The organism is Pseudomonas sp. PA27(2017) (assembly GCF_001945445.1).
Lineage (GTDB): Bacteria > Pseudomonadota > Gammaproteobacteria > Pseudomonadales > Pseudomonadaceae > Aquipseudomonas.
The window spans coordinates 305180-362850 of record NZ_MSXW01000061.1; the positions used below are offsets into that span (position 1 = coordinate 305180).

Below are 57671 nucleotides of genomic sequence, written 5' to 3' on the forward strand. Positions count from 1 at the left end.
AGTCGGCCAACACCATCTTCACCGTTTCGCAGACCCTGCTCGACAAGGCCTCGACCCTGTCCGAAGGCTTCGAAGGGCTGGCCTCGGGCCGCTCGCTGAACACCATTGCTGGTTACGTGCTGGGCGCACTGGCGCTGGGTTCGATTCTGATCATCGGCCTGGTGATGGTGCAGGAGACCAACCGTCGACTGGCCGAAACCGCCGAGAAGAACGAACGTAACCAGACCGCGATTCTGCGTCTGCTCGATGAGATCGCCGACCTCGCCGACGGTGACCTGACGGTGGCCGCGACGGTAACCGAAGACTTCACCGGTGCGATCGCCGACTCCATCAACTACTCGATCGACCAGCTGCGTGAACTCGTCGCGACGATCAACATGACAGCCGTGCAGGTGGCGGGCGCCGCCCAGGAAACCCAGGCCACCGCCATGCACCTGGCCGAGGCATCCGAGCACCAGGCCCAGGAAATCGCCGGGGCTTCGGCGGCGATCAACGAAATGGCCGTGTCGATCGACCAGGTATCGGCGAACGCCTCGGAATCCTCCGCGGTAGCGGAACGGTCCGTAGCCATCGCCAACAAGGGCAACGAAGTCGTACACAACACCATCACCGGCATGGACAACATCCGTGAGCAGATCCAGGACACCTCGAAGCGAATCAAGCGCCTCGGTGAGTCGTCCCAGGAGATCGGTGACATCGTAAGCCTCATCAACGACATCGCCGACCAGACCAACATCCTCGCACTGAACGCCGCGATCCAGGCCTCCATGGCCGGTGACGCAGGCCGAGGCTTCGCCGTGGTAGCGGACGAGGTACAACGCCTCGCCGAACGCTCCTCCGGGGCGACCAAGCAGATCGAGGCGCTGGTAAAGACCATTCAGACCGACACCAACGAAGCCGTTATCTCCATGGAACAGACCACCTCCGAGGTGGTACGCGGTGCACGCCTGGCGCAGGACGCCGGTGTGGCCCTGGAAGAGATCGAGAAGGTATCCAAGACCCTCGCCGCACTCATCCAGAACATTTCCAACGCGGCACGTCAGCAGGCATCGTCTGCCGGCCACATCTCCAACACCATGAACGTGATTCAGGAGATCACCTCGCAGACCTCGTCCGGTACCACCGCCACCGCCAAGAGCATTGGTAACCTGGCCAAGATGGCCAGTGAAATGCGCAACTCGGTGTCCGGTTTCAACCTGCCGAACGACGGCGAGCAGGCGTGATCGCCTGCCGTCTGGCGCATTGATCGATGCTCCAGGCGGCAGCCGCGTGCTCGAGCGAGGGCCTCAACATGCAGTCAGGCGTCTGGGCCTTGCAACCGCTGGCGGACATGTCCGCCACGGAATTCCGCGACTGGCAACAGTTGCTGGAATCGCGCCTGGGCATGGTGGTCAACGAACAGCGCCGGGTGTTCCTGCAGACCAACCTGAGCACGCGCATGCGCGAGCTGGGCATCACCGACTACGCCAGCTATTACCGGCAGGTCACCGATGGCCCGCGCGGTGCCGTGGAATGGGCGAACCTGCTGGATCGGCTGACCGTTCAGGAAACCCGCTTCTACCGGCATCCGGCGTCGTTCGAGGTGTATCAGGCCTACGTTGCCCAGCGCGGCGAGCAGGGCCTGGAGAAGCCCCTGGCGATCTGGAGCGTGGGTTGCTCCAGCGGTGAGGAGCCCTATTCGCTGGCCATTGGTGCCAGCGAGGTGCTGGGCGCGCAGGGGCGCTTCGGTGTCACCGGCACCGACATCAGCCGCAGCGCCCTGGCCAAGGCCCGGGACGGCCTGTACGACGGACGCAGGCTGCAGACGATGGATGAAGCGCTGCGCGCGCGCTATTTCGCGGCGCAGGGCGACGGACGCTTCAAGGTTTTGCCGGAACTGGCCGCACGGGTGTGTTGCGCCAGGCTCAACGTGCTGGAATTGGACAAGGCGCCAATGACCGGCATGGACGTTATTTTTTGTCAGAACTTGCTGATCTATTTTCGCCGCTGGCGACGCCGCGAGATCCTCAACCGCCTGGCCGAGTGCCTGGCGCCGGGTGGCTTGCTGGTGATCGGGGTGGGCGAGGTGGTCGGCTGGCAGCACCCGGACATGCTTCCGGTGGCCGACGAGCGAGTGCTGGCGTATACCCGCAAGGGCTAAGAGACGGAGTGTGTATGGGTGATCGGCACGACTATGTCGCCCTGGAGTGGGTCAAGGGCGAAATCGCGGAAACCCTGAAGCAGGCGCGACAGGCACTGGAGGCGTTCGTCGAGAATCCGCAGGATTCGACGCGCATGCGTTTCTGCCAGACCTACGTGCATCAGGTTCACGGCACTCTGCAGATGGTCGAGTTCTTCGGCGCGGCCTTGCTCGCCGAGGAAATGGAGCACCTGTCCCAGGCGCTCATCGACGGTCGCGTGGCCAACCAGGGCGAAGCGCTGGAAGTGCTGATGCAGGCCATCCTGCAGCTGCCGGTGTACCTGGACCGCATCCAGACCGCACGCCGTGACCTGCCCATGGTGGTGCTGCCGCTGCTCAACGACCTGCGCGCCGCGCGGGGCGAGAAGCTGCTGTCGGAAACCAGCCTGTTCTCGCCTGACCTGTCCGCCCGTGCCGCGGCGCTGTCGCCCGAGTCGCTGACCCAGCTGCGCACCGCCGAACTGCCGGCCCTGCTGCGCAAACTGCGGCAGATGCTGCAAGTAGCACTGGTCGGCGTCATTCGCCAGCAGGACATGGACACCAACCTCGGCTACATGGCGCGGGTGTTCGCACGTCTGGAAATCCTCTGCAAGCACTCGCCCCTCGAGTCGCTGTGGCAGATCGCTTCCGGCGTCGTCGAAGGCCTGTCCAACGGCAGCATCGCCAACGGCACCTCGGTGCGCACGCTGCTGCGCCAGGTCGACAAGGAGCTCAAGCGCCTGACCGAGCAGGGCGCCGACGGCATCAACCAGAGCGCCCCGGACGAACTCACCAAGAACCTGCTGTTCTACGTCGCCAAGGCCTCGCCGCAGTCGCCGCGTAATCAGGTGCTGCGCGAGCGCTACAACCTCGATGAGGCGCTACCCGACGATGGCGTGGTCGATGAAGAGCGGGCCCGTCTGGCCGGTCCCGACCGCGATGCCATGCGCTCGGTGGTGGGCGCACTCTGTGAGGAACTGGTGCGCGTCAAGGACAGCCTCGACCTGTTCGTGCGCAGCGACCGTGCCCATGTCGGCGAGCTGCAGGCCCTGCTGGTACCTCTCAAGCAGATCGCCGACACCCTGGCCGTGCTCGGCTTCGCCCAGCCGCGCAAGGTGATCGTCGACCAGCTCGACGTGGTGCGCGCGCTGACCGAAGGCGCCCAGTCGCCGAGCGACGCCGTGCTGATGGATGTGGCCGGCGCACTGCTCTACGTCGAAGCGACCCTGACCGGCATGGTCGGCCAGAACGACGGCAACAAACGCGAAGAAAGCCACCTGCCCACCACCGACGTCGGGCAGATCCACCAACTAGTGATCAAGGAAACGCGCAATGGCCTGGAGCAGGCCAAGGACGCGATCATCGAGTTCATCGCCTCGCAGTGGAATCACGAGCATCTGGCCCGCGTGCCGGAGCTGCTGACCCAGGTGCGTGGCGGTCTGGCGATGATTCCGCTGGAGCGCGCCGCGGCGTTGCTCAATGCCTGCAATCGCTATATCCAGGAACAGCTGCTGGCCCGCAAGGCGGTGCCGAACTGGCAGAACCTCGACACCCTGGCCGATGCCATCACCAGCGTCGAGTACTACCTGGAGCGTCTGTCCGAAGATCACGCCACCCAGGGCGACCTGATTCTCGACGTCGCCGAGGAAAGCCTCGGGGCGCTGGGTTACCCGCTGCAGGAAAAACCGTCGATCCTCGACGCACCCGCCGAAGACGAGCCGGCCCCGCTAGATGATCCGCTGCACGATATCGACGTATTGGCGGCGCCGGCTGCCGACGCCGTTCAGCCGGATGCGCCCCTGGAGCCAGTCACTGACGAGCTGCCCGTGTTGGACCAACCTGCTTACGCAGAGCCTGAACCGGCCACCTCAGGCAACGGCAACGAAGTCGCCGACCTGCAGTGGGCGCCGGACGACCAGCCGCACACTCACACCACGCAGCCCGACGACCTGCCCGAGCTGCACAGCGAAGTGATCGAGCCCGGTGAACAGGCTTCCGAGACCCTGGTCGAGGCCCATGGGGCGCAGACACTCGACAACTGGTCGTTGGCCGATGAGCAACCTCAGGCGCTGACGCCCGAGCAAGCCAATGAAGCGGCTGATCCCTACGCGGTCGACCTCGGCGAACTGGGCGACGACCCGTACGCCGATGCCAAGGCTGCGGTAGCCGATGATGCCTGGTCGCTGGACGACAGCGAGCTGCTGGACGAGCGCGCCGGCTCCGAGGCACAGGATGATGCCTTCCTGCTGTCCGCCGAGCCACTGGAGCTGGACGAGCCGGTGATTCTGCCGGTTACCGAACAACCCGCTTCCGTCGCCGATGACGAGTGGTCCTTTGACCTCGATGATCAGCCTGCCGCCGCGCCCGAGCAGTATGGCCGAGCCGAGGACGAGCTGTGGTCGCTCGACGAGCTGCAAAGCGATCTCGAACCTGTCGATGCCGAGCCGACCGTCGCCGAGTTGCCGGCTCTGGATCTGCCGAACCAGGGTTTCGAAGAGCAGCCGCTGGAACTGGAATCCCTGGATCTGGATGCGAGCGACGAGCCGCAGTGGAACGAAGTCGACCTCGACGACCTGCAACTGCCGGAAGTCGAGCTGCCCGGCCTGCCCGAGGCGCCCGCCGTCGAAGGATCGGTAGCTGAAAAACCGCTTTCCATGGCTGACGTGATGGCTGCGCCGGTGCAGGCGATCAACCCGCCTGCGGCGGACGTGCCGCCCAGCCTGTTGCCGCCGCCTGCCGATGAAGAACCCATCGATGAGGAGCTCCGCGAGGTCTTTATCGAGGAAGCCGGCGAGGTGCTGGAAACCATCGCCGAGTTCCTGCCGCGCTGGTGCGTCGATACCGACGACCGCGAGGCACTGACCGAAATCCGCCGCGCCTTCCATACCCTCAAGGGCAGTGGCCGCATGGTGCGCGCGCTGGTCATCGGTGAGCTGGCTTGGTCGATCGAAAACCTGCTCAACCGCGTGCTCGACCGCAGCATTCAGCCTGGCGACGAGGTCAAGCAGGTGATCAATCAGGTCGTGGCGCTGACGCCCGAGCTGGTCGAAGAATTCGCCGCCCAGGCCCAGCGCCAGCGTGATGACGTCGACCGCCTGGCGGCCGATGCCCATGCACTGGCCAAGGGGCTGAGCCTCCCAAAGCATGACGCCCCGGCTGCCGCGGTAGCCGAGCCCGCGGGCGAGATCGAGGCTGCCGCACCGGTCAATCAGGAACCTGCGAGTGAAGAGCCCGCGGGGCTCGATCCGCAGTTGCTGGAAATCTTCCGCAACGAGGCGGAAACCCACCTCGACACTCTGGCCGCCTTTCTCGACGACTGCGCCCGTGAAATGCCGCAGCCGGTGACCGATGACCTGCAGCGTGCCCTGCATACGCTCAAGGGCAGCGCCTACATGGCCGGCATTCTGCCGATGGCCGAAGTGGCCGCGCCGTTGGAAAAGATGGTCAAGGAATTCAAGGTCAATCTGGTGCCGCTGGACCTGACTGAAGCCGAGGTGCTGGTCGAGGCCCAGGCCTTGTTCCGTCAGGGCCTGGCTCAGCTGGAAAGCGATCCGCTGCGACCGATTCCGGGCACCGAAGCCTTCCTTGAACGTGTGCAGCAGCTGCACCAGCAACGCCTCGAACATGCCCAGAGCCTGCGCCAGGATGAGCACGGCGAGAGTCGCGATCCGCAGCTGATCAGCATCTTCCTGGCCGAGGGTATGGACATCCTGCTCGATGCCGAAGACCTGCTGCGCCGCTGGCGCACGCAGCCGTCCGAACGCCAGGAACTGAACACCCTGCTGGAAGAGCTGACCACCCTCGGCCGCGGCGCGGAAATGGCCGAGCTGCCGCAGATCGACGAGCTGTGCGAAGCGCTGCTGGACGTCTACGGCGCCGTGGAAGACGGCAGCCTGGCGGTCAGCGAACGGTTCTTCGATGAGGCCGAGCAGGCCCACGAAGCGCTGGTCAGCATGATGGATCAGGTCGCCGCCGGCCTCGAGGTCAGCGCCTGCCCCGAGCGGGTGGCCGCCTTGCGCGCGCTGTTCGACGAAGCGCTCGATCCTGCCAAGCTGGCCCTGCTGTCCGGCGACGTGCCGGGCTTGCAGGTGGTCGAGCTGGAAGAGGCGACCCGCGCGCTGCAAGCGGCGGATGAGGCCGAAGAGCCGCTCGATGCTGCCGAGTCTGACGACAACGAGCTGGAGTCGATCTTCCTCGAAGAGGCGGTGGACATCCTCGACAGCGCCGCCGGCAATCTGCAGCGCTGGCTGGCCGAGCCGGATAACCGCACGCTGCTGTCGTCGTTGCAACGCGACATGCACACCCTCAAAGGTGGCGCCAACATGGCCGGCGTGACGCCGATCAGCGAGCTGGCCCACGAGCTGGAAGCCCTCTACGAGGGGCTGGTGGATCGCCGCTACGGTGTTTCCCCCTTCGCTACCGACAGCCTGCAGCAGGGCCATGCGCTGCTCGGCGGCATGCTCACCAACCTGCAGGCGCGCCAGCCGGCGCAACCTGCCGATGAACTGGTCGAGGCCATTCGCCAATTCCGCCAGCGCGGTGGCCAGGACGAGCAACACATCGAGCCCGAGGCGCCGGTCGCCCCTGAGCCGGTCGAACACCTGGATGCCTGGCCCGAGCCCGAGCCCGAGCCTGAAGCCGCGGCCACCGAGCCAGCTGTAGCGCCCGTCGAGCCGCCCATGCTGCGCGACGAGCCGGCGCAGGCCGTGGTGCACAGCGACCGCGATCCCGAACTGGTCGAGATCTTTCTCGAGGAAGGCTTCGACATCATCGACAGCGCCGGTGCGGCCCTGACGCACTGGATGGATGACGTCGACAACAGCCTCGATCTGGAATCCCTGCAGCGTGATCTGCACACCCTCAAGGGTGGTGCGCGGATGGCTGAGATTCGTGAGATCGGCGATCTGGCCCACGAGCTGGAGTTCCTCTATGAGGACCTCGGCAACGGTCGCCTGCGCCCCAGCCCGATGTTGTTCGAGCTGCTGCACGCCTGCCACGACCGCCTCGCCGAGATGCTCGACGCCGTGCGCTCACAGCGCCAGGTGCCCAATGGCGACGAGCTGGTCGAGACCATCCGCCGCCTGCGCGCCAACCCGGACGAGCAGCTCAGCATGCCGCGCGCCGTGCCATTGAGCGCCGCGCCGCAGGAAGCCTTCGATGCCGACAGCGACGAAATTCTCGATATCTTCCTCGAAGAAGCTGACGACCTGCTCGAAGCCATGGAAGCCGGCATCAGCCGCTGGGAAGAGCGCCGTGACGATGCCAGCTGTATCGACGACCTGCTGCGTATCCTGCATACCCTCAAGGGCGGTGCTCGCCTGGCTGGGCAGAAGCAGCTGGGCGACCAGAGCCATGATCTGGAGCAGCACCTGACCGAAGCCCAGACGCAAGGTGCGCCCTGGCCCGACAGCCTGTTCCTGGACGTGCAGTCCGGCTTCGAGGGACTACAGAAGAGCCTCGATGAACTGCGCCTGCGTTTGCAGCAGCAACCACAGGACGAGCGCCCGGCAGCCGAGCCGGAGCAGCCGGTGGCGCGTGCGGCGACTTCCATCGTCGCCGCCAGCGAGCGGCCGGTGGTCGCCGCGCAGAACCGCGTACTGCCGTTCGTGCAGCGCGCCGAAGTGGCTGCCGAGGAGGCCGCCGCACGGCGTGCCCCGCAGGAACTGGTCAAGGTGCCCGCCGATCTGCTCGAAGGCCTGGTCAACCTGGCCGGTGAGACGTCGATCTTCCGGGGCCGTGTAGAGCAGCAGGTCAGCGACTTCGGCTTCACCCTGAGCGAGATGGAAGCCACCATCGACCGCGTTCGCGATCAGCTGCGCCGCCTGGACACCGAAACCCAGGCGCAGATCCTCAGCCGCTACCAGGCCGAGGCCGAGCGCGCCGGGTACGAAGAGTTCGACCCGCTGGAAATGGACCGCCATTCCCAGTTGCAGCAGCTGTCGCGAGCCCTGTTCGAGTCGGCCTCCGACTTGCTGGACCTCAAGGAAACCCTGGCTTCGCGTAACCGCGATGCGGAAACCCTGTTGCTGCAACAGGCGCGGGTCAACACCGAGCTTCAGGAAGGCCTGATGCGCACGCGCATGGTGCCGTTCGACCGCCTGGTACCGCGTCTGCGCCGTATCGTGCGCCAGGTGGCCAGCGAGCTCGGCAAGCAGGTCGAGTTCACCGTCGGCAACGCCGATGGCGAGATGGACCGCACGGTACTCGAGCGCATCGTTGCGCCCCTGGAGCACATGCTGCGCAATGCCGTCGACCACGGTATCGAAGGCGCTGCGGTGCGCGCCAACGCGGGCAAGCCGGAACAGGGCAGCATTCGCCTGGAGTTGGGCCGTGAAGGCGGCGACATCGTGCTGACGCTCAGCGACGACGGTGCCGGCATCAACCTCGATGCGGTGCGCCGCAAGGCCATCGAGCGCGGGCTGATGGACGCTGGCTCCGACCTCAGTGAGCACGAGATCCTGCAGTTCATTCTCGAGGCCGGCTTCTCCACCGCCGAGAAGGTCACGCAGATTTCCGGGCGTGGCGTCGGTATGGACGTGGTCAACGCCGAGGTCAAGCAGCTCGGTGGCTCGATGAGCATCGACTCGGTGATCGGTGAAGGCACCACCTTCCGCATCCGTCTGCCGTTCACCGTATCGGTCAACCGTGCGTTGATGGTGCTGTCCGGCGAAGACCTGTACGCCATTCCGCTCAACACCATCGAAGGTATCGTGCGCGTTTCGCCGTACGAGCTGGAAAGCTACTACGGCCCCGATGCGCCGCGTTTCGAGTACGCCGGCCAAGCCTACGAGCTGCGTTACCTGGGCGACCTGCTCAACAACGGCCAGCATCCCAAGCTGGTCGGCCAGAGCCTTCCGCTGCCGGTGATCTTGGTGCGCTCCAGCGAACACGCCGTGGCCGTGCAGGTGGATTCGCTGGCCGGTTCGCGGGAGATTGTGGTGAAGAGCCTCGGCCCGCAATTCGCCACGGTGCCGGGTATTTCCGGCGCGACCATCCTCGGTGACGGTCGCGTGGTGGTGATTCTCGACCTGCTCGCGACCATCCGCGAGTTGCATGCGCACCTGCAGTATCAGGTTCGGCCGCGTCTGTCGGCCGACGCTGGCAGCGTGCCGGAAGTCGAGGTCGAACGCCCGACCCTGGTCATGGTGGTGGACGACTCGGTCACCGTGCGCAAGGTCACCAGCCGCCTGCTGGAGCGCAACGGCATGAACGTGCTGACCGCCAAGGACGGTGTCGACGCCATCGCCCAGCTGCAGGAGCATCGCCCCGACATCATGCTGCTGGACATCGAAATGCCGCGCATGGACGGCTTCGAGGTCGCCAACCTGATTCGCCACGACGAAGGCCTCAAGGACCTGCCGATCATCATGATCACCTCGCGTACCGGTGAGAAACACCGGGAGCGGGCGATGAGCATCGGCGTCAACGAGTACCTCGGCAAGCCCTACCAGGAGTCGCTGTTGCTCGGCTCCATCGAGAAGTGGACCAAGCGCTCATGAGCCAATCCAGCGCAGCACGCATCGCCGTGATCGCCGACACCTCGCTGCAGCGCCACGTGCTGCAGCAGGCCCTGAGCAGCAACGGTTATCAGGTTGTGCTCAACAGCGATCCGGGGCGCCTCGATGACGCGGCGTTGCAGGCCTGTGAAGCGGATCTGTGGCTGGTCGACCTGGTGCAGTCCGATGACCTGCCGCTGATCGATACCCTGATGGCCGATGCCGAGGTGCCGGTGCTGTTCGGCGAGGGTCATGCGCCGCAGCGCAGCTCGGAAAACTACCCGCGTTGGGAGCGCCGGCTGGTCGGCAAGCTGAAGAAACTGGTCGGCGATCCCGCCCTGGCCACCGTAGGCGGCGGCCTGGACGGCGTACTGGCCGAGGCCCAGCGGCCGGGCCGTATCGAACTGCCGGCGGCGCTGGCCAACACGCCGCTGCAGGCGGGTGAGCCGGCTCGCCAAGTCTGGCTGCTGGCGGCATCGCTGGGCGGGCCGGCGGCGGTCAAGGCGTTTCTCGATGCACTGCCGGGCGGCCTGCCGGTGGCATTCCTGTATGCCCAGCATATCGATCCCAGCTTCGAGACCACCTTGCCCCAGGCCGTCGGCCGCCACAGTCAGTGGCGCGTCGGCACCGTTCGTGACGGCGATGCCTTGCGCTGCGGCGAAGTGGTGGTGGTGCCGATCAGCAACGAGCTGACCTTTGCCGATGACGGCATCATGCGCGTCGCCAATCGGCCCTGGCCGGAGCCCTACAGCCCATCGATCGACCAGATGATGCTCAACCTGGCCCAGCGCTACGCCGCCGACAGCGGCGTGATCGCCTTCAGCGGCATGGGCAGCGATGGCAGCGCCGCAGCCGCCTACGTGAAGCGCCAGGGCGGACTGATCTGGACGCAGCGCGCCGAGAGCTGCGCCTGCTCGAGCATGCCCGACAGCCTGCGCGAAGGCGGCTACAGCAGCTTCACCGCCGATCCGCGGGAGCTGGCAGCAGCGCTCGTCGAGCACCTTGCCGAGCAGTGCGCCGGTAATCGGCACTCTTCTCCAACCACCTTCGCTGTCTGACAGGATGTTTTCATGAGCCAAGCCGTTGCTACCCAGAACAGCGTCAGCAGCCTGACCGGTCTGGTCGTGCCGCTGGCCGATCGCACGCTGCTGCTGCCCAACGTGGCGGTGGCCGAGCTGATTCCCTACCGCGCGCCACCGGCCCTGGCCGGCATGCCGGACTGGTTTCTCGGCCAGGTAGCCTGGCGCGACCTGAGCCTGCCGTTGCTCAGCTTCGAGGCCGCCAGCGGTGGCACTGCTGTGGCGGGCGACGGTGCCCGCATCGCGATTCTCAATGCCCTGGGCGGCCGCGCCAACGTCAAGTTCATCGCTCTGCTGGTTCAGGGAATTCCCCGTTCCCTGCGGGTGACCGAGGATCTGCCTCGGGCGGACGTGGCCCTCGCGGCGCTGGAGCTGGCAGCCGTGAAGGTGGACGCCGCCGTATTGCGCATTCCCGACCTGGAAGGGCTCGAGCAACTGCTCGCTGACGCCGAGCTGATCTGAGCACTGCTGTAGCATTTTGAAACAGGTCAAACTTTTCTCTCTCGCAACGACTCACAACCGAGTGCCGCCGGCCGCCAGAGCAGGCGCACTCAACCGTAAGCCGATGGAGAAAAGTCATGAGCGCCACCCCTCTCACCGATATCAGTATCCTGCGCCAGCGCGCGCGTCAGCACCTTGAGTCCGGCGCGATCACCGAGGGTTATTCGGCCGATCGCGAAACGGTCCTGCGCCTGCTCAACGAGTCGCTGGCCACCGAGCTGGTCTGCTACCTGCGCTACAAGCGCCACTACCACATGGCCACCGGCCTCAAGGCCAGCGTCGCCGCTGCTGAATTTCTCGAGCATGCGCAGCAGGAGCTGGAGCATTCCGACAAACTGGCCGAGCGCATCACCCAGCTCGGTGGTGAGCCGGACTTCAATCCGGCCACGCTGACCGCCCGCTCTCACGCCGAGTACGTTGCCGGCAGTTCGCTCAAGGATATGGTGACCGAGAACCTAGTGGCTGAGCGCATCGCCATCGACAGCTATCGCGAGATCATTGCCTTCCTCGGCAATGACGATCCCACCACGCGGCGCATCTTCGAAGACATCCTCGCCCAGGAAGAAGAGCACGCCGACGATATCGCCGATATCCTCGACGACCTCTGAGGCGTCCGCCGGGGCGCGTATTCAACGCTCCGGCGATCAGCGGCGCGGCAGCATCGCTCGCAGCACGCCATCGCGCAGCCCGTAGTGGTGCCAGAGCGCCACACAGGCGTGGCCCAGAATCAACGCGAACAGCAGGTACTTGGCCGTCAGATGAAACTGGCGGGCCAGGGCGCGGGTTGCATCGGAAACCGGCAACGGATCGATGGTCACCAACCAGAACATTTCCACTGGCCGCTTGCCGAACAGCAGGCCGCTCAGGGGCATCGCCAGCAACAGCGCATAAAGGACGCCATGGCCCAGCTTCGCTGCGGTGCGCTGCCAGCGTGCGTGGTCGGCCAACAACCGTGGTGTGCCTTGCCGAGCACGCACCAGCAGGCGCAGAACGGTCAGCAGCAGAATGGTCAGACCCAGGGATTTGTGCAGGGTGAACACCCCGCCAGTGCCGCCGAGCAGATCGGCAACCAGATCCTGGGCATAAGGCAGCGACAGGGTGCAGATGACCAGCAGAGCGCTGAGCCAGTGCAGCGTGATCTGGGTGCCTGAATAGCGGTCATTCATGGTGGGCTCTCATCATGCCCGGTGCGCACGGGCCGTCTGCTGATGATAGCCAATTGGCCTCAGGTTTCTTGCGGCTTTGCGCGATGCGCTGTCCCCACGCCGACAGAGTGGACTTTGAACAGGCTCTTAGAAATCGCCCCACAAGTACTGAGCTAGCGCCAAGCCCGCCACCGGCGCGGTTTCGGTGCGCAGTACGCGCGGCCCCAGGCGTGCTGCGTGGAAGCCGGTGCCTTTTGCCTGCTCGACTTCGGCATCGGTCAGGCCGCCCTCGGGGCCGATCAGAAAGGCCAGTGACGCGGGTTTGGCATGGCTGCTCAGCGGTTCGGCAACAGGGTGCAGCACCAGCTTGAGATCCGCCTGGGTTTGCTGCAGCCAGTCGTTGAGAACGATGGGTGGATGAATCAGCGGAATCACCGAACGCCCGCATTGCTCGCAGGCGCTGATCGCCACCTGGCGCCAGTGGGCCATGCGCTTGTCGGTGCGCTCATCCTTCAGGCGTACTTCACAGCGCGTGCTGATGATCGGGCTGATCACCTGGGCGCCCAGCTCGGTGGCCTTCTGGATCGCCCAGTCCATACGCTCGCCACGGGACAGGCCCTGGCCCAGGTGGATGTGCAGGGGCGACTCCGCCTGCCCGGCGAACTGCTCGCGCAGCTCGACGCGCACCGTCTTCTTGCCCACCTCGACCAGCTCGCCGAGAAACTCCTGACCGCTGCCATCGAACAGCTGCACCGCGTCGCCCGCTGCATGCCGCAGCACCCGGCCGATGTAGTGGGCCTGGGCTTCGGGCAGCTCGTGTTGGCCGAGGGAAAGGGGGGCGTCGATGAAGAAGCGGGAAAGGCGCATGGTCGGTGGCGGATATGGGCTGAGGGTGGGCAAGCATAACCGGATGGTGGTTTTTCTGCAGGCCGTCGATGACCGCAGCGTTGCTGCAGGCCGCGCAGTGATTGGCGTGAGTCGCTCGCAATTGGTGAACGGCAACGCCGCTCGCTGCCTCGAGGGTTGCGACGATGCGTCCATTGGCCATAGGGTAAAAAAGAGCGGCCTTGCTCCCGGGCCGCATTCCCGGGGCGCTTCAACACGGCAGGGCTGACCAAGGGGTGGGTGGCTCACGCGAACGCACGTCAGGCAGGGGAAACCTGTTGCCATGCTGCGGCGTGGGCGCTGCAGCCCATCCTGTTTCAAGGGCGGACTATCCGCCGCTACATTCCACGCATAGGGAATAATAATGATCGTGCAACGTACCGGATTATCGTTGATGGCGCTGAGTGCCAGTCTTCTGGCCATTTCCACCGCTCAGGCGAACCAGGCCGAATCCAAGGGGTTTATCGAAGACAGCACGCTGAATCTGCTGACCCGCAACGTTTACTGGCATATGGATCGCCATGCGAGCGGAGCCCAGGACAATCGCGAATGGGGCCAGGGTTTTCACCTCGAATACAGCTCGGGCTATACCCAGGGCGTCGTCGGTTTTGGCGTCGATCTCAATGCCTACATGGGCATCAAGCTGGACAGCGGGCGAGGGCGGTCAGGCTCCGGTTTGCTGCCGGTGGACTCGTCCACCAACCAGGCCGACGACGAGTTCGGCACCCTCGGTGGCGCCGTGAAAATGCGCATTTCCAATTCGGAACTCAAGTATGGCCAGCTGCGGCCCTACAACCCGGTGATCGCGGTCGCCGACGCCCGCCTGGTGCCTGCCACCGCGACCGGTTTCCAGCTGACCAGCGCCGAGATCGATGACTTGATCATCGACGCAGGCCATTTCACTTCGTCAAAGGATTTCAACCAGGCCGGTAGCCGCGATGGCTTTTACAGCACCTACGCACCGGGGGCCGAAGGCGGCAGTGTCGATTATGTCGGGGCCAATTGGGTCGCCAGCGATGCCTTGAGTTTCAGTGCCTACGCCTCGCGCTATGAAGACCTGTGGCGTCAGTACTACGGCAACGCCATCTACAACCTGACTATCGATGACCAGCAGGCGCTGAACTTCGATTTCAACATCTATCGGACGCTGGATGAGGGCAAGTCGGTTGCCGGTGACATCGACGTCACCGCCTGGTCGCTGGCGACCGCCTATTCCGTTGGGGCTCATACCTTCACCATCGCCCACCAAAGGGTGCATGGCGATCAGCCGTTCGACTACCTGACGCTCGGCGGCGGCGGTGCGCAAGACTCCATATACCTGGCCAACTCCTCGCAACTGGTGGATTTCAATGGGCCGGGCGAGCGCTCCTGGCGCGCCACTTACGCCATGGACCTGGCCAGTTACGGGGTGCCGGGGCTATCGTTCTACGTCTCGTACATCCGCGGCGACAACGTCGATGGCAGCAAGATGGACGCATCCAGCCCCTACGCCTATTACGCCGACAACGAGAAGCACTGGGAGCGTGATGTGAACGTGCAGTACGTGGTGCAGAGTGGCGCGGCCAAGGACCTCAAGTTTCGCCTGCGTCAGGCCACGCACCGTATCTCCGGAACCTCGGATGTGGATTCCGACCAGGTGCGCTTCATCGTCGAGTATCCGCTGAGCGTACTCTGAGCAAGGCATGACGGCAGGTTGGGGCGTGCCCACCTGACGGCGTGATCAGCCCGGATCTCGAAAGCCCGGGTAGCGGGTGTCGCCAACCGGTACGCTGACCGAAGTGCGGGTGGCCAGGTCGATGCCCTCGCTGGCAACGATGGCGAGGAAATCGATCTGCTCTTCGCTGATCACGTAGGGCGGCAGGAAATACACCACACTGCCCAAAGGCCGCAGCAAGGCGCCGCGGGTCAGGGCGTGCTGGTACACCTGCAGGCCGCGGCGTTCCTGCCAGGGATAGGCGACCTTGCCGGCTTTGTCCTGCACCATCTCGATGGCCAGGGCCATGCCGGTCTGGCGCACTTCGGTCACGTGGGGGTGATCGACCAGGTGTGCGGTCGCGCTGGCCATGCGCGCGGCGAGTCGCTTGTTGGCCTCGATCACGCCGTCCTCCTCGAAAATATCCAGGGTCGCCAGGGCCGCGGCACAGGCCAGCGGGTTGCCGGTGTAGGTGTGCGAATGAAGGAAGGCGCGCAAGGTGGCGTATTCATCGTAGAACGCAGCGTAGACCTCATCGGTGGTCAGCACCGCGGCCATCGGCAGATAGCCGCCGGTGAGCGCCTTGGACAGCACCAGAAAGTCCGGGGTGATGCCGGCCTGCTCGCAGGCGAACATCGTGCCGGTGCGGCCGAAACCGACGGCGATCTCGTCATGGATCAGGTGTACGCCGTAGCGGTCGCAAGCCTCGCGCAGCAGTTTCAGGTAGATCGGGTGGTACATGCGCATGCCGCCGGCGCCCTGGATCAAGGGCTCAACGATCACCGCCGCCACTTCGTGATGGTGCTCGGCCAGGGTCTGCTCCATGGCGGCGAACAGGGTCCGCGAGTGCTCTTCCCAGCTCACGCCCTCCGGGCGCAGGTAGCAATCCGGGCTCGGCACCTTGAGGGTGTCGAGCAACAGCGCCTTGTAGGTGTCGGTGAACAGCGCCACGTCGCCCACCGACATCGCCGCCACGGTTTCGCCGTGGTAGCTGTTGGTCAGGGTCACGAAGCGTTTCTTGGCAGGCTGGCCGCTGTTGAGCCAGTAGTGAAAACTCATCTTCAAGGCCACTTCGATGCCCGAGGAGCCGTTGTCGGCGTAGAACACCCGGCTTAGCCCCGGCGGCGTGATTTTCACCAGGCGCTCGGACAGTTCCACCACCGGCTGATGGCTGAAGCCAGCCAGCATCACGTGTTCGAGCTGATCGACCTGCTCTTTGATGCGCTCGCCGATCCGCGGGTTGGCGTGGCCGAACACGTTGACCCACCAGGAGCTGACGGCATCCAGATAGCGCTTGCCTTCGAAGTCTTCCAGCCAAACGCCTTCGCCGCGGCGGATCGGAATCAGCGGCAGGCGCTCGTGGTCCTTCATCTGTGTACAGGGGTGCCAGAGGACGTCCAGGTCACGCTGCATCCAGTGTTGGTTACTCATCGAGTCGCTCTCCCAATTGTCAGCTGGCAAGCCTATCAGATGGTTTAGCCTCATCGTGGTGCGTGTACGGCATCTGGCACAGCGGCAAGCAAGCAGTGACAAGGGCTTGGGCGTATTGTGGGGCTGTTGCCGAAGTTCCCTTAGGATCGCCGCGAGTGCCTTCGGTGTTGGCCGCGCGAGGATGAACGCGCAGCCAAACTGATTGGACGGATGGTGATTCCAGCACCGGTCAAGTCGTTTTCCAAGTCGCGCGGCCAAGTGCCGATTTGGGATACGGAGATGTACGACCTGCCGCCTATGCTTACGGCGAACCCGTCGAATCTGAATCGAGGCAAGTGACGCGCTTGCCAACGCCAGGCACGACTCCCAGCGACGTTCGCGTCGAGTGGCGGGCAATTCGCCGTATCTTCAATGCCATCAAGAGCAGCAAAGGGGGCGCGAAATGGCTGAATTGCAGGAAGTGTGCGAGGCGAGTCGGCTCACTGCCCACGGGCAGAGAATCTTGCTAAGTGGAGTGCTCGGCAAATCGCGACGGATGATCCGTCTTTTCGAGTTTCTCCTCGAGCGGTCAATGACGGCGAGCACCACCAAAGAGATCGAGATTGCCCAGGTCGTGTTTGGCCGTAGCACCGACGCGGATCTTGCAGTTGATGCGACGGTACGGGTACACATTCATCGGCTGCGCAAGAAGCTGGAAGCTGCCCCGGCCGATGAGCGCGGTGAGCGGCTCATGCTGCCTCGTGGCGAATACCGGCTGGCCGTCGTCGCTCCCGACGAGCAGGATCAATACCGTGAGCACGACCCGCAACGCCGCGTCGATTGGCGTTACGTTGCCGGCGCAGCGCTCTTGCTCACCATCAATGCTGTCTGTTGGTTCGGGTTGGCGAGCAAGCCTGCCGGTGATCCTCGTATCGAAAGCGTTCTCTGGAGTGGTCTGGCAGAGAGCTCGGCACCGGTATTGATCGTTTCGGGTGATTTTTATGTGTTCGGCGAGCAAGGAGCTGATGGCTCGGTGCAGCGCATGATCGCTGACGCCCGCATCGCCTCCAGCGAAGCGCTCAGCCAGTTCAAGCAGAGCGCGCCCGATGCGAGTCAAGGCTATGTGGACATGAATGCCTACCACTTGCCGAGCGGGCTGGCGCCGGCCCTGGTTTCCGTGGCGCCCGTCGTGGCCGCGATGAGGCCTGGCGACGCTAATGCGGTCAAGGACGTGACGACATCACGCTTCACCAACGAGATGCTGAGTAATCACGACATCGTTTATGTCGGTTTGCTCGACACCCTTGGAGATCTACAGGAGCCATTCTTCGATATTTGCGGCTTTTCCCTGTCGGCGAGCGGCGACACGCTTCTGGACAAGGCGAGCGGGGATCGCTTCCAAGCCGATTGGGACGAGCCTTCCACGCAAGGGATCATGCGCCGTGATTATGCCTACCTTGCGCGCTTTCCAGGACCGGCAGGCAACCATGTCGTGGTGGTGGCGGGAGTCATGGATCCTGCACTCATCGAGGCGGGACACATCGCCTCGGACAAGGCCGAACTCGGTCGCTTGAAAGCCCGCCTGGGTGATAGTGAGGCCTTCGAGGCGCTTTACGAGGTGCGCACATTTGGCCCATCGAATGTCTCGGGGAAATTGCTGATCGCCCGCCCGCTCGATGTCGAGCAGATGTGGCGTGCCAAAGGCGCAAGGTCTTCCGAGGTCGATAGCCTGTCAGGCTCCGGTAGGGCCGATGACGCAGTTGCGCAGTAACTGGCCGACCTTGCCTGCCGCAACGCATGCCCGCGCTCAGGGCTCCGCCGTCGCCTCTGAGCCAGCGAACATTTGCGGCGTCTCGGGCAGGAAGGCCTGCATGAACTTTCGCAAAGTCGCTTGCCGACTACCCGGTTCATGCAGGGCCCTGCAATTCATGCGGCTCAATTACGGACCATGGTGAGGGATGAACCCTACACGATCTCTTCGAACAAGTGCTGCTTGGCGCGTCGAACCTTTTCGAGTTTCACCAACCAGTCGCTATCGATGTCCCGATAACCCAGGGTCAACAGAACGGAGCTTCTCAACCCTTGTTCGGGAAGGTTCAGAAGCGCATCGACCGCCTTGTTGTCGAAGCCTTCCATGGGCGTGGCATCCACATGAATGTCAGCCGCCGCCAGCAGCGCAAATCCCAACGCGATGTAGCACTGCTTGGAGGCGTGAAAATACTGCTGCTCTTCACTCATGGCGCCGAACGAATCGAGCAACGAGAGTCGGTAGTCGTCGGTAACGCTTGCCGGCAGATTGCGTATGCCGTTGCTGTACTCGAAAAAGTCGTTGACGCGTTCCGGGGTGTATTCGTCCCAGGCAGCAAAAACCAACAGGTGGGACGATTGGGTAATTTGTTGCTGATTGGCACAGATAGGTAACAGCCGCGCCTTCAACTCGTCGTTACTAATGACCAGCACTTTGAAAGGCTGCAGGCCAGAGCTGCTGGGTGCCATGCGTATGGCTTCAAGGATCGAACCGATCTTTTGTGGCTCTACCTTTTCGCCGTTGTAGCTCTTTGTTGCATAGCGCCAATGAAGTTGGTCTTTCAATGCCATGTTGATTTTCCTCGATTGGAATTCATCCTGCGGGAAGTTGGGCGCGCCTCGAATTGATAGCCGTCGCGGTGCTCGATGACGTCCCTGGTGGCCCGGCGGATTCATGCTGTTGGCTCCATCGCTGTGCTGAAAACAGGCTCGCAGAGCCTGTAGCGCGGCGCTCTTGGCCTGTTTTCAGTATCGAAACGGAGCATCTTTCTGCGTTATGGGGCCGACCGGTTCTCTTAAGGGTTAGGGCTCTTGCCTTCTCTCAGGTGCCGCCAGAGCGTGACGAAAGGATCGAAATAGAACCCTTTCAAGGTCTTGTGTGGATTGTTCGGCCCGTACTCTTCGTCGTTGCAGCCCCAGCGCCAGGTCTCGCCTTTTTGCGGCAGGTAAAGAGTTCCGAACATCCAATCCCAGAGCGTCAGGATCACTGCGTTGTTCTTGTCCCAGTGGTGCGGCTCCATACTGTGATGAAGGTTATGCATCACCGGCGCCAGGATGATCCTGTTCAACCATCCGTAGGAGATCGGCATATGAACGTGGGAGAACACATCGATAACGAAGAAGGCGATATAGGCCGTTGTGGTAACGGCAGCCACCATGCCTGGATGAACCTGGCTGCCGGTCGCGTACAGCACCACGCCGGTGAAGGCGCCGCCGACAACGGCCGGGATGATATTCAGGCCGAAAAACTCGATTGGGTGCTGCCGGAACAGCGTCCAGGGCGTGAGTGTCTCGGCGGTATGGTGAGGCTTGTGCAGATGCCATAGATGGGCATTGGTGTGACACCAGCGATGTACCCAATAGCCCACGAAGTCGACACTCATGAAATACACCAGAAACTGGACGGCAACGAGCAGCCAGGTGGAGGTGATCAAAGGATTTCGGGCGCCGAACTCGGTGTTGAAATAAGCGCCTACGTTGTCAGCGATAGCGATGCCGTTGATGGCAATCACGCCTACGAGCGGAAATCCGAGCAATAACAGAATGATGCCGTTCCATATGTCCACGCGCGATGAAGCGTGGTCGTATTGCTCTTTGGGGAATGCCGCGTTGGTCAGGGCGCGAATGGTCAGGGGACCCTGCCACTTTTGCGAGAGAATGAACATTACCGCAATGACGGTAACGAAAAGGGGAAGTCCCAAGGCCCACAAGCTCACTATTTCGAGCGTCGGCTCGTAGAAGGCGACAATGGATTCCCAGATGCTTTGCATCGTCATAGTTAGTACCTCGCCATTTCTTGTCTTGTTATTGTTTTTGAGGCCATGGAGTGGCCTCGCTATCTTTTCTCTCCTTGCAGGCCCGATCAGACGGCTCGTTGCAACGGGCGATATCGATGCTGCGACGGGCGACCACCGCGGACAAGTTGGATAACGGTTAATTAACGGTACGTAACCTGTTTTCTCCAGCTCGGTGTTTTGGAGAAAAATAAATGTAACCAATGGGATAGCGTCAGGATGGAAGCGAAGCTTCAGCGGCTTTTGTAGCCAGACGGTTTCCCTGCAGGTCGACTTGCAGGCAGCGTTTCAAGGCGACAATTGATCCAAACCGACTGAAACCTCAGGCTGAGGTTTGGCCACTGCTCACCGCTGATCCGCTGAAAGCGACCGTTCAGTTACGGTGCACGGAACGGCCCGTACATGTCAGGGACCAAGCTCGTTGGTCCTTGATGATTGCGTCCAGCTATCGCCTTTATCGATATTTCATAGCAACAATTTCTGCTATTACTCGATAGGTTTGTTGCTAATCTCTGCCCAACTCAACTTTTGGAAGCAGGCCATGCAGTGGCGTAATTCTACGTTCCGTTACGGTCTCATCAGCGTTTCTCTGCATTGGCTGGTGGCCATTGCGGTATTCGGGTTGTTCGCCCTCGGTTTCTGGATGGTCGGGCTGAGCTACTACAGCAGCTGGTACCAGACGGCGCCGAACATCCACAAGAGCATCGGCATTCTGCTGTTCATCGTCATGCTGGCGCGCCTGGCGTGGCGCCTGGCCAGCCCGCCGCCGCCGGCGTTGCCCGAGCATGGTCGGCTGACGCGAGTGGCCAGCAAGCTGGGGCATGGCTTCCTGTACCTGGGGCTGTTCGTGCTGATGACTTCCGGCTACCTGATCTCCACTGCCGATGGCCGGGGCATCAGCGTATTCGGGTGGTTCGAGGTGCCGGCGAGCGTGACCAGCATTCCCAATCAGGGTGATGTCGCCGGCTTGATTCATGAATACCTGGCCTGGGCTATCGTGATCTTTGCGGTCCTGCATGGCCTGGCTGCGTTGAAGCACCATTTCATCGACCGTGATCGCACCTTGCTGCGCATCTTCGGGCGCTGATCTTCCTGCGGTTTCGGCGTTGCTCCGCAGCGCCGCCTATTTTCATCTCACAAGGAGTTCCCATGTTGAAGAAGACTTTCGCTGCACTGGCGCTGGGTACCGCTCTGCTGGGCGCTGGCCAGGCAATGGCTGCCGACTACGCCATCGACAAGCAAGGCCAGCACGCCTTCGTCAATTTCAAGATCAGCCACCTGGGCTATAGCTGGCTGTACGGCACCTTCAAGGATTTCGACGGCTCCTTCAGCTTCGACGAGAAGAACCCCGAGGCCAGCAAGGTCAACGTGACCCTGAAGACCGAAAGCGTCGACACCAACCATGCCGAGCGCGACAAGCACATCCGTAGCGCCGATTTCCTCAACGTCAGCAAGAACCCGACCGCGACCTTCAAGTCCACGTCGGTCAAGTCGACCGGCCAGGGCGCTGCCGACATCACCGGCGACCTGACCCTCAACGGCGTGACCAAACCGGTGGTGATCGCCGCCAAGTTCATCGGTCAGGGCGACGACCCATGGGGCGGCTACCGCGCCGGCTTCGAGGGCAGCACCAAGCTGAAGCTGAAGGACTTCAATATCGAGAAGGATCTGGGCCCGGCTTCGCAGGAAGTCGAGCTGATCATTTCCGTGGAAGGCGTGCGCAAGTAAGCCTTACGTCACACACGAAAACGCCGGCTTCAGAGCCGGCGTTTTCGTTTCTGGACCCAGGCCGAGCCTGGGACAGCCGTCACTCGCTATCGCGATTGCGAGTCAGCAGGGCAGGTTTTTCACCACGCGGGCGGCTGCTCGGCAACTGATCGAGCTGTTCGGCGGTCGGCAGACGGTCGCTGCGCGAAGCCTTGTGCATGATGATCGGCTGCTTCTCGGGGGCGTCGCGTCGCGGGCCTTCACGACGTGGCAGCTCGTCGCGGTTCAGCGACGTGACGACGTTGTCACGCGCGCCACGGCTGCGGTTGTCGCCGCCACGGCCACGACCGCCGCCTTGACCCTGGCCCTGACGTTTGCCGCCGTTGGCGCTGCCGCCACCGCCGGTGCGTGGGCCCTTGCCCTGACCGCGCGGTGCCTGACCGGCGCCGCCAGCATTCTGACCGCCGCCCTGGCGACGGCCACGGCCTTGGGGCTTGTTCTGGGTCGGTACGTAGTCGACGCGGTTGCCGAAGTTGTCGATATCGTCATCGCGGAATTCATCCGGCGCGCGATCCGGTGGCAGGGCGGGAGCGCCTGCAGCCGGTGCCGGGCGCGCCTGGCTGCGTGGCTGCTGGCCGCGAGCAGGCTTGGCTTTGGCCTGGGGCTGGCTCTTCGCCTTGCCGCCATCCTTGCCCTTGTCGCGCCGGCCGCCATTCTGGCGCTCGCCTTCGGCCTTGGCACCGCGCGGTTGGCGCGGCTTCTGTGGCTCGCGTACTTCCGGGCGCTCGGCCTCGACCTTGCTGGCATCGAAGCCCATCAGATCGCCGTCCGGGATCTTCTGCTTGGTCATGCGCTCGATGCTCTTGAGCAGCTTCTCCTCGTCCGGGGCGACCAAGGAGATGGCTTCGCCGCTACGGCCGGCACGACCGGTACGGCCGATGCGGTGCACGTAGTCTTCTTCGACGTTGGGCAGCTCGAAGTTGACCACGTGGGGCAGCTGGTCGATGTCCAGGCCGCGGGCGGCGATGTCGGTGGCGACCAGGATGCGCACTTTGTTGGCCTTGAAGTCGGCCAGGGCCTTGGTCCGGGCATTCTGGCTCTTGTTACCGTGAATCGCAGCAGCGGTAAGGCCTTGCTTTTCCAGGTACTCGGCCAGGCGGTTGGCGCCATGCTTGGTCCGGGTGAAGACCAGCACCTGTTCCCAGGCGCCAGCGGTGACCAGGTGAGCGAGCAGGGCGCGCTTGTGGCTGGCCTGCAGGCGGAACACGCGCTGTTCGATGCGCTCGACCGTGGTGTTCGGTGGCGTTACCTCGATGCGCTCGGGATCGTGCAGCAGCTTGCTGGCGAGGTCGGTGATGTCCTTGGAGAAGGTCGCCGAGAACAGCAGGTTCTGACGCTTGGCCGGCAGGCGGGCGAGGACTTTCTTCACATCGTGGATGAAGCCCATGTCGAGCATGCGGTCGGCTTCGTCCAGCACGAGGATTTCCACGTGGGACAGATCGACGCTGCCTTGCCCGGCCAGGTCGAGCAGGCGGCCCGGGCAGGCGACCAGGACGTCGACGCCCTTGGCCAGGGCCTGCACCTGCGGGTTCATGCCAACGCCGCCGAAAATGCAGGCGCTGACGAATTTCAGATCGCGGGCATACAGCTTGAAGCTGTCATGCACCTGGGCAGCCAGTTCGCGGGTGGGGGTGAGCACCAGCACGCGGGGCTGTTTCGGGCCGTGGCGCTGTTCGCGATCCGGGTGGCCGTTGGGGAACAGCCGCTCGAGGATCGGCAGGGCGAAGCCGCCTGTTTTACCTGTACCCGTCTGGGCCGCCACCATCAGGTCGCGACCTTGCAACGCGGCGGGGATGGCCCGCTGTTGCACCGGAGTGGGCTGGGTGTAGCCGGCGGCTTCGACCGCGCGGACCAAAGCCTCGGAGAGACCGAGGGAGGCAAAGGACATGTGCAATCCTGTCTGGTGAGGGCGTGGCCCTATAGGTGTAGTGCCTGGCTTGAATCGCACGTGGGGCGTGCAATCCCGTCCGGTACTGCTGGCCACTGGGGGCAGCATCCGGGCGCAAGCCTGGCGGGAAGGCCCGAGTGTAACAGGATTGGCGGCGTTGGGCACAACTTGCCGCCAATCGGTGTCGCGCTATGCCTTGTCACTCGGGGGTTACAACGATTGGCCGGTGGCCTGGCGATCACTCGCCCTGCGCCTCGGCGTCCTCGCGTTTTACGGTTTTGTGCTGATCTTCGCTGCTGCCCAGCTTCCAGTAACTGGAGATGTACAAGTCCTTGCGGTCGACCTGGCGCTCCTCGCGAAAATGCTGGCGCAACGCGCGCATGCCGCTGAACTCACAGGCCGCCCAGATGCTCGGGCGCCCCGGCAGCCATTCCAGCTGACGCACATGATCGACCAGCAATTGGCTGTTTTCGCCGGGATGCGGGTTGACCAGCCAGTGCAGTGCGACGCCGGCGGGGTGGCGCAGCGGCTGGATATCCTCGGCATCGAGCACTTCGATGACGGCGTGGCCATGGGCATCGGCGGGCAGCTGTTCGAGGTTCACGCTGATCGCCGGCAGGGCGGTCATGTCGCCGATCACCAGAAACCAGTCGGCGCTGTTGTCGACCAGTTTCTTCGGCCCCGGCCCGCCGACGAGGATGCTGTCGCCGGGCCTGGCGGCCGTGGCCCACTGCGAGGCCGGGCCGGCATCCTGGTGCAGCACGAAGTCGACGTCGAACTGGTCGGCACGCTGCTGACGCACGGTGTAGGTGCGTACCAGGTTCTTGTCGCTGCCGGGGGCGGTGAACATCAGTTTGATGTAGGCGCTTTCCTGATCCGCTGGAAAGCTGTCGATCTCGCCGCCGCCCAAGGTCACGCGCAGCATGTGCGGGGTGACCGAGGTGGACGCGATGACCTGAAGAGTACGGGGTGCCGGGCGTGCCATCGGATACTCCTGTCCAGAGACCGGTTGAGGCTGAGGCGGCAAGGGGCGCAGGCCCCTCGCGCGCAACGGTTTAGCTGACCACGCGATAGCAGGGCACGTAAGCCGAGCCGCCGGGCAGCTTCATGCGGTGCTGCTCGACGAACGCCTGCAGCAGGCGATCCAGCGGCTGCATGATGCTCTTGTCGCCGCGCAGCTCGTAAGGACCGTGCTCCTCGATCAGCTGAATGCCGTGAGCCTTGACGTTGCCGGCTACGATGCCTGAGAAGGCGCGGCGCAGGTTGGCGGCCAGTTCGTGAGTCGGCTGCTGGCGGGTCAGGTTGAGGCTGGCCATGGCTTCGTGGGTCGGTTCGAACGGGTGCTGGAAGCTCTCGTCGATCTTGAGCAGCCAGTTGAAGTGGAAAGCGTCGTTGCGCTCGCGGCGGAACTGCTTGACGGCCTTGATGCCGGCCGCCATGTGGCGCGCCACGGCAGCCGGGTCGTTGGGGATCAGCACGTAGCGGTTCTGCGCTTCGCGGCCCAGGGTAGCGCCGATGAAGTCGTGCAGCTGCTGCAGATAGGGCTCGGCGCTCTTCGGGCCGGTGAGCACCAGCGGGAAAGGCAGTTCGGCGTTGTCCGGGTGCATAAGGATGCCCAGCAGGTACAGGAATTCCTCCGCCGTACCGGCGCCGCCCGGGAAGATGATGATGCCGTGGCCGAGGCGCACGAAGGCTTCCAGGCGCTTTTCGATGTCCGGCAGGATCACCAGCTCGTTGACGATCGGGTTCGGCGCCTCGGCAGCGATGATGCCCGGCTCGGTCAGGCCCAGGTAGCGGGCGCCGACGATGCGCTGCTTGGCATGGGAGATGGTGGCGCCCTTCATCGGCCCTTTCATCACGCCCGGGCCGCAGCCGGTGCACACGTCCAGGGCGCGCAAGCCAAGTTCGTGGCCGACCTTCTTGGTGTACTTGTATTCCTCGGTGCTGATCGAGTGACCGCCCCAGCACACCACCATCTTCGGCTCGGCACCGGCGCGCAGGGTGCGGGCGTTGCGCAGCAGATGGAACACGTAGTCGGTGAGGCCGCTGGAGCTGTCCACGTCGACCCGCTTGTTCTCCAGTTCGCTCTGGGTGTAGACGATGTCGCGCAGGGCACTGAACAGCATCTCACGGGTGCTGGCGATCATCTCGCCATCGACGAAGGCGTCGGCCGGGGCGTTGATCAGCTCCAGGCGGATGCCGCGGTCCTGCTGGTGGATCTTCACTTCGAAGTCCGGATAGGCCTCGAGGATGGTCTTTGCGTTATCACTGTGCGAACCGGTGTTGAGGATCGCCAGGGCGCACTGGCGAAACAGCGCATAGACGCTGCCCGAGCCGGTCTCGCGCAGTTGCTGGACTTCGCGCTGGGAGAGGGTTTCCAGGCTGCCTTTCGGCGACACCGAGGCGTTGATTTTCTGGCGAGTGAGCATGCAGGCATCCCGTGGTAGCGCGACAACTCGAGCCGATCCTGGCTGATCGCGCATTGGTGAATTCGTCCCGGCAGTCATGCCCCCTGTTGGGGCATCCGGGCGCCTGTACTGTCGACCAGCAGAGGGCTTCGGGTCAACGGGTACGCGGCTGACAGGTCCGTCCAACTGGCTGGTGCAGTGGATTTGGTCGCCTGTTAGGAAAGAAAAAGGCCGCGAAAGTTCGGTCTTTCGCGGTCTCCGAGGCCGGTATCAGCCCTGCAGGTTCTTCCACACCGCCAGGCTGGGAGCGGCCTGGTTGAGGGTGTAGAAGTGCAGGCCGGGTGCACCACCTTCGATCAGGCGTTCGCACAGGCCGGTGATCATCTCTTCGCCGAAGCGCTGGATGCTCTGGGCGTCGTCGCCGTAGGCTTCCAGTTGCTTGCGCACCCAGCGTGGCAGCTCGGCGCCGCAGGCGTCGGAGAAGCGCGCCAGCTTGCTGTAGTTGGTGATTGGCATGATGCCCGGGATCACCGGGATATCGACGCCCAGCTTGCGTACACGCTCGACGAAGTAGAAGTAGCAGTCGGCGTTGAAGAAGTACTGGGTGATCGCGCTGTCGGCGCCGGCCTTGGCCTTGCGCACGAAGTTGGCGATATCGTCCTCGAAATTGCGGGCCTGGGGATGCATCTCCGGGTATGCCGCTACTTCGATATGGAAGTGATCACCGGTTTCCGTGCGAATCAGCTCGACCAGGTCATTGGCGTGGCGCAGCTCGCCGCTGGACATGCCCATGCCTGACGGCAGGTCACCGCGCAGGGCAACGATGCGGTTGATGCCCTTGCTCTTGTACAGGTTGAGCAGCTCGATCAGTTCGGCCTTGCTGTCGCCAACGCACGACAGGTGCGGTGCGGTCGGCACCTTCACTTCGCTGTCGAGTTGCAGCACGGTATTGAGGGTACGGTCGCGGGTGGAGCCACCGGCGCCGTAGGTGCACGAGAAGAAGTCCGGGTTGTAGCCGGCCAGCTCTCGCGCGGTATTCAGCAGTTTTTCGTGTCCGGCATCGGTCTTCGTCGGGAAGAACTCGAAGCTGACGTTGGGGCGTTTCTGAGACATGACGATTCCTTCGGGCTGCGCGACGCGGACCTCGGGCCCGCGCCGCGTACCGCCTATCAGTAGCGGTAGCTGTCCGGTTTGAACGGGCCGGAGGCGGCGACGCCGATGTAGTCGGCCTGTTGCTGGGTCAGCTGGGTGACGACGCCACCGAAGCCCTTGACCATCTCCAGGGCGACTTCCTCATCCAGCTTCTTGGGCAACACTTCGACGGTCAGGCGCTCGGCTTTCTTCTCGGTGGAAAGGTCGGCGAACTTCTGCTCGAACAGGAAGATCTGCGCCAGTACCTGGTTGGCGAACGAGCCGTCCATGATGCGGCTCGGGTGGCCGGTGGCGTTGCCCAGGTTGACCAGGCGGCCTTCGGCCAGCAGGATCAGGTAGTCGTCGTTGGCGGCGTCGAAGCTGCCGGCGCCGGTGCGGTGGATCTTGTGCACCTGCGGCTTGACCTCTTCCCATGCCCAGTTCTTGCGCATGAAAGCGGTGTCGATCTCATTGTCGAAGTGACCAATGTTGCAAACCACGGCGCGCTTCTTCAGGGCCTTGAGCATGCCGGCGTCGCAGACGTTGGCGTTGCCGGTGGTGGTGACGATCAGGTCGATCTTGCCCAGCAGCGCCTTGTCGATGCAGGCGTCGGTGCCATCGTTACGGCCGTCGATGTACGGCGAAACCAGCTCAAAGCCGTCCATGCAGGCCTGCATGGCGCAGATCGGGTCGATTTCGGAAACCTTGACGATCATGCCTTCCTGACGCAGCGAAGCGGCGGAGCCCTTGCCCACGTCGCCGTAGCCGATGACCAGTGCCTGCTTGCCCGACAGCAGGTGATCGGTGCCGCGCTTGATGGCGTCGTTGAGGCTGTGGCGGCAGCCGTACTTGTTGTCGTTCTTGCTCTTGGTGACCGCGTCGTTGACGTTGATCGCCGGAACTTTCAGGGTGCCGGCCTTGAGCATGTCGAGCAAACGGTGCACACCGGTGGTGGTTTCTTCGGTCACGCCGTGGATGCGCTCGAGCATCTGCGGGTACTTCTTGTGCAGGATCTCGGTCAGGTCACCGCCGTCGTCCAGCACCATGTTGGCGTCCCACGGCTGGCCGTCCTTGAGGATGGTCTGCTCGATGCACCACTCGTACTCCTGCTCGGTTTCGCCTTTCCAGGCGAACACCGGGATGCCGGCGGCGGCGATGGCGGCAGCGGCCTGATCCTGGGTGGAGAAGATGTTGCAGGATGACCAGCGCACTTCGGCGCCCAGGGCGGTCAGCGTCTCGATCAGCACGCCGGTCTGGATGGTCATGTGGATGCAGCCGAGGATCTTCGCGCCCTTGAGCGGTTGGCTGGCGGCGTACTTGCGACGCAGGCCCATCAGTGCCGGCATCTCGGATTCGGCGATGATCAGCTCGCGGCGGCCCCAGTCGGCCAGGGAAATGTCGGCGACCTTGTAGTCGTTGAAAGCAGCGCTCATGCAGTAACTCTCCGTTAGGTTGTCTGCTGTCGACAGGTGCAACCTTGCCAGCGTCGGATGACGCGCAGGTGTCACACGATTGTCGACTGGGCGCCGTTGATGCGTTTGCTAAACGCCCTATCCGAGCCTGACAGCCTGAAAGGTTGATTCGAATCTGCCCCTAAGCATTGTGGGAATGCAGGGCTTGGGGATTCGAAACAAATCTTTCAGGTTGCTGCAGCGCCCCTCGGACAGGTGGCGGGAACGCCCGGTGGCGGGCGCGTATAACTGGGCGATTATAGCCGCGCCGGCGCGCGAGCCCAAGGCTTTCCATCGCAGCGATCAGCGTTTCTCGGTGGAGGCCGACAGGCGTAACGCGCGTTCGCCGAATGGCTCGCCGCCAGCCTTGCTGAACCCGGCCCGATAGCCTGTGTCGATAACCATTATCGATAGCGCGGCAATGATCCGCTCGCCAATCTTTGCGATCATCACTGCCAATGGAACGACGGACAGGAGGGTGCATGAACTTTCATACTCGCAAGTGGGTAAAGCCAGAAGACCTCAACCCCAACGGCACGCTGTTCGGCGGCAGCCTGCTCAAGTGGATCGACGAGGAGGCGGCGATCTACGCCATCATTCAGCTGGGCAGCCAACGGGTGGTGACCAAGCTGATTTCCGAGATCAACTTCGTGTCCTCGGCGCGGCAGAGCGACATCATCGAGCTGGGCATCACCGCCACCGATTTCGGCCGCACCTCGATCACCATGCGCTGCGAAGTGCGCAACAAGATCACCCGCAAGAGCATTCTGACCATCGACAAGATGGTCTTCGTGAACCTTGGCGAGGATGGCCAGCCAGCGCCCCATGGCAAGACCGAGATCACTTACATCAAGGATCAATTGAAGGATTGAGCCCGTGCGCAGCCGCTGATCGGCGCCACATGGCAAGGCCATGGGCACTGCTGGCGGTGTCAGTCAGCCAGCGCTTTGGCCGCTACTGAAAGCCCGCCACGCCCGCTTTGCCCAACTGCTCGGCCAGCGCGACGATGTCGTTATGCTGGAAGAACGCCTGCAGCTGGGCCGCGCGAGTCGGGCCGATGCCGGGTAATGCCTGCCAGTCTGCAAGGGTGCGCTGGTGCAGCTGCACCCAGCTTTGCGCCGCCAGGTTGTCTGGATTCATCGGCGCACCCAGCGCCCGCAACCAATCGTGAAACGCACGCTGCCGGGCCTCGGCGAAGCGCTTGCTGAGCAGTGTGGCGCCTCGCGGGCCGATGCCCGGTACCGCCAGCAACTGCTCTTCGCCAAGCTGCAACCAGTCGAGCAACCCGTCGATGTGCTGCGCCTCGAGCAGTTTCTGCCAGGTTCCTGCGCCGATGCCATGCAGATTCAACGCCTGCTTGCCGCTGAGCCAGGTGAGGCGGGCATGGAACTGGCTGGTGCACGCGGGCGCGGCGCGCAAACAGCTCAGGGCGTGGTAGTCATCACTATTGGGGATTTCCAGCGGCGGGCGTACGGTGCTTTGCAGCACCACGCTTTCCAGCTTGGGAATGGTCTGCCCGGCCAGGCGGATGGCGACCTGGTCGCCGGGGCGAATGTCCAGTTGCCGCCAGCGTTCCAGTGAACCCGCGCTTACCACCCGGATGGTGCGGTCGTCGAGCTTCACCGGCTGCAGGCGCAGCAACGGGGTGATGCGCCCGGTACGGCCAATGCTGAATTCGACCGCCTCGACCAGCGCGAGCGTTTCACTGGCCGGATATTTCCAAGCTGCCGCCCAGTGCGGTGGTTCGGCGCGCCAGCGGTCGCTGCTGGGGCGCTGGCCCTGGCGCAGCACCACGCCGTCGGTGGCGAAGGGCAGGGGGTTGCGGTACCACTGCTCTCGCCAGCGCTGTACATCGGTTGGTTTGGCAACTGGCTGGCTGTAAGTCCGGCTGGCCTGGAAGCCCATGCGCGCCAGGCGATCGAGGCGCTGCTGGGTGTCGGCCGGCCCATTGGGCCAGTCCCAGACGAACAGGCCGATGCTGGCCGCCTGCTCCTCTTGCAACTCCTGGCGGGCCATGAAGCCCGCCACGGTGCTACGCGCCGCGGCCCCACCCTCGCTGGCCTGCACATGGCCCGGTCGCTGCAGATACAGCTCGCCTTGCAGAATCAGCGTGCCGCCTTCGTTCAACTGCTTGGGGATGGCAGCGATGCGTGCCGCCTGTGGTGTCCAGTCCTGACCGCTGTTGCCGTCGCCGCGGCTGATCACCTGTTTCAGGTCTCCGTCTTCGTAGTGCAGGGTTACCGCCACGCCGTCGACCTTGGGTTGGATCCACAGGTCGTCGCGGTTCGCCATCCACTGCGCGACGCCGCGCTCATCCGCCAGCTTGCGCAGCCCGGTCTGCGCCACGGGGTGCTGGACGTCACCTTGCGTACCGCTCAGAGGGTCGCTGCGGGTGACTTCGTTGCTGCAGCGTTGCCAATGTTCGAGGCGGGCGCGGGCCTGGTCATAGAGTTCGTCGCTGATCAGTGAGCGACCCTGGCGATGGTAGGCATCGTCCCAGTGGGCGACCTGGGCCGCGAGCTCGGCGACCTGTCGTGCATGCGTCGCCGTCTGCGCGGGGCAGTCATCGGCGTGGACGGTTGCACACAAGAGAACGGAGAAGGCAATCGCGATCCAGGCTCTCATGGGCGGAACCTCCTGCTCGGGAAATTGAGTGTTCCAGGCTAGCTGCCAGTTGGGAAAGTGGGCGCTGGCCGACATTTTGGAGTGATGGCTATTTGTTGCCACGAATGTCCGGTGCTAGAGTCCGCACCCCCGCACACCAAAAGGATTTGCCCGGCGGCGGGGTGTATTGCCGGGCCTCATCTCTGGAGGTCTAGAGTCTCATGCGTCTATCCATCGTGTTGTGTTCCGCGGCCCTGGCCGTCGCCAGCTCGTTCGCCCACGCGGCCGAGAACACCCAGCTCAAGTGCCAGCAGAAGATGGCAGCAAACGCTGACAAGATCGCCCAGGTCAAGCAACTGGCCGGCCTGCTCGGCAACAAGCAGGCTGACGACGCCATCGCCCAGGTCGAAGGTGGTTGTGACCAGCTCGGTGCCAATGCCGAAGGTGCTGCGGCTCCGGTCGCGCAAAGTCAGGGCGACGGCAAGGCCGAGAACATCGCCGCTGCTGCCGAAACCCTGAAAAGCCTGGGTTCGCTGTTCGGCAAGTGATCTGCCGGCTCATACAGTGCACATGAAAAAGCCTCCGTGGGCATCGCGCCCACGGAGGCTTTTTCGTATCGGCTCACGGGTCGCCGTAGGCACGGCGACCCGCCAAGGGCTTACAGGCCGGCAGCGGCGCGCAGGTCTGCGGCCTTGTCGGTTTTCTCCCAGGTGAAGCTGGTGAAGCTGTCGTCGCCGACGGTCAGTTGCTGCGGCTCGCGGCCGAAGTGGCCGTAGGCGGCAGTCGGCTGGTACATCGGGTGCAGCAGGTCAAGCATCTTGGTGATGGCGTACGGACGCAGGTCGAAGACGTCGCGCACCAGCTTGATGATGGTTTCTTCCGCCACCTTGTTGGTGCCGAAGGTGTTGATCGAGATGGAGGTCGGCTGGGCCACGCCGATGGCGTAGGACACTTGGATCTCGCAGCGCTCGGCCAGGCCGGCAGCGACGATGTTCTTGGCGACGTAGCGGCCGGCGTAGGCTGCCGAGCGGTCGACCTTGGACGGATCCTTGCCGGAGAATGCGCCGCCGCCATGGCGGGCCATGCCGCCGTAGCTGTCGACGATGATCTTGCGGCCGGTCAGGCCACAGTCGCCCACCGGGCCGCCGATCACGAAGTTGCCGGTCGGGTTGATGTGGAACTGGGTGTCCTTGTGCAGCAGTTCGGCCGGCAGGGTGTGCTTGATCACCAGCTCCATCACCGCTTCACGCAGGTCGCTCAGGCTGACGTCCGGGTTGTGTTGGGTGGACAGCACCACGGCGTCGATGCCGACTACCTTGCCGTTCTCGTAGCGGCAGGTGACCTGGGATTTGGCGTCCGGACGCAGCCACGGCAGCAGGCCGGACTTACGGGCTTCGGCCTGGCGCTCGACCAGGGCGTGGGAGAAGCGGATCGGCGCCGGCATCAGCACGTCGGTTTCGTTGCTGGCGTAGCCGAACATCAGGCCCTGGTCGCCGGCGCCCTGGTCTTCCGGCTTGGCGCGGTCGACGCCCTGATTGATGTCCGGGGACTGCTTGCCGATGATGTTCATCACGCCGCAGGTGGCGCCGTCGAAGCCGACGTCCGAGCTGGTGTAGCCGATGTTGCAGATCACGTCACGGACGATTTGCTCGAGGTCGACCCAGGCGCTGGTGGTCACTTCACCGGCGATGATCGCTACGCCGGTCTTGACCAGGGTTTCCACGGCCACGCGGGCGTGCTTGTCCTGGGTGATGATGGCGTCGAGCACGGCATCGGAAATCTGGTCGGCGATCTTGTCCGGGTGCCCTTCGGACACGGACTCGGAGGTAAACAGGGAGTATTCGCTCATCTATCGATTGTCCTGGCGAGTGAGGGCCTCTCGGCCACGTGCGTGATTGGAAGGGTGCGCTGGAAATGCCGCACCTGAATTTGAAAGCCATTGCGCAGGCCGACATACAGGCTTTCGCCTGGTGTCAGGCCGGCGGCGATTGCCCAGTGGGCGAGATCGTCCTGTTCGAAGCCTAGCCAGAGATCGCCGCAGGTGTCGCGAGCCCAGCTCTGGTCGTGGCTGCACAGTTCAGTGATCAGCAGGCTGCCGCCCGGGTTCACCTGTTCGGCCAGTTTGCATAGGGCCTGGGCCGGCGCGGCGAAGTGATGCAACACCATGTTCAGCACCACGCAATCGGCGCCGGGGTAGGCATCTTGCAGGGCGTCGGCCAGGTGCAGCTGCACGTTGTCCAGGCCCTCCTGCTGGCAGCGCTGGCGGGCGAGTTCGAGCATCGCCTCGCTGTTGTCTAGGGCGGTCACACGGGTGAAGCGGCGCGCCAGTTCCGGCAGGAAGCCGCCATCGCCCGGGCCGATTTCCAGCGCGCTGGCATGGGCCGGCAAGTCCAGCGAGTCGAGCAGCGCCACGACGCTGTCGCGGTACTGCGGCAGGCCGGCGATCAGATCCTGCTGAGCCTGGAAGCGCTCGGCGCTGCGGGCGAAGAAATCGCGGCTGGCAGCGGCCCGCTGCTGGTGCACCTGGGCCACGCGCTGGCGCACTTCGGCGGGCAGTTCGAGGTTGTCGACCTCCTGCAGCAGCGCCGCATGCAGGGCGCCGCCGGGGCTTTCGACATGGGCCAGGGCGCGCCGGTAGAAAATCGCGTTGCCTTCCCGGCGCGTCGCCACCAGGCCGGCCTGGGCCAGCACCTTGAGGTGGTGGCTCATGCCCGACTGGCCGATGGCGAAAATCTGCGCCAGCTCCAGCACGCCGAAGGAGTCGTTGCTCAGCGCACGCAGGACGTTCAGGCGTAACCCGTCGCCCGCGGCCTTGCACAGGGCGGACAGCAGGTCGGTGGGCTCGAAATCGAGCGAGGGCGCGCGTAGGGTCATGGCGCGCAGTCTAGTCGGTCATTTTTCAGCCAGCAACCGCAATATCAAAAAGTTTTGATATTGCGGGTCGATTAGTCAGCGGCGAGCGCCAGGAAGGCCGCCGGTGCCGGGCTCAGGCTGCTGCCCAGGCGCCAGACGGCGTGCAGTTCCCGTTCGATCTGCAGGTCATGCACCGGCACGCTCGACAGCTCGCCATTGGCCAATTCGCGGTCGACCGCCTGTCGCGACAGCCAGGCGATACCTTGGCCGTCAGCAAGCAGCCGCTTGAGCGCCTCGGTGCTGCCCGCAGCCACGCCCGCGCGGGCTTCGAGGCCGTGATCGCGGTAAGCCTGTTCGACGCTGGCGCGGGTGCCGGAGCCCGGCTCACGCAAGTACAGCGGGTAGGGCTGCAACTGCCCGGCGGTCAACGGCGCGCTGCCGGCCAGCGGGTGATGGGGTGCCACCACTGGCAGCAAGGCATCTCGCGCCAGCAGGCGGTGACCGTAGTTGGCTCGTTGAAAATGCCCCTCGACGAAACCCAGGGCGATGCGGCCTTCGTCCAGTTGGCGAGTCACTTCCCGGGTGTTGCTGACTTCCAGGTTGACCAGGATGGAAGGGCGCTGGGCGCGGAACGCTGTGATCAACGGCGGTAGCAGATATGCCCCGAGCGTAGCGCTGGCGCCCAGATGCAGCTCGCCCAGTTCGAGGTGGGCGAAGTCGCGCAGGTCGCGCTCGGCGGCGAGTTCCAGGCTGAAGATGCGCTGGGCGTAATCGAGCAGGCGCTGGCCACCTTCGGTCAACGTCACGCCGCGTGGCTTGCGGTCGAACAGCGGCAATTCCAGGCTGTTCTCCAACTCGCGAATCTCGCGCGTGACCGCTGGCTGGCTGATGTGCAGGCGCTCGGCGCCCGCGCTGATGCTACCTGCCTGTGCGACGGCATGAAAAATCTTGAGGTGGTGAAGATTCATTGCTTAAGCATGCATTGTTGGTATGGAAAGGATACTGATTATGTATTTTTCATATGGCAAGGCGGTTTTTACCCTGGCATCTGTCACTCATGCCACGGGACGACCCGACTCATGCCTCGACCTTTCACGCGCTTGCCCGAACCGCTCGCCTTCATACGTCACTTCACGCCCAACTGGTTCGCCGTGACCATGGGGACCGGCGTGTTGGCGCTGGTCATCGCCCATCTTCCTCGCTCCCTTGCCGGCGCCAGTGCTCTGGCCGAAGCGCTTTGGTGGCTCGGCATTGCACTGTTCGCCATCTTCACGCTGTTGTTCGGACTGCGTCTGGCGCTTTATCGCGATACGGTCTGGCCGATGCTGCTGCACCCGGTGCAGTCGATGTTCCTGGGAGCGATTCCCATGGGTCTGGCAGTGCTCATCAACGGATTGCTGCTATTTGGCGAGCCGCGCTGGGGCGACGCGGTCTATGTGCTGGCGCATGTCTTGTGGTGGATCGACGCGGCGCTGGCGCTGCTGGTCGCCTGGCTGGTGCCCTGCCTGATGTTCACCCGGCAGCAGCACGCGCTGGAAAAGCTTACGGCAATCTGGCTGCTGCCCATCGTCGCCCCGGAGGTTGCTGCCAGTACGGCCGGCACGCTGGCTCCGCACCTGGCCGGCGAGGCTGGGCGCGCCATGCTGGTAGCCGGTTTCGTGCTGTGGGGTATGTCGCTGTTCCTGGCCTGTTCGCTGATCGCCCTGGTCATGCTGCGCCTGGCGCTGCACAAGCTGCCCAGCACCGATTTCGCCGCGACCAGCTGGCTGCCGCTCGGGCCGCTGGCCACGGGTTGCCTGGGCTTGCTGAATCTGGGGCGGGCGGCGCCCGAGGTGTTCGACGGCACGGCGCTGGCGGGGGCTGCCAGGCTGGCCCATGAGCTGGGGCTGATCGGCGGCCTGGCCCTGTGGGGCGCCGGGCTGTGGTGGCTGCTGGTCGCGGCGGTTTTCACCCGCCTTTATATGCGTGATGCGGTGCCCTTCAATCTTGGCTGGTGGGGGTTCACCTTTCCGCTGGGCGTCTTCGTGTTGGCAACCTTCGAGCTGCATAGCCTGACGCAAATGGGATTTTTCGCTGGCCTTGGTGCCTTGCTGGCGCTGTTGCTGGCAGCTGTCTGGGGGCTGGTGTTCAGCCGTACCCTGGCCGGTATCTGGCATGGCGACCTGTTCAGGGCGCCATGTCTGGCTGGCCCGGAGACCCCGGCGGTGAGCGTTCTGAGCGCTCGCGCCGGCTGATTTGCCGCCAACGGACCATCTGTCATTGCTCCATAGGGCCTGGCTGGGCGAAAATAGGCGCCTTTTTTCGTCCAAGCTGCTTCGGCAGCCACCCCGCAGGAGATTCAGCGATGCCCAGCCGTCGTGAGCGTGCCAATGCCATTCGTGCCCTGAGCATGGATGCCGTGCAAAAAGCCAACAGCGGCCACCCCGGTGCCCCCATGGGGATGGCGGATATCGCCGAAGTGCTGTGGCGTGACTACCTGAAGCACAACCCGGCCAACCCGAATTTCGCCGACCGTGACCGCTTCGTGCTGTCCAACGGCCACGGCTCGATGCTGATCTACTCGCTGCTGCACCTGACCGGCTACGACCTGTCCATCGACGACCTGAAGAACTTCCGCCAGCTGCACAGCAAGACCCCGGGCCACCCGGAGTACGGCTATGCGCCAGGCGTCGAGACCACCACCGGCCCGCTCGGCCAGGGTATCGCCAACGCCGTGGGCTTCGCCCTGGCGGAAAAGATCATGGCAGCGCAGTTCAACCGCGAAGGCCACAACATCGTCGATCACCACACCTACGCGTTCCTCGGTGACGGCTGCATGATGGAAGGCATCAGCCATGAAGTCTGCTCCCTGGCCGGCACCCTGGGCCTGGGCAAACTGATTGCCTTCTACGACGACAACGGCATCTCCATCGACGGCGAAGTGCACGGCTGGTTCACCGACGACACTCCGGCGCGCTTCGAAGCCTACGGCTGGCAGGTGATCCGTAACGTCGACGGCCACGATGCCGAAGAAATCAAGATGGCCATCGACACCGCACGCAAGTCCAGCGATCGTCCGACGCTGATCTGCTGCAAGACCATCATCGGTTTCGGCTCGCCGAACAAGCAGGGCAAGGAAGAGTCCCACGGCGCAGCCCTGGGCCATGATGAGATCGCCCTTACCCGCGCCGCCCTGAACTGGAACCATGCACCGTTCGAAGTTCCAGCCGACATCTACGCCGAGTGGGACGCCAAGGAGGCTGGCCTGGCTGCCGAAGCCGAGTGGGATCAGCGCTTCGCCGCCTACTCCGCTGCCCATCCCGAACTGGCCAACGAGTTCATCCGCCGCATGGCAGGTGAACTGCCGGCCGACTTCTCCGAAAAGGCCAGCGAGTTCATCCGCGCCGTGGCCGAGAAGGGCGAAACCATCGCCAGCCGCAAGGCCAGCCAGAACTGCCTGAACGCCTTCGGCCCGCTGCTGCCCGAGCTGCTCGGCGGTTCGGCGGATCTGGCCGGTTCCAACCTGACCCTGTGGAAGGGCTGCAAGCCGGTAGTCGCCGAAGATGCGTCGGGCAACTACATGTACTACGGCGTGCGCGAGTTCGGCATGAGCGCGATCATGAACGGCGTCGCCCTGCACGGCGGCCTGATCCCTTACGGCGCGACCTTCCTGATGTTCATGGAGTACGCCCGTAACGCGGTGCGCATGTCGGCGCTGATGAAGCTGCGCGTGCTCTACGTGTTCACCCACGACTCCATCGGTCTCGGTGAAGACGGCCCGACCCACCAGCCGGTCGAGCAACTGACCAGCTTGCGCACCACGCCGAACCTGGACACCTGGCGCCCGGCGGATACCGTCGAAGCTGCGGTGGCCTGGAAGCACTCGGTCGAGCGCAAGGATGGCCCGAGCGCGCTGATCTTCTCCCGTCAGAACCTGCCGCATAACCTGCGCGACCACGAAACCGAAGCGGCCATCAGCCGTGGCGGCTACGTGCTGAAAGACTGCGCCGGCGAGCCGGAGCTGATCCTGATCGCCACCGGCTCGGAAGTCGGCCTGGCCATCCAGGCCGCCGACAAGCTGAGCGAGCAGGGCCGCAAGGTCCGCGTGGTGTCGATGCCGTCGACCAACGTCTTCGACCAGCAGGACGCTGCCTACAAGCAGTCGGTGCTGCCGCTGCAGGTCACCGCGCGGATCGCCATCGAAGCTGCCCATGCGGACTTCTGGTACAAGTACGTCGGCCTCGAGGGCCGCGTGATCGGCATGGAAACCTACGGTGAGTCGGCGCCCGCCGGCCAGCTGTTCGAGCACTTCGGGTTCACCGTCGAGAACATCATCGGCACCGCCGAAGAGCTGCTCGACGCCTGAGTCAGAGACGCCGCAGGGTGGATGAGGGTTTGCCCGTCCACCCTGCGGCACCCGGTGGCCCGAACCACGTGGTCCACCTTACGGTTGTTCATCCGAGATAGCCGATGTCCCATCGCTCCTACCGCGTTGCCCTGAACGGCTATGGCCGCATCGGTCGTTGCGTTTTGCGTGCGCTGCATGAGCGGGCAGGCGAGGCTCGGCTGGAAATCGTCGCGCTCAATGACCTGGCCGACCAGGCCAGCATCGAATACCTGACCCGTTTCGACTCCACCCACGGGCGTTTTCCCGGCGAGGTCAAGGTCGCCGGTGACCATCTGCACATCAATGGCAAGCCGCTCAAGGTGCTGCGCCAGCGCGAGCCCGAGGGCGTCGACTGGCGTGCGCTGGATATCGACCTGTTGCTCGAATGCTCCGGCCAATACACCACGCGCGAGCAGGCCGAGCGCTTCGTGCGTGCAGGCGCGCCGCGGGTGCTGCTGTCGCAGCCGATGGCCAGCGAGAGCGATGTCGACGCCACGGTGGTGTACGGCGTCAATCAGCAGTGCCTGACGGGCAGCGAGCGCCTGGTTTCCAACGCATCCTGCACCACCAACTGCGGCGTGCCGCTGCTCAAGCTGCTCGACGAGGCGGTGGGGCTGCAATACATCTCCATCACCACCATCCACTCGGCGATGAACGATCAGCCGGTGATAGATGCCTATCACGACGAAGACCTGCGCCGTACGCGCTCGGCCTTCCAGTCGGTGATTCCGGTGTCCACGGGCCTGGCGCGCGGCATCGAACGGCTGCTCCCGGAACTTGCCGGGCGAATCCAGGCCAAAGCCATTCGGGTGCCGACGGTCAACGTGTCCTGCCTGGATATCACCTTGCAGACCGCCCGCGACACCAGTGCCGAGGAGATCAACCGGATCCTGCGCCAGGCTGCCGAACAGGGGCCGCTGCAGGGCCTGCTGGCGTACACCGAATTGCCGCACGCCAGTTGCGACTTCAACCATGATCCCCATTCGGCCATCGTCGACGGTAGTCAGACACGGGTTTCCGGGCCTCGCCTAGTCAACCTGCTGGCCTGGTTCGACAACGAATGGGGCTTCGCCAATCGTATGCTCGACATGGCCGTGCATTATCTCGATGCCGCCGCTCACTTATCACCAGCCCCTGTTAAGGACTGATTCAATGACCCTGAACATCGCGAAAATGGCCGACCTTGATCTGCAAGGTAAGCGCGTGCTGATCCGTGAAGACCTCAACGTGCCGGTCAAGGACGGCGTTGTGAAGAGTGATGCGCGCATTCTTGCCGCGCTGCCGACCATCAAGCTGGCCCTGGAAAAAGGCGCTGCGGTGATGGTCTGCTCGCACCTGGGTCGTCCGACCGAAGGCGAATTCAGCGAAGAGAACAGCCTGGCGCCGGTAGCCGCCTACCTGAGCAAGGCTCTGGGCCGCGAGGTACCACTGGTCAAGGATTACCTGAACGGTGTCGAACTGAAGGCCGGTGAGCTGGTGCTGTTCGAGAACGTGCGTTTCAACAAGGGCGAGAAGAAGAACGCCGACGAGCTGGCCCAGCAATACGCCGCCCTGTGCGACGTGTTCGTGATGGACGCCTTCGGTACCGCTCACCGCGCCGAAGGTTCGACCCACGGCGTGGCCAAGTTCGCCAAGGTCGCCGCGGCCGGCCCGCTGCTGGCCGCCGAACTGGACGCACTGGGCAAGGCCCTGGGCGCGCCGGCCAAGCCGATGGCGGCAATCGTCGCCGGCTCCAAGGTGTCGACCAAGCTGGACGTGTTGAACAGCCTGAGCGGCATCTGCGACCAGCTGATCGTCGGTGGCGGAATCGCCAACACCTTCCTGGCCGCGGCCGGTTTTCCGGTCGGCAAGTCGCTGTACGAGGCTGATCTGGTCGACACTGCCAAGGCCATCGCCGCCAAGGTCAACGTGCCGCTGCCGGTCGACGTAGTGGTCGCCAAGGAGTTCTCCGAGTCTGCCGCCGCGACCGTCAAGGCGGTCGCCGATGTGGCCGACGACGACATGATTCTCGACATCGGCCCGCAAACCGCCAAGCAGTTCGCCGAACTGTTGAAAGCGTCGAAGACCATCCTGTGGAACGGCCCGGTCGGCGTGTTCGAGTTCGATCAGTTCGGTGAAGGCACCAAGGCCCTGGCTCTGGCCATCGCCGAAAGCCCGGCGTTCTCCATCGCTGGCGGCGGCGACACCCTGGCAGCCATCGACAAGTACGACGTTGCCTCGCGCATTTCCTACATCTCCACCGGCGGCGGCGCCTTCCTCGAGTTCGTCGAGGGCAAGGTGCTGCCGGCAGTGGAAATCCTTCAGAAGCGTGCAGCCGAATAATCGACGGCAGGCTGTTGGGGTCGGTACGGGCCGTTTTGGTACAGACCCTAAACCTTGGCGGGCCCCGGTGGTCATTAACCTTGTATGGAAATCAGCCAGCAAGGAGTGACCCCTATGCGTAACGCGGCCGTGGTACTGATGGTATGTGTGGTTCTGGGCGGATGTGCAGGTGGCGGATCGCCTCGCGATGATGCTTGCCGTGTCTTGAGCCCGGCGGAAATCGATCTGCCGACCACGCGCGAAGATCAGCGCATCGAAGGGCAGAGCACAGGTGACTCGACGCCGCCTATAGGCGAGCAGAACTGCTAAGCAAGGAGACTGCGATGAACCGTTTCAAATACGCTGCTGCATTGCTTGGGCTGGCCATGCTGGCCGGTTGTGCCGGCAAGGACTACGCCGATAGCCAGCAATGGAATCGCTGGGTCTGTGATAGCCAGGCCGAGGTGTTCTGGCGTTATGCCGACCCGGCTCACGAACAGGTCGATCTGCGTATGGGCGGCAGCGATGTCGTTCACCGCCTGAGCCTGGAGCCTTCCGGTTCCGGTGAGCTGTACAGCGACGGTACGCTGTCCTTCCATGCCAAGGGCGAGGAAGGCCTGGTCTACCGCACCGCCAATGACGATTTGCTCGGGCGCGGCTGCAAAGCGCCCTGAATGACCTGCGAGCGGGCTGCCCCGCTCGCGCAAACTTGAATAGCGCCTGCCACTGCGGCAGGCTTGCACGATCAACGAGCCCTATCGGGAGATAGCAAAACATGGCACTTATCAGCATGCGCCAGATGCTCGACCACGCCGCCGAATTCGGCTACGGCGTGCCGGCCTTCAACGTCAACAACCTCGAGCAGATGCGCGCCATCATGGAAGCTGCCGACAAGACCGATTCGCCGGTCATCGTCCAGGCCTCCGCAGGTGCCCGCAAGTACGCCGGCGCGCCGTTCCTGCGCCACCTGATCCTCGCCGCGATCGAAGAATTCCCGCACATCCCGGTGTGCATGCACCAGGACCACGGCACCAGCCCTGACGTGTGCCAGCGCTCCATCCAGCTGGGTTTCAGCTCGGTGATGATGGACGGCTCGCTCAAGGAAGACGGCAAGACTCCCGCCGATTACGACTACAACGTGCGCGTCACCCAACAGACCGTTGCCTTCGCCCACGCCTGCGGCGTTTCGGTCGAAGGTGAGCTGGGCTGCCTGGGTAGCCTGGAAACCGGCATGGCCGGTGAAGAGGACGGCGTCGGCGCCGAGGGCGTACTCGATCACAGCCAGCTGCTGACCGACCCGGAAGAAGCCGCAGCTTTCGTCAAGGCCACTCAGGTCGACGCCCTGGCCATCGCCATCGGCACCAGCCACGGCGCCTACAAGTTCACCAAGCCGCCAACCGGCGATGTGCTGTCCATCGAGCGCATCAAGGAAATCCACAAGCGCATCCCCAACACTCACCTGGTGATGCACGGCTCCAGCTCGGTGCCGCAGGATTGGCTGGCGATCATCAATGAGTACGGTGGCGACATCAAGGAAACCTACGGCGTGCCGGTCGAGGAAATCGTCGAAGGCATCAAGTACGGCGTGCGCAAGGTCAATATCGACACCGACCTGCGTCTGGCCTCCACGGGTGCGATCCGTCGCTTCATGGCGCAGAATCCGGCCGAGTTCGACCCACGCAAATACTTCGCCAAAACCGTGGAAGCCATGCGTGACGTCTGCATCGCTCGCTACGAAGCCTTCGGCACCGCCGGTAATGCGTCCAAGATCAAACCGATCTCCCTGGAAGGCATGTTCCAGCGTTACGCCAAGGGTGAGCTGACCGCCAAGGTCAACTGATCCCCGCATCTGGCGATTGCCCCGAAAGCCGCCTGCCCGTCGTAATGGGCAGGCGGCTTTCGTGCATCTGGCCGGGGCGATTTTGCGGCGGTGTTTTTGCCATGAGTACGCCGTCACGGATGATCATCACTTCACGAAAAACCATGTAAAACTCCTGATCCGCCACCTCGCAGGCGCTGCGCCATACTGGCGCCTTGTGTTTCAGGATGTTGGCTCCCATGCCTCAAAATTCTCGCCCATGGCTGCCATTCGGCTTGGCCGTGCTGGTTGCCACCGTGCTCGGCAGCATTGTCCAGACCCAGTTCAACCTCGCCGCCCTGCAACAGCTCGGTGCCGATATTCCTCCAGGCATTCGCTTGAAAACCACGGCCCATGATCTGCTGGGGTTCAGCCCCACGCTCGCGGCCCTGGTGGTCGCAGCCTTCCTCGTTGCCTTGCCGCTGACTGCATGGCTGGCGCCCGCTCGGGGTGCGTTGCGCTGGCTGGCCTTTCTGCTCGCTGGTGCCCTGGCCATGCTGCTGGCACTGATCTTCACTAATGCGGTGGCGCCGATGCCGACCTTGATCGGCGCCAATCGCACCCTGGCCGGGACGCTGGCGCTGATGCTCTGCGGCAGTCTGGGCAGCCTGGTGTTCGCACGTTTCAGCGGCGGCGCCCGATGATGGTCGCTTCTAAAATCAAGGGTGTGATGGTGAAAGCTGTCTTGCTGATCGTGGGAATCTGCGCGAGTGCGCTGGCCCACGCCGATTACCGTATCGAAACCGTTACTGGCGGGCTGGCACATCCCTGGTCCCTGGCATTTTTGCCGGATGGGCGCATGCTGGTGACCGAGCGTACCGGGCAGCTGCGCCTGATCGATGCTCAGGGGCAGCTTCAGGCCGAGCCGGTCAGTGGGTTGCCGACACCCTTCGTAGCCACTCAGGCGGGATTGATGGAGGTGGCGCTGGACCCGCATTTTGCCAGCGATCCGTGGATCTATCTCAGCTACGCCCATGGCGAGTTCGATGCCAACAACACGCGGCTGGCCCGCGCTCGCCTGGTCGACGACGAGCTGCGCGATTTCCAGGTGTTGTTCACCGCCCAGCCGGCCAAGGCGGGCGCCTCGCACTATGGCGGTCGGATCGTCTTCCTTCCGGACGACACCCTGCTACTGACCCTGGGCGATGGTTTCGACCAGCGTGAGCAGGCGCAGAACCCGGCCAACCATCTGGGCAAGACGGTGCGTTTGAACCGCGACGGCAGCGTTCCGCAAGACAACCCGCTGCGTGGTCAGCCAGGCGCTGCCGAGGAAATCTACAGCCTGGGGCACCGCAACATCCAGGGCGCCGTCTACGATCGCCAGCACGAGCGCCTGTACATCCACGAGCACGGCCCCAAAGGGGGGGACGAGCTGAACCTGCTGAAGCCCGGTGGCAACTACGGCTGGCCGCTGACTTCCTTTGGCATCGATTACACCGGCGCGATGGTCACGCCGTTCACCGAGCTGCCGGGTTACCTGCCACCGGAGCTGCACTGGACGCCGTCGGTCGCGCCCTCCGGATTGGCGCTCTATACCGGTGACCGCTTCCCGCACTGGAAGGGCGATCTGTTCGTTTCCACGCTGGCCGAAAAGAGCGTGCGCCGGGTGCGGCTCGACGGGGGGCGCTTGGCGGGCGAGGACATCCTCTTCGAGGAGCTCGAGGAGCGCATACGTGGCGTCTACGACGGTCCGGACGGTGCCCTCTACCTGCTGACCGACAGCGCCGATGGCCGCCTGTTGCGCGTGGTACCGCTGTAATCGGGTGGGGCATAATGGGCTGCCTCAGCCACCTCTGCCATGCCGCCATGACGCCGCTCAAGTACCTCCAGGGTTACCCCGCCTCGCTACAGGAGCAGGTTCGCCAGATGATCGCGGGTGAGCGCCTGGGCGATTACCTGGCGCAACGTTACCAGGGCCGCCACGCGATTCAGAGTGACAAGGCTCTGTATGCCTATGTGATGGCGCTCAAACAGGAGCACCTGAAGAATGCGCCGGCCATCGACAAGGTGCTGTTCGACAATCGCCTCGACCTGACCCACCGTGCTCTCGGCTTGCATACCACCATCTCCCGAGTGCAGGGCGGCAAGCTCAAGGCCAAGAAGGAGATTCGCGTCGCTTCGCTGTTTCGCGAAGCGGCGCCGCAGTTCCTGCAGATGATCGTGGTGCACGAGCTGGCGCACCTGAAGGAAAGCGATCACAACAAGGCGTTCTACAAGCTCTGCGAATACATGCTGCCGGACTACCAGCAGCTGGAGTTCGACCTGCGCCTGTACCTGACCTGGCGTGACCTGCAGGCCGGTGCGCTGGCCTGAGCTCAGTAGGCTTCGATGATCTCGTGGTGCTGCGAGCGGCCGGCAACGGTCAGCTCGACCTCGTCACCGACACGCCGCCCGAGCAGGCGCTGGCCTAGCGGTGCATCGGGGCTCAGCACGAGAATCGTGCGCTGCTTGTCTTGCACCTTGATTGCCGCTCCCTCCGGGCCGAGAAACAGCCATTGCCGCTGGTCGTTCTCGTCGGCCAGCAGCACCAGGCTGGTCAGTCGAATACCTTGGGCATCGTCATAGGCGCGCACCTGCAACTGGCGCCAGACGCGCAGGCGCAGGCCGATCTCTTCCACGCGTCGAGCCTGCCCGGCTGCCAGATAGGCAGCCTCCAGCCCAAGGGTGTCGTATTTGTTCTCGGCAACATTCTCTTCGTGAGTGGCCGTTTCATGGGCGAACCGCGCCGCCTGTTCGGCGGCCTGCAGTTCGACACCGAGGTGCTCGATCACCTGCTGCACGATGGGTTGCTTGTCCATGGCGATCAGACTCCGCTTACCGGCTTTTCGCGGTTCTTGAGCAGGTGCGCTGCCAGCGTGCGCAGCGGGCCGAGCTGTCGGGCGATCAGCGAGAGCTGGGTTTGCACCAGGCGCTGGGCGTCGTCCAGATCTTCGGGCATCTGTTCCAGGCAACTGGCGAGGTGCTCTTCATGATCGCTCTGGATCACGACGGGTGTCTGTTCGCTGAGGCCGCGGGCAATCTCGTCGAGGCTGTCGGCCAAGCGCAGGGCACTGGCCGGCAGCTCGTTCTGCTCGTCGGCCAGCAGGGCTTCGCCGCGGTGCGCGCCCAGGCCCGACAGGTAGCTGAGCAGGGTGTGGGAGAGCACCAGGAAGCGGAAGCCGATATCCGCCTCCTTACGAAAATGCCCGGGCTCCATCAGCATGTTGCCCAGGGTGGTCGACAGCGCCGCGTCGGCGTTGTGGGCGTTGCGCCGGGCCAGGCGATAGGCGAGGTCGTCGCGCTTACCTTCGGCGTACTGACGCATGATCTGCCGCAAGTAGGTGCTGTTGCAGCTCAGGGTGTTGGCCACCACGCGATTGAGCCTGCGGCCCTGCCAGTCCGGCAGGATCAGGAACACCGCCAGGCCGGCGATCAGGCTGCCGAGCAGGGTATCGAACAGGCGCGGCAGGATCAGCCCGTAGCCGTCGCCCACCTGGTTGAAGCAGAACAGCACCAGCAGGGTGATCGCTGCCGTGGCCACGGTGTAGCGGCTGGAGCGGGTGGCGAAGAACACCACGCCGGCGGCGACGGCGAAGAAGGCCTGGATCAGCTGCGCCGGAAACAGGTCGATCAGCGCCCAGCCCAGCAGCAGGCCCAGCACGGTGCCGACGATGCGCTGCACCAGCTTCATGCGCGTGGCGCCATAGTTGGGTTGGCAGACGAACAGGGTGGTCAGCAGGATCCAGTAGCCCTGGGTCGGGTGAATCCAGTGCAGCACGCCGTAACCGGCAGCCAGGGCGATGGACAGGCGCAGGGCATGGCGGAACAGCAGCGACGTGGGGGTGAGCTGCAGACGGATGCGCTCCCACACATCGCGCAGCGACTGCGGCTCGCGGTCGAGCAGCGAGCTGTCCTGCTCCTCGGCCAGGGCATCGGGGTTGCTGGCACTGCTGAGCAGGCGGTCTAGCGTACCGAGATTGCCGGCCAGGGCGCCGAGCGAGCGCAGCAGGTGTTTCCAGGCCGGGTTGCTCTGGATGCGCAGGTGTTCCAGAGATGCTTGCAGGTCGGCCTGGGCCTGGCTGTAATGCTCGCCATACTCGAACGGCTGGCGCAGCTCGATGGCCTGGGCCAGGGCATGGCAGGCCTTGCCGTGCAGGCGCAGCAGGCGCTGGCAGCGGAACATCACGTCGCTATGGAAAAAGGCTTCGGCCAGGGCGTTGTAAGGGTAGTGCGAGGAGCTGGCGCGCTCGTGGATGTCCTGGGCGAGAAAATACAGTTTCAGGTAGCGGCTGACCTTTGGGCCGGGACGCCCATTGCCGACCCGGTGCAGGATGATTTCCTTGGTCGCGTTGAGCGCCGCCACCACCCTGCCATTCTGCTTGGCCAGATCCAGCCGCCGTGCTTCCACGTCCAGCTGGCGCAGCGGCTCGAACAGCGCGGCCTTGAGCTTGAGGTACAGGCCCAGCTCACGAAACAGTCGGGCCAGGCTCTGTTGCACCGGTTGGTGGGCGAACAAGGCATGCCAGAGCACCGAGAGCACACCGTACCAGGCGGCGCCCGCCACCAGCAGCAGCGGCTCCAGCCACAGCCCGGCTACGCCGCCGCGCTGTTCCACGCCGATCATGCTGTACACCGCCAGAATCAGCGTGGCCGAACCGAGCGTGGCGAAGCGTTCGCCCAGGGCGCCGAGCATGGTCAGGGCAAAGGCCGACAGCGCCAGGGCACTGACGAACAGCCAGGGATAGGGGAACAGGAGCTCGACCGTATACGCCGCGGCACTGAAGCACCCCAGGGTGACCAGCAACGCGGTGAGCCGGCCCTGCCAACTGTCGTCGGTTTCCGCCAGGGCGCTGGCGATCACGCCGAGAAACAGTGGAATCAGGCTGTGCATCCAGCCCTGATGCCAGCACAGCGCCAGACTGCCGCCCAGGGCAATGAACACCCGAAGGCTGTAGCTGAACTTGTCCAATGCCCAGAGGCGACGCAGCGAGTGGCGCAAAGAGGGGGACGGCATCCGGATCGCGACCTTTAGGGAAAATGACTGACACGCTGCTCAACGCGGCGTTTCGATTGTGCCTTGCCTGCATCGTTCAGTGCGAGAGGCCGATTGCGCATTCGAAGCGCATGCTGGACGCCGCCCCCGTCCGGTGGGTCACCGCGGCTGAACTCTGCGCGCGGGGCCTTGCTCCAAGATTCATGCACCGCCCGCCGGCGCAGGCAGGCCCCGCCATCACTCGACAGGAGCGCCCCATGATCGATCTCCATTACTGGACGACCCCCAACGGCCACAAGATCAGCATCTTTCTCGAGGAAAGTGGGCTGGATTACGACGTGCACCCGGTCAATATCGGCGAGGGCCAGCAGTTCGAGCCGGCTTTTCTGAAGATATCGCCGAACAACCGGATCCCGGCCATCGTCGACAACAATCCCAGTGACGGCGGCGAGCCGATCTCGGTGTTCGAGTCAGGCGCGATTCTTGAGTACCTGGCCGACAAGATCGGGCGTTTCATGCCGCTGCAGCCGCGTTTGCGCGTGCAGGTCCAACAATGGCTGCACTGGCAGATGGGCGGGCTGGGGCCAATGGCCGGGCAGAACCATCACTTCGTGCGCTTCGCGCCGGAGCAGATTCCCTACGCCATCGACCGCTACGTGAAGGAGACGGCGCGCCTGTATGGCGTACTGGATCGTCAGCTCGAGGGGCGTGAGTACGTGGCCGGTGACTATTCGATCGCCGACATGGCCATTTACCCGTGGGCCAAGGGTTGGGAGCTGCAGCGCCAGCGTCTGGAGGACTTCCCCAACATGGCCGCCTGGCTGGCACGCATGGGCAAACGACCAGCGGTGCAGCGTGCTTATCAGGTTGCCGAAGCCGTTGGTCAGCGCCCCGAGGAAGTCCTGACCAGCGAGGCGCGCAAGGCGCTGTTTTAATGCGGGCAACTGGCGTGGCATTGGTCACGCCAGTTGCAGATCCTGCGCGGCAACCGGGCGGCCGATGAAGTAGCCCTGAACGTAGTCGCAGCCCAGCTGGCGCAAGTGCTCCAGTTGCTCGGCACGCTCTACGCCCTCGGCCAGCACCTTCATCTCCATGCTATGCGCAAGAGCGATGACCGCGCGGGTGATCGCCAGGTCGTCCTTGTCATGGGGCAGGCCGGCCACGAAGCTCTGATCGAGCTTGAGCTTATGCACCGGCAGGCGTTTCAAGCGCGCCAGTGAGCTGTAGCCGGTGCCGAAGTCGTCGATCGCCAGGCGCACGCCCAGCCCGCGCAGGCGTTCGAGCAGGGCCCGGGCCTGATCCGGGTCGTCCATCACTGCGCTTTCCGTCACTTCCAGTTCCAGGCAACCCGCCGGCAGGCCGGTACTGGCTAGTACCTGAGCAACGCGCTGATCGAGCTCACCGCGGCTGAACAGGCGGCTGGAAATGTTCACTGCCACGAACTGCAGATGACGCCCGGCGCTACGCCAGGCGACCATCTGCCGGCATGCCTGCTCGAGCACCCAGGCGTCGATGGCGCTGATCATGCCGCTGTCTTCGGCGATCGGGATGAACTCGCCGGGCGGCACCAGCCCGCGCTGCGGGTGCTGCCAGCGCACCAGTGCTTCGACCCCTATCAGTCGGTTATCGGTCAGGCTGTGCAGCGGCTGGTAATGCACGCGCAGTTCGTCGTTGTCGATGGCATGGCGCATACCGGCTACCAGCTCCACGCGCTGGCGGGCGTACTCGGTCTGTTCCTGATCGTAGAAGGCGAAGCCCTCGCGGCCACTGCTTTTGGCCTTGAACAATGCCGAGTCGGCGTTGCGCAGTACGTCATCGGCGGTCTTCGCGTCGTCGGGGTACAGGCAGATGCCGACGCTGGCCGAGATGAACAGCTCCTGGCCATCGAGCAGAAACGGCGCGTTCAGGCAGTCGATCAGCGACTGCGCCAGGTGCGCAGCCTGTTCGGCCTGGGTGCAGTCTTCACTGAGCACGGCGAATTCGTCACCGCCGAGGCGGGCCAGTGTACTGCCGCTGCCGAGCCTGCTGGCCAGCCGCTCGCCGGTGGCCTTGAGCAACAGGTCGCCGACGTTGTGGCCGAGGCTTTCGTTGATGTGCTTGAAATGATCCAGATCCACGACCAGTACCGCGCCGCGATCATCTTCGCGCTGAGCGCGTTGCAGGGCATGCTCGACACGCTCGCTGAACAGCAGGCGGTTGGGCAGGTTGCTCAGCGGATCGTAGTGAGCGAGGTGGTCGAGTTCCTGCTGCGAATGCCTGAGCACGCTGATGTCGGAAAACACCGCCACGTAGTGGCTGAGCAGGCCGTGGTCGCCACGGATGGCACGGATGCATTGCCACTGCGGATAAATTTCGCCGTCCTTGCGGCGGTTCCATACCTCGCCGCTCCACGTGCCTTGCGTTTGCAGCGTGTGCCAGAGATGCTGGTAGAACGCGGCATCGTGGCGGCCGGACTTGAGCAGAGTTGGGTGCCTGCCGAGGATTTCCGCTTCGCTGTAGCCGGTGATTCGGCTGAACGCCGGGTTGATGTGCACGATGGTCTGCTGCGCATCGGTGACCAGCACGCCTTCCTGGGTCGACTCGAATACCGCTGCTGCCTGGCGCAGGCTATCGGCATCGGCGCGGCGCTGGGTGATGTCCTTTACGGTGCCGATGAAACGCTCCGGGCGACCCTGGGCATCGAGTTGCAAGCGCCCGCGTGACAATACCCAGCGGTAGCTGCCGTCGCGGTGGCGCAGGCGATAGCTGTTTTCATAGGCGGTGTCTTCGCTCGCCTGCATCAGTTCATAGAGGGCTCGCTGATAAGCGGGGCGATCTTCGGGATGCAGCAATTGCAGCCAGTGGTCGCGATCATCGCTCAGCTCGCCATCCTTCATGCCCAGTAGTGCGTGGTAACCCGGTGAGTAATACACGCTCTGGCGGCGCAGGTCCCAGTCCCAGAGGCCGTCTTCGGTGGCCGACAAGGCCAGGCTGAGGCGTTCTTCGCTGGCGCGCAGTGCCGTGCCGATCCGTGCCTGGCGGCCCAGGTGGCGGCTTATCGTCAGGTACAGCAGGGCGCTGGTCAGCAACACGAATACCAGGCCTTTCCAGACCTGAGCCTGCTCCGTCTGTCGGGCCGTGAGCTCGAGTGATGCCAGTAGCATGTCGCTGAACACGATCCACAGGCCCGCGGCTATCAGGTAGTTCAAAGTCAGGCGTAATGCGCCTTGCCGAGTGCTCATGGGCAGATAAGGGCTTCCCTTTCACTGGTAAAGTTCATCGCTGGGGTCAACCTTGTAACATCCTTAGTCAAAAGACCAAGTGGTTTTCCAGCAGACGATGTTGATAATGGAGGCGCGGCACTTTGTCCGCATCGCTTTTTCTCTGCAAGAGGTACCCCTGCCCATGTGGTACAACGGTTTTCTCGACTTGCCGGTCTGGCAGCTCATCGTCGTCACCCTGCTGCTGACCCACGTCACCATCGTCGCTGTGACGGTCTACCTGCACCGTTATTCGGCCCATCGCTCCCTGGAGCTGAACCCTGCACTCAAGCACTTCTTCCGTTTCTGGCTGTGGATGACCACAGGCATGAACACCCGCGAGTGGACGGCCATCCACCGCAAGCACCACGCCAAATGCGAAACCGCCGATGATCCCCACAGTCCAGTGGTCAAGGGGCTCGGCACGGTGATGCGCGAAGGCGCCGAATTGTATGCCGAAGAGGCGAAGAACGAAGACACCCTGCGCATCTACGGCAAGAACTGCCCGGATGACTGGATCGAACGTAACGTCTACTCGCGCTTCCCGATTGGCGGTGTGTCGCTGATGCTGATCATCGACGTACTGCTCTTCGGCGCGCTTGGCCTGACCGTGTGGGCCGTGCAGATGATCTGGATTCCCTTCTGGGCGGCCGGCGTCATCAATGGTCTGGGCCATGCCGTCGGTTACCGCAATTTCGAGTGCCGCGACGCGGCTACCAATCTGGTGCCCTGGGGCATCATCGTTGGCGGCGAGGAGCTGCATAACAACCATCACACCTATCCCAACTCCGCCAAGCTGTCGGTCAAACGCTGGGAGTTCGACATGGGCTGGGCGTGGATAAAACTGTTCAGCTTCCTGGGGCTCGCCAAGGTTCAGCGCGTTGCGCCGATCGCCCATCGAGTGCCGGGCAAGGGGATTCTGGACATGGACACCGCCATGGCCATCCTCAACAACCGCTTCCAGATCATGGCTCAGTACCGCAAGCTGGTGATCGGCCCGCTGGTCAAGCAGGAGCTGGCCAAGGCCGACGAGTCCGTTCGGCATCAGTTCCGCCGCGCCAAGCGCCTGCTCTCTCGCGAGCCGAGCCTGCTGCATGACAAGCAGCAGGTGCATATCGATGCCATGCTGGCGCATAGCCAGGCGCTCAAGGTGATTTACGAGAAGCGCCTGGCTCTTCAACAAATCTGGGCGCGAACCAGTGCCAATGGTCATGACATGCTCGAGGCCATCAAGCACTGGGTTCACGACGCCGAGGCGAGTGGCATTCAGTCCCTGCGCGACTTCGCCGAGCAGTTGAAGACATACTCTCTGCGGCCTGTCGCTGCGTGACGTAGCGCACAAAGCTGGGCGGTCGGTGAACCGCCCAGTGCAGCCATGGTCATAGCTCTGACCTGGTTGCCACATAAAAGCCCGCCATTCGGCGGGCTTTTTCGATCCTCATTGGCAACCCCACCCTAATCAAAAGGCCAATGTTCTGGATCGGTATATGGATGAGCTTGCTGCTATCGACCTGGAAGAGCTGACCCTGGCTTTGCTGCACAGCCGTGCCGAGGGCACCCGGCTGCGCGAGCGCGAGCAACTGTTCAGTACCCTGTTGGGGAGCGTGAACGCCGTCCTTTGGGCGTTCGATTGGGAGGCTCAGCAAATCATCTACGTCAGCCCGGCCTACGAGCTGGTTTTCGGCCGCTCGGCCGGCTTGCTGTTGGCTGACTACGGCGAATGGCGCAACAGCATTTATCCGGATGATCTGGAATACGCCGCCGAAAGCATGGCCAAGGTGTTGGATACCGGCGCCGTGGAAGCCCGCGAGTACCGGATAATCCGCGCCGATGGCGAGATTCGCTGGCTTAGCGACAAATGCTTCATCGGTCGGCAGAGCGAGACCCAGGCTTCTCCAGTCATCTTTGGTATCGCCGAAGACATCACCGAGAAGAAGCAACTCGAGGGCGAGCTGCATCGTCTGGCCACTACCGACGTGCTGACGCAGAGCAGCAACCGGCGGCACTTCTTCGAATGTGCGCAAAGTGAATTCGAGCTGGCGCGTACCCATGGGCAGCCGCTGGCTTTTCTGCTCCTTGACCTGGACGACTTCAAACACATCAACGACACCTACGGTCATCAGGTTGGCGACCAGGTGCTGCAGCAGCTGGCCAACTGCGCGAGCTCCGTCCTGCGTCGGGGCGATCTGTTCGGGCGAATCGGTGGTGAAGAGTTCGCGGCCTTGTTTCCCGGTTGTGAGCCGGAACTGGCCGCGCAGATCGCCCAGCGCCTGCAACGGGAGATTCAGCGCTTGTCGTTCAGTCATGAGGGCACGACTTTCGGCATCACTGTCAGTCAGGGGCTGACTTCCCTGCGCAGCGGTGACCCTGGACTCGATGTGCTGTATGCACGTGCCGACGCCGCCATGTACCAGGCCAAGCGCCAGGGAAAGAACCAGATCGTCACCAGCTGATCTGGCGGAAAATCGCCTTATTTCCTATAAGGTTCGGCGGAAAATCGCTCATTTTTCTCGATGAGCGACCTCCACCTTCTGTCATTTTGCCAGTAACATGTTGAATTGTTGACTGTTATGCGACTTTGGTCGTCCATGGCACATTACCTGCTGTGCTAAATTCATAGCAATGGCCCTCCAAGGCCAAAAATAATAATGCCGAGAATCAGACGATGCCTTTTGCCTGTCGCCACTGCAGCCAGACCAACCTGTTTCATCTTTACCCCTAAGTTTTCGTATCGCCGTCCCCGTAGCTGTGGCGCCCTCCGGCTGCCTGCTACCTGACGGTCTTACCCGAATTCGGCTGGCTGCGCGCCTAGAAGGCGGCACCTTCCAGACCGATGTGCAACGCCAATAAAAGAACAGAACACTGGAGAGATCACGATGAAAAAAGCTTCCCTGGCGCTGGCCGTAGCCGCCGGCACTCTGGGTCTGACCCTGGGCAACGTTGCCAACGCTGCCTTTATCGAAGACAGCACGGCCAAGCTGGATCTGCGTAACTACTATTTTGACAACGACAACCGTGAAAGCCAGGGTGACGTGGGTGTTGCCAATGCTCACAATGGCCAGGTGCGTGAGTGGGGCCAGGCGTTCCAGCTGAACCTGCAGTCGGGCTTTACCGAAGGCACCGTGGGCGTGGGCGTCGATGCCCTGGGCCTGCTGGGCGTGCGCCTGGACGGTGGCGGCCGCGCGGGCAAGGTCGGGCAAGATCGTAACCCGAGTGCTCTGTTCCCCCTGGAAAACGACGGCAGCGCTCGTGACGAGTTCAGCAGCCTGGGCCTGACCGGCAAGATCCGTTTTTCCAAGACCGTTGCCCAAGTTGGCACCCTGCAGCCGAAACTGCCGGTGGTGACCTTCAACGATGGTCGTCTGATCCCGCAGACCTTCGAAGGCGCGCAGATCACCTCCAACGAGATCGACAACCTGACCCTGATTGCCGGTCAACTGGAGCACGCCAAGGGCCGTACTTCCAGTAACGCCGACTCGCTGGCTATCGCTGGCGCCGGTGCGGGTGCCGACAGTAACAAGTTCTACTACGGCGGCGCTGACTACAAGATCAACAAGGATCTGCTGGTTCAGTACTACTACGGCAACCTGGATGACTTCTACAAGCAGCATTTCCTGGGTCTGACTCATACCCTGGCGCTGGGTGCTGGCTCGCTGAAATCCGACCTGCGCTATTTCGACACCAACTCCGACGGTAAGAATGGCAGTGCCGCTGGTCGTGCTGATGGTTACTTGGGTTCGGGTTACTACGGCCGCAATGCCGCTGGTACCGGCATCACTACCGGTGAAGTCGACAACCGTACTTGGAGTGCGTTCTTCACCTACAGCCTGGAAGGCCATGCGCTGAGCGCCGGTTACCAGCAGGTCTCCGGTGACAGTAACTTCATCCAGTTGAACCAAGGCTCTATCCCTGGCCAAGGCGGTGCGACCACCTATCTGATCACCGACCGTCAGATCAGCAACTTCGGTCGTGCCGGCGAGCGTACCTGGATCACCCAATACGGCTACGACTTCGGGAAGATCGGCGTGCCGGGCCTGACCGCCAACGTGTTGTACATGAAAGGTGACAACATCAAGTCGGCAAGAGGCGATCTGAAAGAGTGGGAACGCGACCTGACCATCAGCTACGTGGTTCAGGAAGGCGCAGCCAAGGGTCTGGGCTTCGCCTGGCGTAACGCTTCGCTGCGTTCGGAAGTTGCCAACGCCGACGCCGACCAGAACCGCCTGATCGTCAGCTACAGCATCCCGCTACTCTAAGCTGTGTTGACGGGCCGCGCCGCGTAGCGGCCCATTCAAACGCAAAAGCCCGGACTGGTTCCGGGCTTTTGCGTTTCTGCGTGGCGGGATATCAGCGGGCGGTAACGGCCGGCTGTTGCTGGGTGATGCAATGGATATTGCCGCCGCCCAGAAGAATTTCCCGGCCCGGTACCATCACCACACGGTGTTCGGGGAACAAGTGCTCGAGAATGGCCTTGGCTTCCTGGTCCTTGGGGTCGTTGAAGCTGGGCGCGACGATGCCGCCGTTGACGATCAGGAAATTTACGTAGGAGCCGGCCAGGCGCACCTCCGGGCTGCGCTCCTGGCTGCCGAGTACGCGGTCGACGCCGGCGCATTCTTCTTCGGTGGCGTACAGCGGGCCCGGAATCGGCATCTTGTGCACGACCAGCTTGCGGCCCTTGGCGTCACGGGCGCTTTCCAGTACGGCCATGGCTTCCTGGCAGCGGTTGTAGTTGGGGTTTTGCGGATCGTCGGTCCAGGCCAGCAGCACTTCGCCCGGGCGCACGTAGCAACAGAAGTTGTCGACGTGCCCGTCGGTCTCGTCGTTGTAGAGCCCGTGGGGCAGCCAGATCACGGTGTCGATGGCCAGGTGATCGGCCAGCACCGCTTCGATCTGTTCGCGGTTCAGGTGCGGGTTGCGGTTGTGGTTGAGCAGGCACTCTTCCGTGGTGATCAGGGTGCCTTCGCCGTCGACGTGAATCGAACCACCCTCGAGCACGAAGCCTTCGGTGCGATAACGGTCGCAGCTTTCGATGTTGAGGATCTTGCTGGCGACCTGATCGTCGCGCAGCCATGGGAAATACAGGCCGCCTTCGAAACCGCCCCAGGCGTTGAAGCCCCAGTCCACACCACGCAGCTCGCCCTGTGCGTTGGTCACGAAGGTCGGGCCGGTATCGCGTACCCAGGCATCGTCAGTGGTCATTTCGACGACCCGGATGCGTTCGTGCTGCAGGTGCGCGCAGGCGTTCTCGTACTGCGCGGCGGAGGCGCACACGGTCACGGCTTCGAATTCGGCGATCGCCCTGGCGACGGCAGTGAATGCGTGCTGGGCGGGCTTGCCGCCCAGGCGCCAGTTGTCCGGCCGCTCCGGCCACACCATCCAGGTCTGGCTATGGGGTTCCCATTCTGCCGGCATGCGGAAGCCGTCGGCGCGAGGTGTGGAGGTCAGCGTGGTCATGGGGGGCTCCATTACTGAAGTCGTTCGAGGATTCAGGAGGCGATTGAGCCATCCGGGGGGATTCAATGGATCATGGAAATCTGGGCGCCGCTCACAGAGCTTCCCACATGCGTGGTTCACTTCCGACCGTTGCTAAGGTGAATGAGCAGTACGAAAAATGGCCTTTCAAGCTGATCTTATAGTCGATAAATATCGGCTATAGAAGTCTATTTTCAGCGCCTTTCGGATTTATTCAAATGAATTAGCGGATAGGTATTTGTATTCATTGGGGTTGCCCCATTTGTAGGCCACAGCTCGGCTTGCCCCTGTCGACGCACGGCCAAGCCGGCCATCCTTCAGTTGTTTGCACGTTTGCGAAGGAAGGGTGGCAGATACAGCCCCAGATAGGCTTCGAATACCCGCAAGCCTTCTTCGGCGAAACGTGGCGTGATTTCGCCGTGCTGGTGAATCGAGCGTGCATAGACGCGGTCACCCAATTCCATGGCCAGGGCGAATATATCGATATCGTCCGGTAAGGCGGGCAGTTCGAAGTACTGATCGAACAGCGCTCGGGTCTGTTGGCTGAGCTCGATATCGTGCTGACGGTCGGCCTGGGTTACTTCGCTCAGGCCGTGCTGGACTAGAATCAACTGCCGGGCCGCGGCATCGCCCGCATAGATGCTCAGCATACGCTGTTCGATGATGCGTGAGAGGTCGCGCCAGCAATGCAGCGGGCCAGCGTCGATGGGTGCCAGTAGGCAAGCGCGGAAGGCGCGGTGCACGTCAGCAGTCAGCGCCTGGAGCAGGGCGGGAACGCTGGGGAAGAAGTGGTAGATCGACGACGGCGCGATGCCGGCTCGTTCGGCCACGGTGTAGATCGACAGCCCCGCCACGCCCTGTTCGGCCAACAGCGTACGGGCCGCGACCAGAATCTGTTCGATGCGTGACTGGCTGCTGGCGCGGGGCTTGCGCGCACTCACTGCATTGTCCTCTGCTGAGTGCGGGCTCTTGGATGGGCTGGCAAAACCGCTGGGCAGTGAATCAACGTATTCGTCCTGATTGGCGATGGCGGCGCTATACCGTGATGTCGGCGCGCTGCTCGTTGCCAAATCATAACGCCGAACGCGCCTGTGAAAACGCCGGCTTTCGCCGGCGTTTCTCGTTCACACGGTGTGCAGGTACCAGTTGTACTCGAGATCGGAGATGGTCGTC

The 57671-nt window shown here is 63.5% G+C and carries 46 protein-coding genes and 1 riboswitch (2 of these 47 running past the window's edge); of the genes, 25 read left to right on the forward strand and 21 right to left on the reverse strand.

Annotation, left to right across the window (positions count from 1 at the left end; genetic code table 11):
• The 6 genes from BVH06_RS23035 to BVH06_RS23060 all read left to right on the forward strand — a co-directional run.
• Positions 1 to 1223, forward strand: the 3' portion of a protein-coding gene (locus BVH06_RS23035) for a methyl-accepting chemotaxis protein (RefSeq protein ID WP_075928481.1). It extends 826 nt beyond the left edge of the window; the window shows 1223 of its 2049 coding nt (coding positions 827-2049); its start codon lies off the left edge, out of view; the stop codon is at positions 1221 to 1223.
• A gap of 68 nt (positions 1224 to 1291) precedes the next feature.
• The gene (locus tag BVH06_RS23040) at positions 1292 to 2140 is read left to right on the forward strand and encodes a protein-glutamate O-methyltransferase (protein WP_075929100.1); all 849 of its coding nucleotides are present in this window, start codon (positions 1292 to 1294) and stop codon (positions 2138 to 2140) included.
• Between the two features lie 14 nt (positions 2141 to 2154).
• A complete protein-coding gene (locus BVH06_RS23045) occupies positions 2155 to 9657 on the forward strand; it encodes an Hpt domain-containing protein (protein ID WP_075935604.1) in 7503 nt (2500 codons plus the stop codon).
• Positions 9654 to 10712 (forward strand): chemotaxis protein CheB, encoded by a 1059-nt coding sequence (locus tag BVH06_RS23050; protein ID WP_075929101.1) that lies wholly within the window; start codon positions 9654 to 9656, stop codon positions 10710 to 10712. Before BVH06_RS23045 ends, BVH06_RS23050 begins: the two co-directional genes overlap by 4 nt.
• Positions 10713 to 10724: 12 nt before the next feature.
• Positions 10725 to 11195 (forward strand): chemotaxis protein CheW, encoded by a 471-nt coding sequence (locus tag BVH06_RS23055; RefSeq protein WP_075928483.1) that lies wholly within the window; start codon positions 10725 to 10727, stop codon positions 11193 to 11195.
• 116 nt (positions 11196 to 11311) lie between these two features.
• The gene (locus BVH06_RS23060) at positions 11312 to 11842 is read left to right on the forward strand and encodes a bacterioferritin (protein ID WP_075935605.1); all 531 of its coding nucleotides are present in this window, start codon (positions 11312 to 11314) and stop codon (positions 11840 to 11842) included.
• A 36-nt stretch (positions 11843 to 11878) separates the two neighbouring features.
• On the opposite strand, the gene BVH06_RS23065 is transcribed toward BVH06_RS23060, so the two are convergent.
• The gene (locus tag BVH06_RS23065; RefSeq protein ID WP_075928485.1) at positions 11879 to 12400 is read right to left on the reverse strand and encodes a cytochrome b; all 522 of its coding nucleotides are present in this window, start codon (positions 12398 to 12400) and stop codon (positions 11879 to 11881) included.
• Between the two features lie 126 nt (positions 12401 to 12526).
• Positions 12527 to 13246, reverse strand: coding sequence for a 16S rRNA (uracil(1498)-N(3))-methyltransferase (locus BVH06_RS23070; RefSeq protein WP_075928486.1), 720 nt, complete (start codon positions 13244 to 13246; stop codon positions 12527 to 12529).
• 382 nt (positions 13247 to 13628) lie between these two features.
• On the opposite strand from BVH06_RS23070, the gene BVH06_RS23075 reads away from it, so the two are divergent.
• Positions 13629 to 14939: an OprD family porin gene (locus BVH06_RS23075; RefSeq protein ID WP_075935606.1), complete on the forward strand. Its 1311-nt coding sequence runs from the start codon at positions 13629 to 13631 to the stop codon at positions 14937 to 14939.
• A gap of 45 nt (positions 14940 to 14984) precedes the next feature.
• On the opposite strand, the gene BVH06_RS23080 is transcribed toward BVH06_RS23075, so the two are convergent.
• Positions 14985 to 16388 carry an adenosylmethionine--8-amino-7-oxononanoate transaminase gene (locus tag BVH06_RS23080; protein WP_075935607.1) on the reverse strand — a complete coding sequence of 468 codons (1404 nt, stop codon included), beginning with the start codon at positions 16386 to 16388 and terminating at the stop codon, positions 14985 to 14987.
• Positions 16389 to 16830: 442 nt separating this feature from the next.
• Between BVH06_RS23080 and BVH06_RS23085 the strand changes: the two genes are divergently transcribed.
• Positions 16831 to 18138 carry a hypothetical protein gene (locus BVH06_RS23085; RefSeq protein ID WP_075935608.1) on the forward strand — a complete coding sequence of 436 codons (1308 nt, stop codon included), beginning with the start codon at positions 16831 to 16833 and terminating at the stop codon, positions 18136 to 18138.
• 194 nt (positions 18139 to 18332) lie between these two features.
• On the opposite strand, the gene BVH06_RS23090 is transcribed toward BVH06_RS23085, so the two are convergent.
• The gene (locus BVH06_RS23090) at positions 18333 to 18965 is read right to left on the reverse strand and encodes a nitroreductase family protein (RefSeq protein WP_075935609.1); all 633 of its coding nucleotides are present in this window, start codon (positions 18963 to 18965) and stop codon (positions 18333 to 18335) included.
• A gap of 224 nt (positions 18966 to 19189) precedes the next feature.
• Positions 19190 to 20170, reverse strand: coding sequence for a sterol desaturase family protein (locus BVH06_RS23095; protein ID WP_075935610.1), 981 nt, complete (start codon positions 20168 to 20170; stop codon positions 19190 to 19192).
• A gap of 559 nt (positions 20171 to 20729) precedes the next feature.
• Between BVH06_RS23095 and BVH06_RS23100 the strand changes: the two genes are divergently transcribed.
• Together BVH06_RS23100 and BVH06_RS23105 are read left to right on the forward strand one after the other, a co-directional pair.
• Positions 20730 to 21275 (forward strand): cytochrome b, encoded by a 546-nt coding sequence (locus BVH06_RS23100; RefSeq protein ID WP_075935611.1) that lies wholly within the window; start codon positions 20730 to 20732, stop codon positions 21273 to 21275.
• Between the two features lie 62 nt (positions 21276 to 21337).
• A complete protein-coding gene (locus BVH06_RS23105; RefSeq protein ID WP_075928493.1) occupies positions 21338 to 21916 on the forward strand; it encodes a YceI family protein in 579 nt (192 codons plus the stop codon).
• Between the two features lie 79 nt (positions 21917 to 21995).
• Here BVH06_RS23105 and BVH06_RS23110 read toward each other — a convergent pair whose 3' ends face one another.
• The 5 genes from BVH06_RS23110 to ahcY all read right to left on the reverse strand — a co-directional run bounded on the left by BVH06_RS23110 (position 21996) and on the right by ahcY (position 28815).
• Positions 21996 to 23843 (reverse strand): DEAD/DEAH box helicase, encoded by a 1848-nt coding sequence (locus tag BVH06_RS23110; protein WP_075928494.1) that lies wholly within the window; start codon positions 23841 to 23843, stop codon positions 21996 to 21998.
• A 238-nt stretch (positions 23844 to 24081) separates the two neighbouring features.
• The gene (locus tag BVH06_RS23115; RefSeq protein WP_075935612.1) at positions 24082 to 24828 is read right to left on the reverse strand and encodes a siderophore-interacting protein; all 747 of its coding nucleotides are present in this window, start codon (positions 24826 to 24828) and stop codon (positions 24082 to 24084) included.
• A gap of 70 nt (positions 24829 to 24898) precedes the next feature.
• Entirely contained in the window at positions 24899 to 26272 is a 1374-nt protein-coding gene (ppnN, locus tag BVH06_RS23120; RefSeq protein WP_075935613.1) for a nucleotide 5'-monophosphate nucleosidase PpnN, read from the reverse strand.
• 249 nt (positions 26273 to 26521) lie between these two features.
• Positions 26522 to 27364 (reverse strand): methylenetetrahydrofolate reductase [NAD(P)H], encoded by an 843-nt coding sequence (gene metF, locus BVH06_RS23125; protein ID WP_075928497.1) that lies wholly within the window; start codon positions 27362 to 27364, stop codon positions 26522 to 26524.
• A gap of 56 nt (positions 27365 to 27420) precedes the next feature.
• The gene (gene ahcY, locus BVH06_RS23130) at positions 27421 to 28815 is read right to left on the reverse strand and encodes an adenosylhomocysteinase (protein WP_075935614.1); all 1395 of its coding nucleotides are present in this window, start codon (positions 28813 to 28815) and stop codon (positions 27421 to 27423) included.
• Positions 28816 to 28896: 81 nt separating this feature from the next.
• Positions 28897 to 29049, reverse strand: a riboswitch (S-adenosyl-L-homocysteine riboswitch).
• Positions 29050 to 29315: 266 nt separating this feature from the next.
• Between ahcY and BVH06_RS23135 the strand changes: the two genes are divergently transcribed.
• A complete protein-coding gene (locus BVH06_RS23135; RefSeq protein ID WP_075928499.1) occupies positions 29316 to 29705 on the forward strand; it encodes an acyl-CoA thioesterase in 390 nt (129 codons plus the stop codon).
• 82 nt (positions 29706 to 29787) lie between these two features.
• Here the strand turns inward: BVH06_RS23135 and ligB are convergent, their stop codons facing one another.
• Entirely contained in the window at positions 29788 to 31458 is a 1671-nt protein-coding gene (gene ligB / locus BVH06_RS23140) for an NAD-dependent DNA ligase LigB (protein ID WP_075935615.1), read from the reverse strand.
• 200 nt (positions 31459 to 31658) lie between these two features.
• Here ligB and BVH06_RS23145 point away from each other — a divergent pair, with 200 nt between their 5' ends.
• Complete coding sequence (locus BVH06_RS23145; protein WP_075935616.1) at positions 31659 to 31985, forward strand: hypothetical protein; 327 nt, start codon at positions 31659 to 31661, stop codon at positions 31983 to 31985.
• 110 nt (positions 31986 to 32095) lie between these two features.
• On the opposite strand, the gene metK is transcribed toward BVH06_RS23145, so the two are convergent.
• The 3 genes from metK to BVH06_RS23160 all read right to left on the reverse strand — a co-directional run bounded on the left by metK (position 32096) and on the right by BVH06_RS23160 (position 35258).
• Positions 32096 to 33286 (reverse strand): methionine adenosyltransferase, encoded by a 1191-nt coding sequence (gene metK, locus BVH06_RS23150; RefSeq protein WP_075935617.1) that lies wholly within the window; start codon positions 33284 to 33286, stop codon positions 32096 to 32098.
• Complete coding sequence (locus BVH06_RS23155) at positions 33283 to 34311, reverse strand: metalloregulator ArsR/SmtB family transcription factor (RefSeq protein ID WP_075935618.1); 1029 nt, start codon at positions 34309 to 34311, stop codon at positions 33283 to 33285. Before BVH06_RS23155 ends, metK begins: the two co-directional genes overlap by 4 nt.
• A gap of 71 nt (positions 34312 to 34382) precedes the next feature.
• Positions 34383 to 35258: a LysR family transcriptional regulator gene (locus BVH06_RS23160; RefSeq protein WP_075935619.1), complete on the reverse strand. Its 876-nt coding sequence runs from the start codon at positions 35256 to 35258 to the stop codon at positions 34383 to 34385.
• Between the two features lie 111 nt (positions 35259 to 35369).
• On the opposite strand from BVH06_RS23160, the gene BVH06_RS23165 reads away from it, so the two are divergent.
• From BVH06_RS23165 to fba, 6 genes are all read left to right on the forward strand, one after another.
• Complete coding sequence (locus tag BVH06_RS23165; protein WP_075935620.1) at positions 35370 to 36524, forward strand: TDT family transporter; 1155 nt, start codon at positions 35370 to 35372, stop codon at positions 36522 to 36524.
• 110 nt (positions 36525 to 36634) lie between these two features.
• Positions 36635 to 38635, forward strand: a complete 2001-nt coding sequence (gene tkt, locus BVH06_RS23170; protein WP_075935621.1) for a transketolase — start codon at positions 36635 to 36637, stop codon at positions 38633 to 38635.
• A 104-nt stretch (positions 38636 to 38739) separates the two neighbouring features.
• Positions 38740 to 39804 carry an erythrose-4-phosphate dehydrogenase gene (gene epd / locus BVH06_RS23175; protein ID WP_075928507.1) on the forward strand — a complete coding sequence of 355 codons (1065 nt, stop codon included), beginning with the start codon at positions 38740 to 38742 and terminating at the stop codon, positions 39802 to 39804.
• Positions 39805 to 39808: 4 nt separating this feature from the next.
• Positions 39809 to 40978 (forward strand): phosphoglycerate kinase, encoded by a 1170-nt coding sequence (locus tag BVH06_RS23180; protein ID WP_371915314.1) that lies wholly within the window; start codon positions 39809 to 39811, stop codon positions 40976 to 40978.
• Between the two features lie 323 nt (positions 40979 to 41301).
• Positions 41302 to 41631: an MliC family protein gene (locus BVH06_RS23190; protein ID WP_075928509.1), complete on the forward strand. Its 330-nt coding sequence runs from the start codon at positions 41302 to 41304 to the stop codon at positions 41629 to 41631.
• Positions 41632 to 41732: 101 nt separating this feature from the next.
• The gene (fba, locus tag BVH06_RS23195; RefSeq protein ID WP_070885897.1) at positions 41733 to 42797 is read left to right on the forward strand and encodes a class II fructose-bisphosphate aldolase; all 1065 of its coding nucleotides are present in this window, start codon (positions 41733 to 41735) and stop codon (positions 42795 to 42797) included.
• On the opposite strand, the gene BVH06_RS23200 is transcribed toward fba, so the two are convergent.
• Positions 42790 to 43017 carry a hypothetical protein gene (locus BVH06_RS23200; RefSeq protein ID WP_075935622.1) on the reverse strand — a complete coding sequence of 76 codons (228 nt, stop codon included), beginning with the start codon at positions 43015 to 43017 and terminating at the stop codon, positions 42790 to 42792. The two genes, fba and BVH06_RS23200, sit on opposite strands and share 8 nt — an antisense overlap.
• Here BVH06_RS23200 and BVH06_RS23205 point away from each other — a divergent pair.
• From BVH06_RS23205 to BVH06_RS23215, 3 genes are read left to right on the forward strand one after another with little or no spacing between them, the layout of a single operon-like run.
• Positions 43016 to 43459, forward strand: a complete 444-nt coding sequence (locus tag BVH06_RS23205) for a hypothetical protein (protein ID WP_075935623.1) — start codon at positions 43016 to 43018, stop codon at positions 43457 to 43459. The genes BVH06_RS23200 and BVH06_RS23205 overlap by 2 nt on opposite strands.
• Positions 43460 to 43488: 29 nt before the next feature.
• Positions 43489 to 44574 (forward strand): PQQ-dependent sugar dehydrogenase, encoded by a 1086-nt coding sequence (locus BVH06_RS23210; RefSeq protein WP_371915315.1) that lies wholly within the window; start codon positions 43489 to 43491, stop codon positions 44572 to 44574.
• A 47-nt stretch (positions 44575 to 44621) separates the two neighbouring features.
• Positions 44622 to 45128, forward strand: coding sequence for a M48 family metallopeptidase (locus BVH06_RS23215; RefSeq protein ID WP_075929104.1), 507 nt, complete (start codon positions 44622 to 44624; stop codon positions 45126 to 45128).
• A 2-nt stretch (positions 45129 to 45130) separates the two neighbouring features.
• On the opposite strand, the gene BVH06_RS23220 is transcribed toward BVH06_RS23215, so the two are convergent.
• Both BVH06_RS23220 and yccS read right to left on the reverse strand, forming a co-directional pair.
• Positions 45131 to 45613 (reverse strand): GreA/GreB family elongation factor, encoded by a 483-nt coding sequence (locus BVH06_RS23220; RefSeq protein WP_075935624.1) that lies wholly within the window; start codon positions 45611 to 45613, stop codon positions 45131 to 45133.
• A gap of 5 nt (positions 45614 to 45618) precedes the next feature.
• On the reverse strand, positions 45619 to 47808 hold the full coding sequence (yccS, locus tag BVH06_RS23225; protein ID WP_075935625.1) for a YccS family putative transporter: 2190 nt from the start codon (positions 47806 to 47808) through the stop codon (positions 45619 to 45621).
• A gap of 236 nt (positions 47809 to 48044) precedes the next feature.
• Here yccS and BVH06_RS23230 point away from each other — a divergent pair, with 236 nt between their 5' ends.
• A complete protein-coding gene (locus BVH06_RS23230) occupies positions 48045 to 48722 on the forward strand; it encodes a glutathione S-transferase N-terminal domain-containing protein (RefSeq protein WP_075928514.1) in 678 nt (225 codons plus the stop codon).
• Positions 48723 to 48746: 24 nt separating this feature from the next.
• On the opposite strand, the gene dibA is transcribed toward BVH06_RS23230, so the two are convergent.
• Complete coding sequence (dibA, locus tag BVH06_RS23235) at positions 48747 to 51008, reverse strand: phosphodiesterase DibA (protein WP_075935626.1); 2262 nt, start codon at positions 51006 to 51008, stop codon at positions 48747 to 48749.
• 163 nt (positions 51009 to 51171) lie between these two features.
• On the opposite strand from dibA, the gene desA reads away from it, so the two are divergent.
• The 3 genes from desA (at position 51172) to BVH06_RS23250 (ending at position 55282) form a co-directional block, all read left to right on the forward strand.
• On the forward strand, positions 51172 to 52356 hold the full coding sequence (gene desA / locus BVH06_RS23240; RefSeq protein ID WP_075935627.1) for a delta-9 fatty acid desaturase DesA: 1185 nt from the start codon (positions 51172 to 51174) through the stop codon (positions 52354 to 52356).
• A gap of 157 nt (positions 52357 to 52513) precedes the next feature.
• On the forward strand, positions 52514 to 53479 hold the full coding sequence (locus BVH06_RS23245; RefSeq protein ID WP_075928517.1) for a sensor domain-containing diguanylate cyclase: 966 nt from the start codon (positions 52514 to 52516) through the stop codon (positions 53477 to 53479).
• Positions 53480 to 53902: 423 nt separating this feature from the next.
• Positions 53903 to 55282 carry an OprD family porin gene (locus tag BVH06_RS23250; protein ID WP_075935628.1) on the forward strand — a complete coding sequence of 460 codons (1380 nt, stop codon included), beginning with the start codon at positions 53903 to 53905 and terminating at the stop codon, positions 55280 to 55282.
• Between the two features lie 91 nt (positions 55283 to 55373).
• On the opposite strand, the gene aguA is transcribed toward BVH06_RS23250, so the two are convergent.
• From aguA to BVH06_RS23265, 3 genes are all read right to left on the reverse strand, one after another.
• Entirely contained in the window at positions 55374 to 56480 is a 1107-nt protein-coding gene (aguA, locus tag BVH06_RS23255) for an agmatine deiminase (RefSeq protein ID WP_075935629.1), read from the reverse strand.
• A gap of 335 nt (positions 56481 to 56815) precedes the next feature.
• Positions 56816 to 57439, reverse strand: coding sequence for a TetR/AcrR family transcriptional regulator (locus BVH06_RS23260; protein ID WP_075935630.1), 624 nt, complete (start codon positions 57437 to 57439; stop codon positions 56816 to 56818).
• 183 nt (positions 57440 to 57622) lie between these two features.
• Positions 57623 to 57671, reverse strand: partial view of a glutamine synthetase family protein gene (locus BVH06_RS23265; protein ID WP_075928521.1) — the 3' end only. The gene runs 1331 nt beyond the window's last position; the window shows 49 of its 1380 coding nt (coding positions 1332-1380); its start codon lies off the right edge, out of view; its stop codon occupies positions 57623 to 57625.

Coding starts and splice junctions, on each gene's coding strand:
- BVH06_RS23065 (WP_075928485.1), bottom strand. CDS start 12,400: ATGAATGACCGCTATTCAGGCACCCAGATCACGCTGCACTGGCTCAGC.
- BVH06_RS23230 (WP_075928514.1), top strand. CDS start 48,045: ATGATCGATCTCCATTACTGGACGACCCCCAACGGCCACAAGATCAGC.
- BVH06_RS23190 (WP_075928509.1), top strand. CDS start 41,302: ATGAACCGTTTCAAATACGCTGCTGCATTGCTTGGGCTGGCCATGCTG.
- BVH06_RS23250 (WP_075935628.1), top strand. CDS start 53,903: ATGAAAAAAGCTTCCCTGGCGCTGGCCGTAGCCGCCGGCACTCTGGGT.
- ahcY (WP_075935614.1), bottom strand. CDS start 28,815: ATGAGCGCTGCTTTCAACGACTACAAGGTCGCCGACATTTCCCTGGCC.
- dibA (WP_075935626.1), bottom strand. CDS start 51,008: ATGAGCACTCGGCAAGGCGCATTACGCCTGACTTTGAACTACCTGATA.
- BVH06_RS23180 (WP_371915314.1), top strand. CDS start 39,809: ATGACCCTGAACATCGCGAAAATGGCCGACCTTGATCTGCAAGGTAAG.
- ppnN (WP_075935613.1), bottom strand. CDS start 26,272: ATGCTCACTCGCCAGAAAATCAACGCCTCGGTGTCGCCGAAAGGCAGC.
- BVH06_RS23215 (WP_075929104.1), top strand. CDS start 44,622: ATGACGCCGCTCAAGTACCTCCAGGGTTACCCCGCCTCGCTACAGGAG.
- BVH06_RS23100 (WP_075935611.1), top strand. CDS start 20,730: ATGCAGTGGCGTAATTCTACGTTCCGTTACGGTCTCATCAGCGTTTCT.
- metF (WP_075928497.1), bottom strand. CDS start 27,364: ATGTCTCAGAAACGCCCCAACGTCAGCTTCGAGTTCTTCCCGACGAAG.
- BVH06_RS23050 (WP_075929101.1), top strand. CDS start 9,654: ATGAGCCAATCCAGCGCAGCACGCATCGCCGTGATCGCCGACACCTCG.
- BVH06_RS23145 (WP_075935616.1), top strand. CDS start 31,659: ATGCGTCTATCCATCGTGTTGTGTTCCGCGGCCCTGGCCGTCGCCAGC.
- BVH06_RS23110 (WP_075928494.1), bottom strand. CDS start 23,843: ATGTCCTTTGCCTCCCTCGGTCTCTCCGAGGCTTTGGTCCGCGCGGTC.
- BVH06_RS23115 (WP_075935612.1), bottom strand. CDS start 24,828: ATGGCACGCCCGGCACCCCGTACTCTTCAGGTCATCGCGTCCACCTCG.
- aguA (WP_075935629.1), bottom strand. CDS start 56,480: ATGACCACGCTGACCTCCACACCTCGCGCCGACGGCTTCCGCATGCCG.
- yccS (WP_075935625.1), bottom strand. CDS start 47,808: ATGCCGTCCCCCTCTTTGCGCCACTCGCTGCGTCGCCTCTGGGCATTG.
- BVH06_RS23105 (WP_075928493.1), top strand. CDS start 21,338: ATGTTGAAGAAGACTTTCGCTGCACTGGCGCTGGGTACCGCTCTGCTG.
- desA (WP_075935627.1), top strand. CDS start 51,172: ATGTGGTACAACGGTTTTCTCGACTTGCCGGTCTGGCAGCTCATCGTC.
- BVH06_RS23160 (WP_075935619.1), bottom strand. CDS start 35,258: ATGAATCTTCACCACCTCAAGATTTTTCATGCCGTCGCACAGGCAGGT.
- BVH06_RS23060 (WP_075935605.1), top strand. CDS start 11,312: ATGAGCGCCACCCCTCTCACCGATATCAGTATCCTGCGCCAGCGCGCG.
- BVH06_RS23165 (WP_075935620.1), top strand. CDS start 35,370: ATGCCTCGACCTTTCACGCGCTTGCCCGAACCGCTCGCCTTCATACGT.
- ligB (WP_075935615.1), bottom strand. CDS start 31,458: ATGAGAGCCTGGATCGCGATTGCCTTCTCCGTTCTCTTGTGTGCAACC.
- epd (WP_075928507.1), top strand. CDS start 38,740: ATGTCCCATCGCTCCTACCGCGTTGCCCTGAACGGCTATGGCCGCATC.
- BVH06_RS23200 (WP_075935622.1), bottom strand. CDS start 43,017: ATGGGAGCCAACATCCTGAAACACAAGGCGCCAGTATGGCGCAGCGCC.
- BVH06_RS23085 (WP_075935608.1), top strand. CDS start 16,831: ATGGCTGAATTGCAGGAAGTGTGCGAGGCGAGTCGGCTCACTGCCCAC.
- metK (WP_075935617.1), bottom strand. CDS start 33,286: ATGAGCGAATACTCCCTGTTTACCTCCGAGTCCGTGTCCGAAGGGCAC.
- BVH06_RS23040 (WP_075929100.1), top strand. CDS start 1,292: ATGCAGTCAGGCGTCTGGGCCTTGCAACCGCTGGCGGACATGTCCGCC.
- BVH06_RS23135 (WP_075928499.1), top strand. CDS start 29,316: ATGAACTTTCATACTCGCAAGTGGGTAAAGCCAGAAGACCTCAACCCC.
- tkt (WP_075935621.1), top strand. CDS start 36,635: ATGCCCAGCCGTCGTGAGCGTGCCAATGCCATTCGTGCCCTGAGCATG.
- BVH06_RS23055 (WP_075928483.1), top strand. CDS start 10,725: ATGAGCCAAGCCGTTGCTACCCAGAACAGCGTCAGCAGCCTGACCGGT.
- BVH06_RS23075 (WP_075935606.1), top strand. CDS start 13,629: ATGATCGTGCAACGTACCGGATTATCGTTGATGGCGCTGAGTGCCAGT.
- BVH06_RS23045 (WP_075935604.1), top strand. CDS start 2,155: ATGGGTGATCGGCACGACTATGTCGCCCTGGAGTGGGTCAAGGGCGAA.
- BVH06_RS23245 (WP_075928517.1), top strand. CDS start 52,514: ATGGATGAGCTTGCTGCTATCGACCTGGAAGAGCTGACCCTGGCTTTG.
- BVH06_RS23080 (WP_075935607.1), bottom strand. CDS start 16,388: ATGAGTAACCAACACTGGATGCAGCGTGACCTGGACGTCCTCTGGCAC.
- BVH06_RS23090 (WP_075935609.1), bottom strand. CDS start 18,965: ATGGCATTGAAAGACCAACTTCATTGGCGCTATGCAACAAAGAGCTAC.
- BVH06_RS23205 (WP_075935623.1), top strand. CDS start 43,016: ATGCCTCAAAATTCTCGCCCATGGCTGCCATTCGGCTTGGCCGTGCTG.
- fba (WP_070885897.1), top strand. CDS start 41,733: ATGGCACTTATCAGCATGCGCCAGATGCTCGACCACGCCGCCGAATTC.
- BVH06_RS23095 (WP_075935610.1), bottom strand. CDS start 20,170: ATGACGATGCAAAGCATCTGGGAATCCATTGTCGCCTTCTACGAGCCG.
- BVH06_RS23155 (WP_075935618.1), bottom strand. CDS start 34,311: ATGACCCTACGCGCGCCCTCGCTCGATTTCGAGCCCACCGACCTGCTG.
- BVH06_RS23220 (WP_075935624.1), bottom strand. CDS start 45,613: ATGGACAAGCAACCCATCGTGCAGCAGGTGATCGAGCACCTCGGTGTC.
- BVH06_RS23070 (WP_075928486.1), bottom strand. CDS start 13,246: ATGCGCCTTTCCCGCTTCTTCATCGACGCCCCCCTTTCCCTCGGCCAA.